Genomic DNA, 56478 nt, shown 5'->3' on the forward strand with positions numbered 1-56478 from the left:
CGTAGAGCGCGAAGCAGGCTTGCTTTTCCAAGAGGAACTCGTCCGGCACGTCCGTAAACCTAGCCCGCGATTACATCGTGTGCAAGGTATTCGGAACTGTCGGACCCCTCTGGCAGAGTCCGGGGCATGACCGAACGACCCGAGCGCCCCACGGCACCGCTCACCGGCGGCGAGCGCGAAATCCTCGCCGGCCTGCTCGACCACCACCGCGCCACCGTCGCGTGGAAGTGCGGCGGCCTCACCGACGAGCAGGCGCGGCGCGTCCACGTGCCGAGCGAGCTGACCACGATCGCGGGGCTGCTCAGCCACCTCACGCTCAACGAATGGTTCTGGTTCGCCGTCGTCGTCGACGGCGAGGAGGACACCTGGGAGGAACGCCTCAAGGAGGATCCGGACGCGGAGTTCCGCACGGACGCGCCGATGTCCCGGCTGCTGGCCGACTACGCGAAGCAGTGCGAGCGCAGCCGGGAGATCGTCGCGGAACACGGACTCGACGACGAAGTCACGCACAACGGCGAGACGTTCAACGTCCGCTGGGTCGTCACGCACATGATCGAGGAGACCGCCCGGCACGTCGGCCACCTCGACCTGCTGCGGGAGCTGACCGACGGCCTCACGGGGGAGTGACGCGCCCGGGCGGCCACGGGAAAGAGTCGCTCGACGTACTGCGCGTAGGCCGGGGCGGTGCGGGCCATTGCCTTATCCAGCAATGATTTTCCCGTTCCGCTGGGCAGGGCGAAAGTCGTCGCCGCGCCCGGCCACGTCGAGCAGGCCGAGCTTGCGGCCGATCAGTTCCAGCTTGTCGTGGTGGGCCTGCCGGAGGGTGGCTGTGCAGCCGTCCGGACTCCGGGCTTCCTCCGCCGGCGGTCCCACGACGCCGAGCGGCGAGCGAAACGGCCTCCCACCACGAACGCGGCCCGAGCCGCACCCCGGTGGTGCCCCGCGACCGGGTGACGGCTCGCATCCGGCCGAAGCCGTCGCCCTCGACGCCGAGGGCGCCGGTGACGTAGGCGCGGGCGGGCCCAGCTCGCCGGGCGCGCGGAGCAGGCGGCGCCGGGCCCGGCGATCGCGCAGCACCACCGTCGGCGCGTCCGCCGGTCCGGCTCGGGTCCCGTCCCAGGCCCGCAGGGCCGCGGGAGCTGCCCGGCGAACGAGGCGAGGCGGGTGCGCGGTGTTGTCCGGCATGCCCGGTGCTCGTTCGCCGCCGCGACGTGGATCGGTGGCCCGCGCCACCAATCCGGCGGGGCCGCGGCCCCGAAGCACCGGTGTGGAGACCACGGGAGAACGCATCGGCGTCATCGGCAGCGGGGTGGCCGGGCTGACCGCCGCCGACCTGCTGCACCGCAAGTACGAGGTGCTGCTGTTCGAGACCGACGCCCGCCCGGGCGGGCACGCGCACATGCCGAGCGCGCACGGCGGGACGGCCGGGGTCGACGCCCAGCGCGGCAACCTGGTCCGCGGCCGCTACCTGCGCATGCTCGCCGAGGTGAAACGCTTCCACCGGCAGGCGAAGCGGCTGCCGGCGGCGAAGGACACCGGCGACGTCACGCTCGGCGCGTTCCTCGCCATCGGCGGCTACTCGCGCTGGTTCGTCGACCGCGCCGGCGGCGGCGAAATCCGCGACGACGCCGGCACGCCGCACCACGTCGTCGTCGCCACGCACGCCGACCAGGCGCTCGCGCTGCCGGCCGACCCGACCCGCGCCGAACGCGAGGTGCTCGGCGCGTTCCGCTACTCGGCCGGCGAAGCCCGGCTGTACACCGACACCAGCGTGCTGCCTCCACCGGCCGGCGCCCGGGCGGGGTGGAACTACCGCGCCCCGGTGTGCGGCGCGGCGGTCCGCACACCGGAATCCGTTGCCGCGCACCGAACACTGCCCGAGCCGAACGACGGCGTGCTCGCCTGCGCGGGTGCCTGCCGCGGCCGGGGTTTCCACGAAGACGGGTGCTCCTCCGGCGCTCGCGCCGCCGAGAGCCTGGGAGTGACCTGGTGACGAACGCGCTGTACGACGCGACCGTCGCGCACGTGCGGTGGATCGACCCGCCCCACGCCTTCGCGCACCGCGTCTACCTGTGGCTGGTCGACCTCGACGCGCCACCGCGGCCGCCGTCGTGGCTACGGCCCTTCGGCAGTCGGGACCACTTCGCGGCCGGCGACCCGCGCGGCATCCGGGAGCAGCTGGACGGGTGGCTCGCCGAGCGCGGTGTCGACCTGCGCGGCGGCCGGGTCGTCATGCTCGCCGAAATGCACAACACCTACCGCGGGCGGCACGCTTACCTGCTGCGGACCGGCGAAGACGGCCCGGCCCGCGCGGCCAAGGGGTTCGCCGTCTCGCCGCTCCAGCGGATGGACGGCGAGTACCGGATGCACCTGCCGCGCCCGGAGGCGCTGCTCGCGCTCACCGTGGCGCTGCACCGCGGGACGGCCGCGCCGCTGGCCGCTACGCTGCGAGGAGTTCGCCGCCCGGTGAACCCGCGGTGGCCGGCCCGGCCCGTGCCGGCCTGGCCGCTGTTCCCGCAGCGGGTGTCCGCGCTGATCCGCCGCCACGGCGTCGCGTTGTGGCTGCGGAAGGCCGCGGTCGCCCCGCGCACCCCGCAGAACGCCGGAGGGCAGCCGCATGGATGAGCAGGCTCGCCGCCGGCACGTGGCGCCGGTGCCGCCGGACGTCGCGGCGCCCACCGCCGAGGAGCTGATGGTGCGCGTCGCCAAGGGGGACGAACGCGCCTTCGAGCTGCTCTACGACCAGCTCGCCGGGCCGATCTTCGGGCTCGTCCGGCGGATCGTGCGGGACACCGCCCAGTCCGAAGAGGTCGCCCAGGAGGTGCTCGTCGAGCTGTGGCGCACCGCGACCCGGTACGCGCCGGAAAAGGGGTCCGCGCTCAACTGGGCGATGACCCTGGCGCACCGCCGCGCCGTCGACCGCGTCCGCTCGGCGCGGGCCGGCACCGAGCGGGAGCTGAAGGCGACCTTCGAAGCCGCCCGCGGCCGCCCGTTCGACGAGGTCGCCGAGTCCGTGACCGCGCGGCTCGAACGCTCCCAGGTGCGCCGGTGCCTGTCCTTCCTGACCGACCTGCAGCGCGAGTCCGTGCTGCTCGCCTACTACCAGGGCTATACCTATCGCGAGGTGGCCGAAGTGCTGTCGACGCCGCAAGGAACCATCAAGACGCGGCTGCGGGACGGGCTCATCCGCCTGCGGGACTGCCTGGGGGTGACCGCGTGAGCACGCCGGAGATGCACACCCTGGCCGGCGCGTACGCCCTCGACGCCGTCACCGACGTCGAGCGCGCGGAGTTCACCCGGCACCTCGAGCAGTGCGAGTCCTGCGCGCAGGAGGTCGCCGAGCTGCGCGCGACCGCGGCGCGGCTGGGCGCGGCGATGGCCGAAGAGCCGCCGCCGGAGCTCAAGGACCGCGTCATGGCCGCCACGCACGCCACCCGCCAGCTGCCGCCGCGGACCCGCCCGGGCTCGCCGGACCGGCACCGCCGCGCGGCCAGGGCACCGCGGTGGGCGGTCCTCGTCTCGGCCGCGGCCGCCGTCGCCGGGCTCGCCGCCGGCGGTGTGTTCGGCGGCATCGCGCTCACCCAGCAGCATGAGCTGCAGGCCGCGCAGAGCCGGCTCGACCAGGTGAAACAGCGCTACGAGCCGGTGGCGGCGCTGCTGGCGGCCCCGGACGCGAAGGCCGCGCACGCGACGTCGCCCATCGGCGGCGGCGTCACGGTCGTCTCCTCGCGGACACTCGGCCGGGTGATGGTGCTGGACGCCGGCCTGCCCGCGCAGCCGGGCGGGAAGGTGTACGAGGCCTGGCTGATCACCGGATCGGCCGCCCCGCGCCCGGCCGGGGTGATCGCCGGCACGGTGGCCGGGGCCCTGGTCGTGGCGGACGGCGCGGGGGACGCCGACCACGTCGCGCTGAGCGTCGAGCAGGCGGGCGGCTCGCCCACCGGGAGGCCGTCGGGCGTCCTGATGAGCATGCCGGTCCCGGCCTGATTCCGCGCCATACCAGAGCGGGCCGGGACGGCCCCGGCGGCCCGCCGCGCTTGCGGACCCGAACGCGTTGTGGCAAAACACCTTTGCGACACACGGCGTGCCTACTGGATTAGAGCCTGCCTGGTGCCTACCGTCCTGCCTAACGTCGGCAGTTGACATAACTCTCGATCTAGGGTTGAGGTTGAGGGTTTGATCTTCGGCCGGCGGGCTGTACGGGCACAACGATCAGGAAGGCGGACTTCGATGACGCCCCCGCACAACTACCTTGCGGTGATCAAGGTGGTCGGCATCGGCGGTGGCGGCGTGAACGCCGTGAACCGCATGATCGAGGTCGGCCTCAAGGGTGTCGAGTTCATCGCGGTGAACACCGACGCGCAAGCACTGCTCATGTCCGACGCCGACGTCAAGCTGGACATCGGCCGCGAGCTGACCCGCGGCCTCGGCGCGGGCGCCGCCCCCGAGGTCGGCCAGAAGGCCGCCGAAGACCACCGCGAAGAGATCGAAGAGGTCATCAAGGGCGCCGACATGGTGTTCGTGACCGCCGGCGAAGGCGGCGGCACCGGCACCGGCGGCGCGCCGGTCGTGGCGCAGATCGCCCGCAAGCTGGGCGCGCTCACCATCGGCGTGGTCACGCGGCCGTTCACCTTCGAGGGCAAGCGCCGCGGCAAGCAGGCCGAAGAGGGCATCCAAGCGCTGCGCAACGAGTGCGACACGCTCATCGTGATCCCGAACGACCGGCTGCTGCAGCTCGGTGACATCGGCGTGTCGCTGATGGACGCGTTCCGCTCGGCGGACGAGGTGCTGCTCTCCGGTGTCCAGGGCATCACCGACCTGATCACCACCCCGGGCCTGATCAACCTCGACTTCGCCGACGTCAAGAGCGTCATGTCCGGCGCGGGCTCCGCGCTGATGGGCATCGGCTCGGCCCGCGGCGAGGGCCGGGCGATCCAGGCGGCGGAGAAGGCGATCAACTCGCCGCTGCTGGAAGCGTCGATGGACGGCGCCCACGGCGCGCTGCTGTCCATCGCGGGCGGCTCCGACCTGGGCCTGTTCGAGATCAACGAGGCGGCGTCGCTGGTGCAGGAGTCCGCGCACCCGGACGCGAACATCATCTTCGGCACGATCATCGACGATTCCCTCGGCGACGAGGTCCGCGTCACGGTGATCGCGGCCGGGTTCGACGCGGGCGCGCCGACGCACAAGAAGCTCGACCCGCCGGCGTTCGGGTCCCGCTCGTCGTCGGGGACCACCGCGTCCGCGTCGGCGGGCCAGGTCTCGAACCCGCCGACACCGCCGTCGGGCGCCACGCCGGTGCCCTCCTCCGGCAGCTCCGGCTACCCGGTGGCGCCGCCGCGGTCGCACTCGCCGCTGCCGTCGGCCACGAGCACCCCGCCGTCGGGCGGGCTCCCGCAGCCGGGCGGCGGGTCGCGCGGCTACTCGCCGATCGGCTCCAACGCGACCCAGGGCAGCCTGCCGGGCCGCCCGATGCCGGTCCACGACGACCCGTCCGACGACGAGGTCGACGTCCCGCCGTTCATGCGGCGCTAGACACCCCCGCCGAAGGCCACCACCCGCGAACTAGAGTCGTGGGTGGTGGCCTTCCGTGACGTCAGGAGGATTCGTGCGGGTTCGGCGAGTGGTCACGACCAGGGCGGGCGGCGCGTCACGGCCGCCGTACGACACCTTCAACCTGGCGGACCACGTCGGCGACGACGACGGGAACGTCTACGCCAACCGCAAGCGCCTGGCCGCCGAGCTGGGCCTGGCCGAGGACAAGCTGGCCTGGATGGAGCAGGTCCACGGCCGCACGGCGACCATCGTCGACGGTTCCGAGACCCGCGCGGCCGAGGCGACCGACGCGCTCGTGACGGCGACCCCGGGCGTCGCGCTCGTGGTGCTGGTCGCCGACTGCGTCCCGATCCTGCTGGCCGACGCCGAGGCCGGGGTGGTCTCGGCGGTGCACGCGGGCCGGGTGGGCGCGCGGGTCGGCGTGGTCCCGGCGGCGGTGGCGGCCATGCGCGAGGCGGGCGCGGAGGCCGGCCGGATCGAAGCCCTGCTCGGCCCGGCCATCTGCGGCGACTGCTACGAGGTCCCGGCCGGCATGGCCGCCGACGTCGAAAAGCACCTCCCCGGCAGTGCCTGCAAGACCCGCCAGGGCACGCCGGGCCTCGACCTGCGGGCCGGCCTCTGGCGGCAGCTCGCCGACCTGGGCGTCGGCAAGATCGGCGTGGACCCGCGGTGCACGAACGAGGACAAGACGCTCTTCAGCTACCGCCGCGACGGGACCACCGGGCGGATCGCCGGCATCACCTGGATCGAAGCATGAGCACCGACCGCAAGGCCGAGCTGGCCGAGAACCTGGCGGCGGTCGAGGAGCGGATCGCCGCCGCCTGCCGGACCGCCGGGCGCGCTCGCGAAGAGGTCAAGCTGATCGCGGTCACCAAGACGTTCCCCGCCTCGGACGTGGCGCTGCTCGCCGACCTCGGCATCACCGACGTGGGGGAGAACCGCGACCAGGAGGCCGGGCCGAAGGCGGCGGAGGTCGCCGGGCTGCGGCCCGGCGCGGACCTGCGCTGGCACATGGTCGGCCGGCTGCAGCGGAACAAGGCACGTTCCGTCGCCGGCTGGGCACACCAGGTGCAGTCGCTCGACTCGGCCCGGCTCGCCGACGCGCTCGCGAAGGCCGTGCGTGCGGCGAGGGACGCCCAGATACGTGACGAACCCCTCGACGTGCTGATCCAGGCCAGCCTCGACGACGACCCCGAACGCGGCGGCTGCCCCCTCGACCAGCTCGGCGCGCTCGCCGATCACGTCACTCACACGGGTGAGCTGCGGCTTCGTGGGCTGATGGCCGTCGCGCCCCTCGGCGCCGACCCCGCGGCCGCGTTCGAAAGGCTCGCCCGCGCGGGGGAGAGACTGCGCGAAGATCACTCGAATGCCGCAGCCGTCTCCGCCGGGATGAGCCATGATCTCGAGCAGGCGATCGCGCACGGCTCGACCTGTGTGCGTGTCGGAACCGCGTTGCTCGGCGGGCGCGGTTTAGCCTCGCCGTAGGGAGCTCGCGCGGCCGTCACGTTTCGTGTCCGCCCGCGCGGGGCACTGATGGCGTGGATCGAGCGTCGGTGCGGGAGCGGCTAGGGCTAGGGAGAGGCATGAGCGCGCTGCAGAAGCTGAAGGCCTACTTCGGGATGGTGCCCGCGGACGACGACGGCTACGAAGCCGAGGATGACTACCGGCGTGGCTACGACGACGAGTACGACTCCTACGAGGAGCCGGCTCCGCGGTCGTCGCGTTCACGGTACCGCGACGTCGACGACACGTACGACGAGCCCGTCGGCCGCAGCCGCTCACGCTCCGTGGCCGAGCCCGCCGTCCACGGCGCGCTCGCCGTCGACCGGCAGCCGGAGCCCGTGGCGCGCCTGCGCCCGGTCACCGAGCCGGTGGTGCGCCAGCCGGTGCGCGACCCGCTGAGCCGGATCACCACGCTGCACCCCACGAGCTACGCCGAGGCGCGGGCGATCGGGGAGCACTACCGCGAAGGCATCCCGGTGATCATGAACCTCACCGAGATGGAGAACGCGGACGCGAAGCGGCTCGTCGACTTCGCCGCCGGGCTGGCGTTCGCGCTGCGCGGGTCGATGGACAAGGTCACCAACAAGGTGTTCCTTCTCTCACCGCCCGATGTGGACGTGACCGCCGAGGACCGCCGGCGGATCGCCGAGGGCGGATTGTTCCTGCGCGGCTGAAGTCACGGTTACCGCTGAGCGCAAGCAGACGTGATTTTGTCGACCCGATGCCGCGTCGACCCCCTCAGGCAGCGTCTTCTCCGGGGGCGCATGGTTAGAGTAGGTACGTGGAAGCTGTGTGGCTGGTCGTCTGGTACGTGCTGTTCGCCTTCTGGTTGCTGCTGACGGCGCGGATCGTGATCGAACTCGTCCGGACGTTCGCCCGTGAGTGGCATCCGGCCGGAGGGGTTGCGGTGACGCTCGAGACCATCTACACAGTGACGGACCCGCCGGTTCGGCTGTTCAGGCGAATCATTCCGATGGTTCGAATCGGCGGCGTCGGACTGGACTTGTCGATTATGGTGCTGCTGTTGGTTGTGTTCTTCGCGATGCAACTGGCGACTCCAAGTTGATCGGGGAGACTTGGGTGGACCCTGCAGGCCATGGAGTGCGTGAGGTGATCTGATGTCGTTGACCCCCGCTGACGTGCATAACGTCGCGTTCAGCAAGCCGCCCATCGGCAAGAGGGGCTACAACGAGGACGAGGTGGACGCGTTCCTCGACCTGGTGGAAACCGAGCTGGCTCGCTTGATCGAGGACAACAACGAGCTGCGCCAGCAGATGGAGCAGCTCGACGCCGAGCTCGAGTCGACCCGTAGCGAGCTCGAGAACGCCAAGGCGAACGTCGGCGCGCCCCCGATGCGGGAAGAGCCGTCGCGGCGCCTCGCGCCGGTGCCGCCGCCGCAGTCCGCCATGGAGCAGACCCAGGCGCACTCGATGGTCGGCGACAGCACGGAGCCGAACGTGCAGGCCGCCAAGGTCCTCGGCCTGGCCCAGGAGATGGCCGACCGGCTGACCGCCGAGGCGAAGACCGAGTCCGACGGGATGCTGGCCGAGGCCCGCACCAAGTCCGAGCAGCTGCTTTCGGACGCCAGGGCGAAGTCCGACGCGATGGTCAACGAGGCCCGCACCCGGGTCGACACGATGCTGAACGACGCGCGGACCCGGGCCGAGACGCTGGAGCGCCAGGCGCGCGACAAGGCGACCACGCTCGAGCGCGAGTCGCAGCGGAAGTACACCGAGACGATGAACAGCCTCAACGCCGAGAAGAGCGGGCTGGGCAAGAAGATCGAGGAGCTGCGCACGATCGAGCGGGAGTACCGCACGCGGCTGCGCGGATTCCTCGAGTCCCAGCTCCGCGAGCTCGACGACCGCGGCTCGGCCGCGCCGGCGTCGGCGTCGTCCGGCTCGGGTTCGTCCTCCGGCTCGTCCAGCGGCGGCCAGGGCTACTCGTTCGGCCCGCGGGCCGAAGCCGGCTGAGTTCTGCTCGAACCGTGGCCCATCCGCCGGGTGGGCCACGGTTCGGAACCGCTCCGGTACCGCCCGTGGGCGGGTCGGCGGCCGATCCCTGCCCGTTCGTGCTGTAATTCAGCGTGCTCTACATCGTGCTGGTACTGGTACTGGCGGCTCTGGGGTTGCTCGTCACCGCGCTCATCACCGCTTCGTCGTTGTGGGCGTGGGTTTCCATCGGCCTCTCCGTGCTGGCCGGGCTGATCCTCATCGCCGACTGGCTGCGTCGCCGGCGTCGCTCGGCGGCCGCTGCCGACGCCGCGGAAGAGCCCGCAGCGGAGGAACCGGTCGTCGCTGAGCCCGTTCCCGAAGCGTCCGTTGCCGAGGAGTCCCCGGCGCGGGAAAAACCGTCGCCCGAGGTCGAACAGACCGTCCTCATCCCGGCCGCCGGTGACCTGGGCGACCCGGCCGACACACCGGAACCCGCCGCGGAGACCGAGAGCGAACCAGGCGAGGAAGAAACCCCGGCCGACGACGTGGCGGTCCTGGCCGACCTCGAGGACGAGGTCGTCGTCGTCGACGAGCACCCCCGCTACCACCTGCGCACCTGCGCCTGGCTGGGCACCCGCGACACGATCCCGATCGGCGTCGGCGAGGCCCGCCAGCTCGGCTTCACCCCGTGCGACCGCTGCCGCCCCGACGCGACACTGGTGGCCGCCCACCGCTGACCGGGTTCCGTCAGGCGGCGAGATCCGCCACGCCGAGGTGGGTCTCCAGCGCCCGGGCGCCGGCCGGCGTCAGCCGCAGCGCGCGATGGGCCTTGGCGCGCCGCTGCACCCAGCCCGCTTCCACGAACCGCGTCGCGACCGCCGCGCCCAAGGCACCCGCCAGATGGTGGCGCTGCTCGCTCCAGTCCAGGCAGAACTTCAGCAGCGGACGACGACCGGCCGCGGTCGCGTGCAGGTCCACGCCCAGCGCGCCGAACACCGCTTCCGCGTCCGGGCCCAGCGTGTACGGGTGTTCGCGCAGCGGAGCCGAAATCCGGTCACCCGGACGCCGCCGGGTGTCGGGCGCCCCGGCCAACGCGCCCTTGGCGAGCAACGCCGACGTCACCGCCACCCCGAGCCGGCCCGCCAGATGGTCGTAACACGTCCTGGCCGTGCGCAAGGCCTCCGCCCGGGTCCCTTCGCGCAAGGACGTCACCGGCTGTGACGGCGAGAACCGGGCCAGCGTCTCCAGCAGCTCCGCGGTGTCCGGCCCGGCCAGCCGGTAGAACCGGTGCCGCCCCGACTTCTCGGCCACGACCAGGCCCGCCGCCCGCAGCTTCGCCAGGTGCGCGCTGACGCCCTGCGCGGACAACCCGGCCTCGGCGGCCAGCACGGACGCCGCCAGCGCCCGGCCGTCGCCGAGCGCGAGCAGCACGCGGACCCGCGCCGGGTCCGCGAACAACGCGGCCGTGCGGGCGATGTCGGCGTCGCCTTCCATGCCCCCAGGATGCCCCCGCGACACTTCCACGGCGACGGAAGCGTTCCTGCGGTCCACTGGGGTCATGCGATCCGCAGTCTTGCTCACCATGTGCGCCGGCATGTTCCTCGTCCAGCTCGACGTCACGGTCGTCAACGTCGCGCTGCCCGCCATCGGCGCCGGCCTGCACGCCGGCCTTGCCGCCCAGCAGTGGGTGGTGGACGGCTACTCCGTCGTCCTGGCCGCCCTGCTGCTCACCGGCGGTGCCCTCGGCGACGTCTTCGGCCACCGCCGGATCGTCCTCGCCGGCTTCGCGGTCTTCGGCACGGCGTCGGCCGCGTGCGGGCTCGCCGGAGCGGCGCCGTGGCTCGTCGCCTCGCGCGCCGGGCAGGGCCTGGGGGCCGCGCTCCTGCTGCCCGGCACGCTCGCCGTCATCACGAACGCCTACCCGGACCGCGCCGAGCGCGCCCGGGCCCTCGGGATCTGGGCGGGGGTGTCGGCGCTCGCGCTGTCGGCGGGCCCGGTGCTGGGCGGCGCGGTCGTGTCGGCGGCCGGCTGGCGGCCGGTGTTCTGGCTCAACGTCCCGGTCGTGCTGGCAGCCGCCCTCGCGACGCGGCGGCTGGTGCCGCGCGGCGAGCGCGTGTCCGGACGGCGGGTCGACGTCGCCGGCGTCGCCACCGCCGTGCCCGCCCTCGGCGCCGGTGTCTACGCGGTCATCGCCGGGAGCGCCGTGGCGGCCGTGGCCGCGGTCGTCGCGCTGGTGGCCTTCCTGGTCGTGGAGCGCCGTTCGCCGGACCCGATGCTGCCCCTGGACGTCGCCCGGCGGACGCTGGGGCCGAACTTCGTCTCGGCCGCGATGAACTTCGTCGGCATCGGCGCGATCCTCGTCCTGACGCTGTACCTGCAGGGCGTGCGGCACGCGTCCCCGCTGACGGCCGGGCTCGAGGTGCTGCCGCTGTTCGGGCCGCTGTCGCTGCTGGCGCCGGTCGCGGGACGGCTCACCGGGCGGTTCGGGCCGCGGCCGCTGATGGTGGCCGGGCTCGCGCTGGGCGCGCTCGGGATGCTGAACCTCCTGCTGCTCGACGGCGGCAGCGGCTATCTCGCGCTCCTGCCGACGCTGCTCGGTCTCGGCATCGGGATGGGCCTGCTGACGACGGCGGTGGTGACGGCGGCGGTCACCGGTATCCCGGCCGGGCGTGCCGGTGTCGCCAGCGGCATCAACAACACGGCCCGCCAGGCCGGGGGCGCGCTCGGGGTGGCGGTGCTGGGCGCGGTCGTGGGCGAGCCGAGCCACGCGAGCGCGTTCGTCGCCGGGCTGCACGGCGCCGGGCTGATCGCGGGCGCGCTGTGGCTGGTGGCGATCGGCGTGACGCTGGCCGGGGTACGTGCCCCTCGTGACAACCCGGTTGCGCGGGCCCGTTAACCTGGTAGCAGCACGGCGTCGATCCGGCCATCACCGGGGAGCCTCCGGAAGAACCGGGCGCGAGCCCGCAGTAGAACCGGACGGGTGCGGCCCGTCACAGCCGTCGAACGAAGTGGCCCGTGGGAACGGGCAAGCGGGGTGGTACCGCGGAACGCCGGAAGGTGTCTCGTCCCCGTGTGGGTGACCGGTGCGGGAGCCGGTCGTCCGTACGCGAGCGACGAACCGAGGAGCATCCGGATGTACCCCCAGGCCTCAGTGGACGACGGCGCGGGCGTTCCGTCGCAGCCGTCCTTCCCCGCGCTGGAGAAGCAGGTCCTCGCCTATTGGGAGACGGACCGGACGTTCCAGGCGACGATCGACGCCCGCCCCGCGGGCGAGCACGGCGACAACGAGTACGTCTTCTACGACGGCCCGCCGTTCGCCAACGGCCTGCCGCACTACGGCCACCTGCTGACCGGGTACGTCAAGGACCTCGTGCCGCGGTACCAGACGATGAAGGGCCGCAAAGTCGAGCGCCGCTTCGGCTGGGACACCCACGGCCTGCCCGCCGAACTCGAGGCCATGCGCCAGCTCGGGATCACCGAGAAGTCCGAGATCGAAGAGATGGGCATCGCGAAGTTCAACGAGGCTTCGCGCGAGTCCGTGCTGCGCTACACGGACGAGTGGCGCGAGTACGTCACCCGCCAGGCCCGCTGGGTCGACTTCGACAACGACTACAAGACCCTCGACGTGACGTACATGGAGTCGGTGCTCTGGGCGTTCAAACGCCTGTGGGACAAGGGACTCGTCTACGAGGGCTACCGCGTCCTGCCGTACTGCTGGCGGGACGAGACGCCGCTGTCCAACCACGAGCTGCGGATGGACGACGACGTCTACCAGAACCGGCAGGACCCGGCCGTCACGGTCGGCTTCCGCCTGGAGGGCAACGACAACGACCTCGACGGCACCTACCTGCTGATCTGGACGACGACGCCGTGGACGCTGCCCTCGAACCTCGCGACGGCCGTGCACCCCGAGGTGCAGTACGCCGTCGTCGAGAGCGAGAACTTCCCCGGCAAACGGTTCCTGCTCGCCGAAGCCCGCGTTGGCGCGTACGCGCGTGAACTCGGCGAAGAGCCGACGGTCGTCGCGCGCTACTCGGGCACCGAGCTGCTCGGAACCCGTTACGCGCCACCGTTCCCGTACTTCCTCGGCACGGAGAACGCGCACCGCGTGCTGGCCGCCGACTACGTCACCACCGAGGACGGCACCGGGGTCGTGCACATCGCGCCCGCCTACGGTGAAGAGGACAAGGTGGTCACCGACGCCGCCGGCATCACGCCGGTGACGCCGGTCGACGCGCGGGGCAAGTTCGACGCGACCGTGCCGGACTACACCGGGCAGCAGGTGTTCGACGCGAACCCGAACATCATCCGCGACCTCAAGAACGGCACGGGTTCCGCGGCCCGGCAGGGCGCGTTGCTGCTGCGCCACGAGACCTACGACCACCCGTACCCGCACTGCTGGCGCTGCCGCAACCCGCTGATCTACCGCGCGGTGTCGTCGTGGTTCGTCGCGGTGACGCAGTTCAAGGACCGGATGGTCGAGCTGAACCAGCAGATCACCTGGTACCCGGAGAACGTCAAGGACGGCCAGTTCGGCAAGTGGCTGGAGAACGCGCGCGACTGGTCGGTCTCGCGCAACCGCTACTTCGGCACGCCGATCCCGGTGTGGCAGTCCGACGACCCGGCCTACCCGCGCACCGACGTCTACGGCTCGCTCGACGAGCTGGAGCGCGACTTCGGCGTCCGGCTGGACAACCTGCACCGGCCGTTCATCGACGAGCTGACCCGGCCGAACCCGGACGACCCGACCGGGAAGTCGACGATGCGCCGCGTCCCGGACGTCCTCGACGTCTGGTTCGACTCGGGCTCGATGCCGTACGCCCAGGTGCACTACCCGTTCGAGAACGCCGACTGGTTCGAGCACCACTACCCGAGCGACTTCATCGTCGAGTACATCGGCCAGACCCGCGGCTGGTTCTACCTGCTGCACGTGCTCGCCACGGCGCTGTTCGACCGGCCGGCGTTCCGCACCTGCGTCTCGCACGGCATCGTGCTCGGCTCGGACGGCGCCAAGATGTCCAAGTCGCTGCGCAACTACCCGGACGTCAACGAGGTCTTCGAGCGCGACGGCTCCGACGCCATGCGCTGGTACCTCATGGCGAGCCCGATCCTGCGCGGCGGCAACCTGATCGTCACCGACAAGGGGATCCGCGACGCCGTCCGCCAGGCCGTGCTGCCGCTGTGGAACTCGTACTACTTCCTCGCGCTGTACGCGAACGCCGAGGGCGTGGACGGCCGGTGGCGCACGGACTCGCCGAACGTGCTCGACCGGTACGTGCTGGCGAAGACGCACGAGCTGGTCACCGACGTCGAGTACGCCATGGACCACTACGACGTCGCGGGCGCGTGCCAGACCGTGCGGGACTTCCTGGAGGTCCTGACGAACTGGTACGTCCGCCGCTCGCGCGACCGCTTCTGGGCCGGGGACAAGGACGCGATCGACACGCTCCACACCGTGCTCGAGGTGACGTCGCGGGTCGCGGCGCCGCTGCTGCCGCTGACCACCGAGGTGGTCTGGCGCGGCCTCACCGGCGGCCGCTCGGTGCACCTGACCGACTGGCCCAACGCCAACGACCTGCCTGCGGACGCGGCGCTGGTCACCGCGATGGACCGGGTGCGGCAGGTGGCGTCGTCGGCGCTGTCGCTGCGCAAGGCGAACAAGCTGCGCGTGCGGCTGCCGCTGCCGGCGCTGGTCGTGGCGGCCGAGGACGCCGAGTCGCTGGCGCCGTTCGCCGACATCCTGCGGGACGAGGTGAACGTCAAGGAGGTCTCGCTGACCACCGACGTCGCCGCACACGGCGGGTTCGAGGTCGCGGTCAACGCGCGGGCCGCCGGTCCGCGGCTGGGCAAGGACGTCCAGACCGTGATCAAGGCCGTCAAGGCGGGCGACTGGTCGTTCCAGGGCGGCGTCGTGGTCGCCGCCGGGATCACGCTGCGGGACGGCGAGTTCGAGCGGCGGCTGGTCGCCAAGGGCGGGGGCGCGGCGGCCGAGCTGCCCGGCGGGTCCGGCCTGGTCCTGCTCGACACGGAGGTCACGCCGGAGCTGGCGGCCGAAGGGCTGGTCCGCGACCTGGTCCGGGTCGTGCAGCAGGCGCGTCGCGACGCCGGGCTGGACGTCGCCGACCGGATCGCGCTGACCGTCGACGCGCCTTCCGAGGTGGTCGAGGCGGCCCGGACGCACGAGGAGTTCCTGGCTTCGGAGACGCTGGCGACGTCGGTGACCTACGGCCCGGTGACCGACGGGTCCACCGGCGCGGTCGGGGACGGCACGAAGGTGACGGTCTCGGTCGAGAAGGCCTGAACTGCCGGGGGTGGCCAGTATGGTGGGAAACCTACTGGCCACCCGTGGCGGGTGGCGTGCTTCGGGGGAGGGGTACGCGAAAGATGAGTCCGGCCAAGAGACGGGGCATCCTGATCGGCGGCGCGCTGCTGGTCGTCGTGGTCGTGGTGGCGGCGTTCTTCCTGCTGAACAGCGGGGGATCGGCGCCACAGGCGGAAGCCGGCGCGGGCGCGACGAGCGTCGAGAACCCCGGTGCGCTCGACCCGCACTCGGCGATCACGGAGTACCTGCAGGACCTGTCGGAGAACAACCCGGACGCGGCCGGCCGGCTGACCGACGACGACACCGCGGCCGCCGTGGCGCTGCGGGACACGCGGAACACGCTCAACCCGTCGTCGGTGACCGCGAAGCTCACCGTGCTGCAGCCGACCCCGGCCGGCGCGAAGCAGACGGGTGGCACGTTCAACGTGTCGTGGGCGTTGAAGCCGGGGCAGGTCTGGACCTACGACGTGCCGTTCCAGCTCGCCCAGGTGAACGGGAAGTGGCTCGTGCACTGGGCGCCGTCGCTGCTGCACCCGAAGCTGGAAGCCGGTCAGCGGCTGGTGATCAGCACGGCGGTGCGGGACACGACGGCCGTCGCCGACCGCGACGGCAAGCCGCTGCTCGTCAGCGGCTCCGGCGGGGTGCGCCCGGTCGACGGTGACCCGGCGCCGCTGCTGCGGTCGGCGCTCACCGGCCAGGTCACGGCCGCGGCCGGCAACGGCTTCGCCGTCGAACGCGTCGACACGAGCGGCAAGAGCGTGGAGACGCTGTTCGGGCAGGCCGCCGAAGGCGAGGCCAAGGCGCTGACGTCGAGCCTCAGCCTGGCCGCGCAGAACGCCGCGCAGGCCGCGGTGGACAGCTACCAGGGCTCGGCGATGCTGGTCGCCCTCGACACCGGATCGGGCGACATCCTGGCCGTCGCGCAGAACCGCGCGGCCGGGAACTCGCCGAAGGCGCTGAACGGCCTGTACGAGCCGGGGTCGTCGTTCAAGATCGCGACCTCGGTCGCCGCCGTCCAGCAGAGCGGCCTCGACGCCGGCTCGCCGGTCGACTGCCCCGGCGTGGCGACGATCGGCACGCGCACGGTGAAGAACGAGGGCTTCGAGCTGGGCGCGACGAACCTGCAGACGGCGTTCGCGCGCTCCTGCAACACGACGTTCGGTCAGCTGGCGCTGGCGCTGCCGGCGGACGGGCTGAAGAAGGCGGCCGACGAACTGGGGCTCAACGCCGACTACGAGATCCCGGGCATCAACACCGAACTCGGCAAGGTCGAGCCGGCGGCGAGCAAGGACGAGCAGGTCGAGGACGGGTTCGGCCAGGGCCGCATCCAGGCCAGCTGCCTCGGCGGCGCGCTGATGGCGGCGACGGTCGCATCGGGCAAGGCGATCACGCCACGGCTGTGGCACGACGTCGAGACGAAGGTCGTCAAGGGTTATTCGCCGCCGCCCGCGTCGGTGCTGGGCCAGGTGCGGACGCTGATGCGCGCGGTGGTGTCCAGCGGAACCGGCCGCGGTGCCGCGAGCGCCGGTACGGTCTTCGGCAAGACCGGCACGGCCCAGTTCGGCGACGGCTCGAACGCGACGGGGTGGTTCGTCGGCTACCGCGGCAATGTCGCCTTCTCGGTGGTGCTGGAGAACTCGAACGACTCGGGCCCGGCGGTGACCTTGGCGGCCAAGTTCCTCAAGGCGCTCTGAGCAAGGGGCCCCGGGGGAGGGGGCCGTGCGCCTCGGGGGCGGTTGGTGTGCTCGCGGCGGGTCCCGCGTGCCGCCGGGGGGCGGCCGCGTGTCCCGACGGTCGGTTCCGGTAGCCGGCGGGTCTGGCGGTCAGCCGACCGGCTGGGACGTGAGCCGACTGGCTGGAACGCGAGCCGACCGGCTGGTACCGAAGGTTCGGCCGCGGCCGAAGCTCCCGCGCCGTACCGTGGGCGCATGGAGACGATCGCGCTGGCCGAGGTGGCCGCGGTGCTCGCCGATCCGAGCCGGGCTACCATGTGCCTCGCCCTGCTCGACGGGCGGGCCTGGACCGTCGGTGAGCTGGCCAAGGCCGCCGGGATCGCGCTCTCCACCGCCAGCGAGCACGTCACCCGGCTGGCCGATGCCGGGTTCGTCGCGCGGGTCAAGCAGGGCCGGGCCAGCTACGTCCGGATCGCCGACCCGCGCGTCGCCGAACTGATCGAGCACCTCGCCCAGCACGCCGAACACCGGCCGGTTACCGGGCTGAAGGCGTCGCTGCGGGTGAAGCGGCTCGGGTTCGCGCGGACGTGCTACGACCACCTCGCCGGTGTGCTCGGCGTCGCCGTCCGCGACGGCATGCTCGCGACCGGGCTCGTCGACGCCGCCGACGGGCTGACCTTGACCCGCCGGGGCCGGGCCGTGCTGGCCGACCTCGGCGTCCCGGTCGCCGCCGGACGACGGCCGCTGCTGCGCGACTGTCTCGATTGGACGGAGCGCCGCGACCACCTCGCCGGCGCGGTGCCCGCGGCGCTGCTCGACCGCGCGGTCGACGCCGGCTGGGTCGGCCGCGACGGCCACCGCGCGGTCAAGGTCCTGCCCGCGGCCGCCGGGCCGTTCGCGGCGCTCGGCGTCGATCTCGACGCGCTCGGTCCTTAACACACCGGGTGCCGGACACGCGCCGGCGGTACACGAACGAGTTAACCCGGCCGCTTCACTATTCTGAGTGCCCCACGGCACCCGGGAGGAGGCGGCATGGACCAGCTTCCCGTGCTGCTCGGCGTCGGCGGCGTCGTGCTGCTCGCCTCCGTGCTCGCCGTGCGCGTGTCCATCCGGCTCGGCCTGCCCTCGCTGCTGCTCTACCTCGCGATCGGCGTGGTACTGGGCGAAGCCGGCTTCGGCATCCGGTTCGACAACCCGGGCCTGACCCAGTCGCTCGGCCTCGCCGCGCTCGTCATGATCCTCGCCGAAGGCGGGCTGACGACGCGGTGGTCGGCCGTGAAACCCGCACTGGGACTGGGCATCGTACTGTCCACAGTGGCCGTCGCGGTGAGCATCGCGGTCACCGGCGCGGCCCTGCACTGGCTGCTGGGCCTCGACTGGCGGCTCGCCCTGCTGTGGGGCGCGGTGCTCGCGTCGACCGACGCGGCGGCGGTGTTCTCCGTGCTGCGCACGGCCGGGATCGGCAAACGGCTCGTCGGCGCGCTGGAGCTGGAGTCCGGCATCAACGACGCGCCGGCCTACATCGCCGTCGTGGTGCTGGCCGAAGGCGCCACTGTGGACTGGACGCTGCCGCTGCTGGTGGTCTACGAGCTCGGCGCGGGCCTGGCGATCGGCCTCGGGTTCGGCTGGCTCGGCGGCCTGGCGCTGCGCCGGGCCGCGCTGCCGGCGACCGGCCTGTACCCGCTCGCCACGGTCGCGGTGTGCGTCGTGGCGTACTCGTCCGGGCAGCTGCTGCACGCGTCCGGGCTGCTCGCCACGTACGTCGCCGCGCTCGTGCTCGGGAACTCGCGGCTGCCGCACCGGTCGGACACGCTGTCGTTCGCCGAAGGGCTCGGCTGGCTGGCGCAGATCGGGCTGTTCGTGCTGCTCGGGCTGTTCGCCTCGCCGAGCCGGCTGTTCGAGACGATCGTGCCGGGCCTGGTCGCGGGCGCGGTCGTCCTGCTGCTGGCACGGCCGGTCTCGGTGGTGGTGTCGGTGCTGCCGTTCCGGCTGCCGTGGCGGGAACAGGCGTTCCTGTCGTGGGCGGGACTGCGCGGCGCGGTGCCGATCGTGCTGGCCATGATCCCGCTGTCGGAAGGGCTGCCGGGCGCACAACGGCTGGTCGACGCGGTGTTCGTGCTGGTCATCGTGCTGACGCTGCTGCAGGGCGCGACGCTGGGCCCGCTCGGGCGCCGGCTCGGGCTGGCGAAGAAGTCCGAGGCGCACGAGATCGAGGTCGACGCCGCGCCGCTGGACGAGCTGGGCGCGGAGCTGCTGCAGGTCCGCATCCAGCCGGGCTCGAAGCTGCACGGCGTGTACCTGTCGGAGCTGCGATTGCCGACCGGTGCGACGGTCAGCCTGGTGGTCCGCGCCGGCACGGGCTTCACCCCGCAGAAGACGAGCCGCCTGCAGGAGAACGACCAGCTCCTGGTGGTGACGACGAGCGCGGTCCGCGACGCGGTCGAGCGCCGCATCCGCGCGGTGGACCGCGCGGGCCGCCTGGCCCGCTGGCGAGGCGAGTCAGGCCGCTGACCGGCTCGCGGCGGCGCCGACCCGCCAGGCACGCGTGAGGCCTGTTCGGTCGCGGGTGACGCCGCCCCAGCGACTCGTGATGCCGGTTCAGTCGCGGGTGATGCCACCCCAGGCACGCGTGATGCCCGTTCAGCCGCGGCTGATGCCGCCCCAGCCGCGAGTGATGCCGACTCGTGACTCACTGTGAGCGGCGTCTCAGAATGTGAGGCGGGGGTTGGCCGACGGCGGCGTTCTCGGTTACCTTCGGGACCAGGTCATGAGTGCCAGCGCGAAGCCCCGGCTTGCTGGCCGGCAACCCTCCTACCGCGGTGGGGTGCCCCGGGTGAAGACCGGGCCGGTCGCGCAGTGCGACGGGCAAGCGCGGGCCCCTCGCCGGGGTCCCCCGGATCGCCGAGGAGGCACCCCGATGACTCTCGCCCTCAACCGCACCACCGCCGCCGAAGCCGAAGCCGCCACGCCGAACTGTCCGGCGGCCACCGCCGTCACCACCGCCGCGCCGACAACCGAATCCGCTCGGACCGCGAGCCACTTCCCGGCCGCCCCCGCGGAAACCCTTGCCGCCCAGCCCATCCCGGCCGTCGCCGGTGCTTCGCTGCGTGTCCCGCTGGTCACCGGCGAAACCATCGGCTACGCCAACCTCGACCACGCCGCCAGCGCGCCCTGCCTCGACACCGTCCGCAAGGCCGTCGACGAGTTCCTTCCCTGGTACGCCAGCGTCCACCGCGGTGCCGGCTTCGCGTCGCAGGTCTCCACCAAGCTCTACGAGCGCACCCGCGACGTCCTGCGCCGGTTCGCCGGTGCCCGGCGGACCGACACCGTCGTCTTCACCCGCAACACCACCGATTCCTTCAACCTGCTCGCCCGCAGCCTGCCCCGGCACACCACGGTGATCGTCTTCGACACCGAGCACCACGCCGCGCTGCTGCCGTGGGCCGGCCCGAACGTCCGCCGCCTGCCCACTCCGCGCACCCGCCTCGCCGCGGTGTCCGCTGTGGACGACGCGCTCCGGGACGCTCCGCAGGGACCGCGGCTGGTCGTCGTCACCGGGGCGTCCAATGTGACCGGTGAGCTGCTGCCCGTCGCGGAAATCGCCGCCGTGGCGCGCAAGCACGGTGCCCGCATCGCCCTCGACGCCGCCCAGCTCGCGCCGCACCGCCCGATCTCGATCAAGGACCTCGACGTCGACTACGTCGCGCTGTCCGGCCACAAGCTGTACGCGCCCTTCGGCGCCGGCGCGCTCATTGGCCGTGCCGACTGGCTGCGTGCCGCGCGGCCCTACCTGGCCGGCGGCGGCGCCACCAAGCTCGTCACCGAGGACGCCGTCGTCTGGAACACCGGGCCCGAGCGCCACGAAGCCGGTTCGCCCAACACCGTCGGCGTCTACGCCCTCGGCGTCGCCTGCGAAACCCTCGCCGGGAACTGGGACGCCGTCGTCGCGCACGAGCAGGCCCTGCTCACCCGGCTGCGCAAGGGACTCGCGGGCATCCCGGGCTGCGCCGAGCTGCGGCTGTTCGACGCCCCGGCCGACCGCGTCGGCACGGTCAGCTTCGTCGTCGACGGCTTCGACCCGGGCTGGCTGGCCGCGGTCCTGTCCGCCGAGTACGGCATCGGCGTGCGCGACGGCGCCTTCTGCGCCCACATCGCCGCCAAGCGGCTGATCGGCGTCGCCGGCGGTGACGGGCAGCAGGCGGTGCGCGTCAGCCTCGGGCTCGGCAGCACCGAAGAGCACGTCGACCGCGTCGTCCTGGCCCTGCGCCAGATCGTCGCGCGCGGCGCCCGCTGGGAGTACGCGAAGGTGGACGGCCGCTGGGCGCCGGTCGGCGACCCGCGGGAGCTGCCGCCGTTCTGCTGAACGCTAACCTGGGCCGATGGGGAGGCAGTGGGTTCCGTTGGCGTTGCTGGGTTTCGGGGAACTGGGCCTGGTCACGGCCGAGCTGTTCGAGCGGTCGGCCGCCGCCGCGGAACTGGGCGCGGAGCTGACGGCGAACCAGCCGCCGGCGGGCCGGTACTACGACGGGCTGTTCGGGTTCACGATCCAGGGGCCGGGCCCGTCGCGGTTCCTCAGCGCCGCCGACATGGCGCGGTCCTACACGACGGGTTCCGGGCCGGCCTGGCAGATCGTGCTGATGGCCGCGTTCCTCGCCGTGATCGCGTGGTACGCCGTGACGCGCCGCCTGCGCGCGAAAGCCGTCGTGGCGCTCGCGGCCGGCGTGCTCGTCGGTGTGCCCGTGCTGGATCTGACCGCGTTCAGCCAGTTCGGCTGGGACGCCGCCACCCGCGGGCCGCTGCTCGCGACGCTCGGCCTGGCCGTGGTCGCCTGGTACGAACGCAGCCCGCTGGTGCTCGCGGTGGCGGTGGTGGCCGGCGCGGCGGCCGTCGTGGTCGCGGACCTGCCGGGCGCGCTGATCTCCGCGACGGTCCTCGTGGCGGGCGCGTTCGCCGCTACCCTGCCGGGGTGGGGGAGACACGACGACACTGGTTCCCGCTGGCCGCGCTGGGGTTCGCCCAGCTCGTGATGGCGGTGGTCGCGCTGGTCCCGCGGGTCCCGGAGCCGGGCCACTTCGTGAACATGCGCGGCTACCCGTTGACCCAGGAACTGCACGGCCTGGCCACCGGCGGGGTGTCCGGCACCGGCCTCGCCGACGGCGGCTTCGACGCGGCCGCCGTCCGCAGCACCGTGGTGGGCGTGGTGCCGCCGGCCACGCTCGGCTGGCTCACCGGCCTCACCTGCGTCGTGCTCCTGGTGGCGGGCTGGTACTGGCTCGACCTGCGCCGCGCCGGGACACCGCCGCGGCCCGTCCGCTTCGTGCTCGGCACCCTCGGCGCGCTGGCGGCCGTCCCGCTGCTCGACCTGGTCGGCGCGATCGAGCTGCGGCTGCCCGGCGACGTCCGCGGCGCCCTGGTCGCCGCGCTCGGGCTGCTGGTGCTGGCGGCCTACGAGCGCAGCTGGTTCGTGCTGGCCGTGACCGTGGTGTTCGCCCTGGTCTCGGTGGCGTTCCTGCCGCCGGTGACGGGCGCGCTGGGCGCCGCGGGCGTGCTGTTCGCCGCCGCGTTCGCGGTGCTCCTGCGCCGCGGCCACGGCACCGCCGCCGACACGCGCTGACCGGTGCCGTGGACAATGGACCGGTGAGCACCGAGCCCAGCCACTCCGAACCCGACACCGAAGCCGCCGCCGAGGTGGTGCCCGACCCCGCGGCGGACGCGCCGGAGAACCCGGAGGTCCCGGCGAAGCCGCTGCTGCCGAAGCGGCGGATCGGCTGGGTGTTCGCCGTCGCGGTCGTGTTCTGGACGATCGACCTGGTGACGAAGAACCTGGTCACCGCGAACCTGGAGGGCAAGGAGCCGGTCCGGATCCTCGGCGGGCTGATCTACCTGCAGGTGTTCCGCAACCCGGGTGCCGCGTTCTCGATGGCCACCGGCATGACGTGGGTGCTCGCGCTGATCGCGCTGGCCGTCGTCATCGCGATCATCTGGCTGTCACGGCGGCTGCGGTCCATCGGCTGGGCGATCGGCCTCGGCCTGGTGCTGGCCGGGGCGGCCGGCAACCTCACCGACCGCATCTTCCGCGCGCCCGGCGCGCTGCAGGGCCACGTCGTCGACTTCATCTCGGCCTTCGCCCCGAACGGCAAGGGCTTCGCGATCTTCAACATCGCCGACTCGGCGATCTGCGTCGGCGGCGCGCTGATCGTGCTGCTGTCGCTGCTCGGCAAGGACTACGACGGCACGTCGACCAAGGACAAGAAGAAGGAGCAGGCGTGACGTCGCGGATGCTCCCGGTGCCCGACGGGCTCGACGGGATGCGGGTCGACGCCGGTCTCGCCAAGCTGCTCGGCCTGTCCCGCACGGTCGTCGCGGAGCTCGCCGAGTCCGGTGACGTGCTGCTCGACGGCCGTCCGGCGGGCAAGTCCGACCGGCTCGCCGCGGGCGGGCTCCTCGAGGTCACGCTGCCCGAGCCGGCGAACCCGGTCGAGGTCGTCGCGGAACCGGTGCCGGGCATGCAGATCCTCCACGACGACGACGACATCGTCGTGATCTCGAAGCCGGTCGGCGTCGCCGTGCACCCGAGCCCGGGCTGGACCGGCCCGACGGTCGTCGGCGGCCTCGCCGCGGCCGGCCTGCGCATCTCGACCTCGGGTGCGGCCGAACGCCAGGGCGTGGTGCACCGGCTCGACGCGGGCACGACCGGGGTCATGGTGGTGGCCAAGAGCGAGCACGCCTACACGGTGCTCAAGCGCGCGTTCAAGGAACGCACGGTGGACAAGGGCTATCACGCGATCGTCCAGGGCCACCCGGACCCGACGCGCGGCACGATCGACGCGCCGATCGACCGGCACCCGCGCCACGACTACAAGTTCGCCGTCGTCCAGGGCGGCCGCCCGAGCGTGACGCACTACGAGGTCGTCGAGGCGTTCCGCGCGGCGTCGCTGGCGCACATCAAGCTGGAAACCGGGCGGACGCACCAGATCCGCGTCCACTTCTCGGCGCTGCGGCACCCGTGCGTCGGCGACCTGACCTACGGCGCGGACCCGGTGCTGGCCCGCCACCTCGGGCTGAGCCGGCAGTGGCTGCACGCGAAGACGCTGGCGTTCGCGCACCCGGCGGACGGCCGGTGGGTCGAGTTCGAGTCGGAGTACCCGGACGACCTGGCCAAGGCGCTGGAGATCCTGCGCGACGAGAGCTACTAGCCGTCGATCGTCCAGGTCAGCGTGCGCTCGTCCGGTTCCGGGCGCGGGCTCCAGCGGACCGACACCACGCGCGTGGCGTCCGGCAGGACGTACACCGTGTGGCCGCCGAGGGTTTCGCCCGGCTTGACGCCGATCTTGTGCGGGGGCCGGGACGTCAGCGACACGGGGGCCTTGCCGATCGCGGTGCCGTCGGCGGTGAGCAGCTCCAGGTAGTTGTCCGGCAGTGACGCGAACGGGATCGGCCCGCGGTTGGTGATCTCGGTGTGCACGACCACCGCGCGCTCGCCGTCCTCGAGGCGGTAGCCGGCCGCGCTGAACAGGTAGTCCGCCGGGTCCTGGACTTCCAGCAGCTGCACCGCCAGCTGCTCGCCTTCCAGGCCCTTGGTCTCCATGACCTCGCCGAGCCGTCCCGTCTTGCCGGGCGCGGTTCCGGCGCGGGCGGGCTCGTCGCCGCGCGCCCACGACGCCGTCTGCGGCAGGCCCCACGTGCTGACGGCCGGGTCGAGCGGCACCGGCGGCGGGGTGACCGGGCGCGGTGGCGCGACCGGCCGGGGCGGCCCCGGGTACGGCCCTGAGGGCGCGCCTTGCACGGGGTACGGCCCGGAAGGTGTGCCCTGCACGGCGTGCGGTCCCGACGGTGTTCCCTGCACGGCGTGCGGTCCCGACGGTGTTCCCTGCACGGCGTGCGGTCCCGACGGTGTTCCCTGTACGGCGTGCGGTCCCGACGGTGTTCCCTGTACGGCGTACGGTCCTGAGGGCATGCCCTGGACGTTGTACGGTCCCGAGGGCGCGCCTTGGACGTTGTACGGACCTGAGGGGGCGCCTTGAACGTTGTACGGCCCCGAAGGTGCGCCCTGCGGACCCGCGGCGTATCCCGGAGAGGGCTGCTGCGGCACCGGCTGTGACGGCGGGAACGGCTGCGGCGGCCGGTTCGCCCACGACGGCGGGGCGCCCGCGATCGCCGCCCGCAACCCCTGCGGGTCGCTCTCGACGCCGACGAGCAGCGGGAGCCCGCTGCCGGACAGGGCGACCAGCCGGTAGGCGGCCTCGCGGGGATCCATGCCGACCTTCGCCGCCAGCTCGTGCACGGCGACCTTGCCGAGGTCGGCGAGCGCGGCGAGCAGGCGGATGTCCACGGGATCGGTCACGGCCACCCGCAGAACGCTACCGCCTCGCCGATCCGCCCGTGCCGAGGCCGTCCGCCCCCGGCGAACGGTGCACCGTTCTTGTCGGTGATCTCCGTTAGGGTCGGCCCGGAGCACATCACCGAAGCTTGGGGGCCTGCCCATGACCGCGGTCACCGAACTCGCCGGCGAGTTCGTCGAAGCGCTGTTCGCCGCCGATCCGCTGACGCCCGCCCTGCTCGGCCTCCGGCCGGCCGAACCCGGCCTGCCGGACCTGTCCGCCGAGGCCGAGCAGGCGTTCCGGGCCCGGCTGGCGGAGCTGCTGGAGCGGGCCCGTGCGCTGGACGCCGCGCAGCTGTCCGCCGAAGACCGCCTCACCCGCGAAGTCCTGATCGCCACGGCCGAGAACCGCATCGGCGTGATCGACGCCCGCACGGCCGAGTTCACGGTCACCGACATCATGGTCGCCCCCGCGGCGTCGCTGCTCATGGCGCTGCCGATGACGACGGTGACGGCGGGTGAAGCCGCGGAAGCCCAGCTCGGCAGGCTGGCCGCGATCCCGGAGTACCTGCGCCAGGCCGCGCGGCGGCACGCCGAGGGCATCGCGCACGGGCTCGTGCCGGTGGCGCACCTGGTCGACGCCGCGATCGCGCACCTCGACCGCTACCTGGCCGACCCGGACGCGGACCCGCTGCGCCGCCAGCCGGCGCCGGACGAGGAGTTCGGGCGGCGGCGGGACGAGCTGCTGGCCGAGGTCGTCCGGCCGGCCTTCGCCGAATACCGCGAATTCCTCGCCACCGAGGTCAAGCCGCACGGGCGGTCCGCGGACCGGCCCGGGCTGAAGTGGCTGCCAGGCGGCGAAGCGGCGTACGCGCGGCTCGTGAAGGTGCACACCACCACCGATCGCACCCCGGAAGAGCTGCACCGGACGGGCCTCGACGTCATCGAGTCGCTGGCCGCCGAATACCGCCGGCTGGGCCGGAAGGTCTTCGGCACCGACGACCTGCCGGAGATCTTCGACCGCCTGCGCACCGACCCGGCCCTGCGCTGGAGCAGCGGCGACGAGCTGCTGGACACGGCGCGCACGGCCGTCGGCCGGGCCACCGCGGAGGCCCCGAAGTGGTTCGGCCGGGTCCCCGGGCAGGAGTGCACGGTCGAGGCCGTGCCGGCGGAGGTGGCCCCCGGCGCGCCCGCGGCGTACTACCTGCGCCCGGCCGCCGACGGGTCCCGGCCCGGCATCTACTTCGCCAACACCCACGAAGCCGGCGAGCGGTTCCGGCACACCGCGGAGTCGACCGCGTTCCACGAAGCCGTGCCCGGGCACCACTTCCAGCTGAGCATCGCCCAGGACCGCACCGAGCTGCCGCTGCTGCGCCGCATCGGCAACTTCACCGCCTACACCGAGGGCTGGGGCCTCTACAGCGAGCGTCTCGCCGACGAGATGGGCCTCTACTCCGACGACGTCGCGCGGCTGGGCATGCTGACCGGCGACTCGATGCGGGCGGCGCGGCTGGTCGTCGACACCGGCCTGCACGCGCTGGGCTGGAGCCGCCGGCAGGCCGTGGACTTCCTGCTGGAGCACACGCCCGAGGCGCGCGTCGAGGTCGAGACGGAGGTCGACCGCTACATCGCGTGGCCGGGCCAGGCGCTGGCGTACATGGTGGGCCGGCTGGAGATCCAGCACCTCCGCGCCCGCGCCGAGGAGCGGCTCGGCTCCCGGTTCGACATCCGGGCGTTCCACGACGTCGTGCTCGCCGGGGGCGCGCTGCCGCTGTCGGCGCTGGCCACCGTCGTCGACGAATGGGTGGCCGGGCACGGCGACACCGTCAACGGCCTGGCCGCCGAGCTGGTCGAGCTGACGTTCGAGCAGGAGCCGCTCGCCCCGTCGATCCACGGCTTGCCGGGCGAGCACGACAGGCTGGCCGACCAGACCCGGGCGGCGCAGGAGCGGTTCCGCGCCGCTTACCGGGCGCTCGCCGCCCGCGCCAGGGCGTTGCCCGGCGACGGCTTGCCGCCGGAAGAGGCGGTGACGCGCGAGGTCGTGATCGCCGCCGCGGAGGTGGAGGCGGACCGCCTCGGTGCCCGCAGCGCCGACGTCGCGGTGAGCGACGGCTTGACCGCGCCCGCGCTGGGGCTGCTGCTGTACCTGCCGTACTACCGGCTGGATGACGAGCAGAAGGCCCGCGGCTACCTCGCCCGGCTCGCCGCGATCGGGACGTACCTCGAAACGCTGACCGAGCGGCAGCGCGAAAGCCTGGCCGACGGGCTCGTCCCGCCCGCCTACCTCGCCCGCGTCGGCATCGAGTACATCGACCGCTACCTCGCCGCACCGGAGAGCGACCCGCTGAAGGTCGGCACGACGGCGGAGGTCGAGGGCTTCGAGGCCGAGCGCGACCGGTTGCTCGCTGAGGTCGTCCGGCCGGCCTACGCCCGCTACCGCGACTTCCTGCGCACCGAGGTCGAACCGGTGGGGCGCCCCGACACCGCGCCCGGGATCGGGCACGTTCCGGGGGGCGCCGAGCGGTACGCGGCACTGATCCGCGCCGAGACGACGACCGAGCGCACGGCCCAGGAGCTGCACGAAACCGGGCTCGCGCTGATCGAAAAGCTCGGCGAGGAGTACCGCGAGCTGGGGCGGAAGGTGTTCGGCACCACCGATCTCGCCGAGATCTTCGAGCGCCTGCGCACGGATCCGGCGTTGCGCTGGCGTGACGGCGAGGAGCTGCTGTCCGCGGCCCGGGACGCCATCGCCCGGGCGGAAGCCGTGGCGCCGCACTGGTTCTCGCGCATCCCGGCGGAGAAGTGCGAGGTCGCCCCGGTGCCGGAGGCGGACGCGGCGAGCGGCACGATCGCGTACTACCTGCAGCCGTCGCTCGACGGTTCGCGGCCGGGAACCTACTACGCCAACACCTACGAAGCCGAGAAACGGCCGCGGTTCACCAGCGAGGCGATCGCGTTCCACGAAGCCGTGCCGGGCCACCACTTCCAGCTCAGCCTGGCCCAGGAGCTGCGTGACCTGCCGCTGCTGCGGCGGATCGGCATGTTCAACGCCTACGCCGAGGGCTGGGGCCTCTACGCCGAGCGGCTCGCGGACGAGATGGGACTGTATTCGGACGACGTCGCCCGCCTCGGCATGCTGACGCAGGACTCGATGCGGGCCGGCCGGCTCGTGGTCGACACCGGGATGCACGCGCTGGGCTGGAGCCGGCAGCAGGCGATCGACTACCTCGTCGAGCACACGCCGATGGCCCGCCTGGAGATCGAGGCCGAGATCGACCGGTACGCCGCCTGGCCGGCGCAGGCGCTCGGGTACATGGTCGGGCGCCTGGAGATCCAGCGGCTGCGCGCGGAAGCCGAGCGCGCGCTCGGCGACCGCTTCGACATCCGCGGCTTCCACGACGTCGTGCTCGGCCACGGGATGCTGCCGCTGTCCGCGCTGGCGAAGGTCGTCGCGGACTGGGTGGCGGCCCAGGGCGACACGCCGGACCGGCTGGCCGACGAGCTGATGGCGGTCAACTTCGAACGGCAGCCGCTGTACCCGTCGGTGTTCGGCCTGCCCGGCGACCACGGCAAGCTGCCGGACCCGAGTGCCGGGGCCGAAGCCCGGTTCCGGGCGCGGTACGCGGACATCGCCGCGCGGGCCGAGGCCGTCGAGCCCGCCGGCCTGTCCGACGCCGAGCGCATCACCCGCGAAGTGGTGATTTCGCAGGCGAAGACCGAGATCGACGAGATCGACTCCCGCCGCGCCGACATCGCGGTCAGCGACGGGCTCGGCGCGCCCGCGCTGCAGCTGCTGCTCTACCTGCCGCAGACGGTGCTGGACGACGAGCCGAAGGTCCGCGGCTACCTCGCCCGGCTCGCCGGCGTCGGCACCTACCTCGACGCGCTGATCGCCCGGCAGCGCGCCGCGGTGGCCGAGGGCCTGGTGCCGCCGGACTTCCTGGTGCGCACCGGCATCGGATACGTCGACCGCTACCTCGCGGCGCCCGAGCGTGACCCGCTGCGGGTGACACCGTCGTACGCGCTCGAGGGCTTCGAGGCCGAGCGTGACCGGCTGCTGGCCGAAGTCGTCCGGCCGGCGTACGCGCGGTATCGCGCGTTCCTGGCCGACGAGGTCGCCCCGGTGGCGCGACCCGAGACCTCTCCCGGGATCGGCGACCTGCCGGGCGGGCCGGAGCGGTACGCGGCCTTGATCCGCGTCGAGACGACGACCGAGCGCGCGGCCCAGGAGCTGCACGACACGGGACTCGCGCTGATCGAAAAGCTCGGGGACGAATACCGCGAGCTGGGCGCGAAGGTGTTCGGCACGACGGATCTCGCGGAGATCTTCGAGCGGATCCGGACGGACCCGGCGTTGCGCTGGCACGACGGCGAGGAGCTGCTCGCCGGCGCGCGGGAGGCCATCGCGCGGGCGGAAGCCGTGGCGCCGCAGTGGTTTTCGCGCGTGCCGGACCAGAAGTGCGGGGTCGCGCCGGTGCCGGAGGCGGAAGCCGCGAGCGGCACGATCGCGTACTACCTGCGGCCGTCGCTCGACGGGACCCGGCCGGGCGTGTACTACGCGAACACGTACGAGGCCGACAAGCGGCCGCGGTTCACCAGCGAGGCGATCGCGTTCCACGAAGCCGTGCCGGGGCACCACTTCCAGCTGTGTCTCGCACAGAGCCTCACCGGGCTGCCGCTGCTGCGGCAGATGGCGCACGTGAACGCCTATGCCGAGGGCTGGGGGCTGTACGCCGAGCGGCTGGCCGACGAGATGGGCCTGTACTCCGACGACATCGCCCGGTTGGGCATGCTGACCCAGGACTCGATGCGCGCGGGCCGGCTGGTCGTCGACACGGGGTTGCACGCGCTCGGGTGGAGCCGGCAGCAGGCGGTCGACTACCTCGTCTCGCACACGCCGATGGCCCAGCTGGAGATCGAGGCCGAAATCGACCGGTACGCCGCCAACCCCGGGCAGGCGCTCGGGTACATGGTGGGCCGGCTGGAGATCCAGCGGCTGCGGTCCGAAGCCGAACAGGCGCTCGGCGAGCGGTTCGACATCCGCGAGTTCCACGACGTCGTGCTGGGCAACGGAACCGTGCCGCTGCCCGTGCTGTCGCGCGTCGTGGCCGAGTGGGTGGCGCTGCGGCGTGACACGCCGGACCGGCTCGCGGACGAGTGCCTGGAACTGATGTTCGAGGCGCGGCCGCTGCTGCCGTCGCTCTACGGGCTGCCGGGCGCGCACGACCAGCTCGGCGACCAGTCGGCCGAGGCGGCCGCCCGCTACCGCGCGGGCCTCGCCGGGATCGTGGCGCGGGCGGAGGCGATCGACGCGGCGGCGCTGACGCCGGCCGAGCGCGTCACGCGTGACGTCGTGATCTGGCAGGCGCGCGTCGAGATCGACGTGCTCGACTCGCGCCGCGCCGACATCGCGGTGAGCGACGGGCTGGCCGCGCCGGCGCTCGAGCTGCTGATCATGCTGCCGCAGGCGGTGCTCGACGACGAGGCCAAGGCCCGCGGCTACCTCAGCAGGCTCGCCGCGGTCGGCACGTACCTGGACCAGGTGATCGAGCGGCAGCGGGCCGCGCTCGCCGAAGGTCTCACGCCACCGGAGTTCCTGGCGCGCGCCGGCGTCGGCTACGTCGAGCGTTACCTGGCCGCGCCGGAGAACGACCCGCTGAAGGTGCCGGTCCGCGGCCTGGAGGCCGAGCGCGACCGGCTGCTGGCCGAAGTGGTGCGGCCCGCGTACGCGCGGTACCGCGACTTCCTGGCCGACGAGGTCGTCCCGGTCGCGCGCCCGGAGACGTCGCCGGGGATCGGCGACCTGCCGGGCGGGCAGGAGCGGTACGCGGCGCTGATCCGGGCCGAGACGACGACCGAGCGCACCGCGCAGGAACTGCACGAAACCGGGCTGGCGGTCATCGAGCGGCTGGCGGGGGAGTACCGCGAGGTGGGCGCGAAGGTCTTCGGTACGACGGACCTCGCGGAGATCTTCGAACGGATCCGCACCGATCCGGAGCTGCGCTGGCGCGACGGCGACGAGCTGCTGGAAGCGGCCCGGCAGACGATCGCCCGCGCGGAAGCCGTGGCGCCGCAATGGTTCCTGCGGGTGCCGGAGCAGCGGTGCGAGGTCGCGCCGGTGCCGGAGGCGGAGGCCGAAGGCGGCTCGATCGCGTACTACATCGACCCGTCACTCGACGGTTCGCGACCGGGCACCTACTACGCCAACACGCACGGAGCCGACCAGCGGCAGCGGACGCTCGCCGAGGCGACGGCGTTCCACGAAGCCGTGCCGGGCCACCACTTCCAGCTCACGCTCGCCCAGCAGCCGACCGGCGTGCCGCTGCTGCGCCGGATCTGCGTCTTCAACGCCTACTGCGAGGGCTGGGGCCTGTACGCCGAGCGCCTCGCGGACGAGATGGGGCTGTATTCGGACGACGTCGCCCGCCTGGGACTGCTGACGCAGGACTCGATGCGGGCGGCGCGGCTGGTCGTCGACACGGGAATGCACGCGCTCGGCTGGAGCCGCCGGCGGGCGGTCGACTACCTGCGCGACAACACGCCGATGGCCCAGATCGAGATCGACGCGGAGATCGACCGGTACGCGGGCCACCCGGGCCAGGCGCTCGGGTACATGGTGGGCCGCCTGGAGATCGAGCGCCTGCGCGCGGAGGCCGAGCGGACGCTGGGCGAGCGGTTCGACATCCGCGAGTTCCACGACGTCGTGCTGGAAAGCGGAAGCCTGCCGCTTCCGGTACTGGCGGACGTGGTGGCCGATTGGGTGGCGGCGCGGGCCGCAGGGGAGGCGCGGTGAAGGCGACCTGGCGCGATCTGGACTGCGGCGCGCGTCGGTTGGGCGGAGGAGTGCGATGACCTGGCTCGACCTGCCCGACGACACGCTGTTCGGCCTGGAGAACCTGCCCTACGGCGTGTTCTCCGTCGGCGGCGCGCCCGAGCGACGGGCCGGGGTGCGCGTCGGCGACCTGGTGCTCGACCTGACCGCCGCAGCCGCCGAAACCGCGGCCGCGTTCGCGCCCTTGCTCACCGCGGGCGTGCTCAACCCGCTGCTCGCCGCCGGGCCCGGCGTCTGGCGTGAGGTCCGGGACAGTGTCCGGGAATGGCTCACCGAACCGCGGTACGCCGACCGGTTGCGTCCGCACCTCGTGCCCGTCGCGGAGGTGACCACCCACCTGGCGTTCGACGTCGCCGACTACGTCGACTTCTACTCCAGCGAGCACCACGCCCTCAACGCCGGCCGGATCTTCCGCCCCGACGCGGCCGAGCTGCCGCCGAACTGGAAGCACCTGCCGATCGCCTACCACGGCCGGGCGGGCACGGTCGTGGTGTCGGGCACGCCGGTCGTCCGGCCGCACGGGCAGCGCAAACCGCGCAACGCCGACGCTCCCGCGTTCGGCCCCTCGCGGCGGCTCGACATCGAGGCGGAGGTCGGGTTCGTCGTCGGCGTACCGTCCACTGCGGGCACTCGTGTGTCCACAGCGGACTTCGCCGGTCACGTCTTCGGCGTGTGCCTGGTCAACGACTGGTCCGCCCGCGACATCCAGGCGTGGGAGTCCCAGCCGCTGGGCCCGTTCCTGGGCAAGTCGTTCGGTACGTCGGTGTCGCCGTGGATCGTCCCGCTGGACGCGCTGGAGCACGCGCGCGTCGACGGCCCGCCGCAGGACCCGGAGCCGTTCGAGTACCTGCGTACCAGCGAGAAGTGGGGGCTGGATCTGGCGCTCGAGATCCGCCTCAACGGCCACGTGGTCTCCAGGCCACCATTCGCGACGCAGTACTGGACGGCACCGCAGCAGCTGGCACACCTGACGGTCAACGGCGCGAGCCTGCGCACGGGCGACCTGTTCGCCTCGGGCACGGTGACGGGCCCGGAACGCGACCAGCGAGGATCGTTGCTGGAGCTGTCGTGGGGCGGCCGCGAGCCACTGGAGCTGCCGGGAGGCGAGAAACGCACGTTCCTGGATGACGGCGACGAGGTGGTGATCACGGCAACGGCCCCAGGCCCGGCGGGCAGGCGAATCGGCTTCGGCGAAGTGCGGGGGACGGTGGTGCCGGGCTGAGCGGTGGGCCTCGTTCGCCGCGCTCGACGAGCGCCGACCCGGCTGGCGCCGCGCCCGATCGGGGTGGGCTGCACCCGCCCTGACCCGTACCCCACGGCGCTCGGCCGCGCCGACCCGGTGCCGTCGCGCCCGAGCGGCGCGCGTTGCCCGGCGCCAACCTGCGCCCCACCGCCGCCGCGCTGCGTCCGGCTGGCGTGGGTCGCGCTGGGCTGGTCTGATCCCGGGTGCGTCCGGCTGGGGTGGGTCGCGGTGGCCTGGCTTGATCCGCGTTGCGTCCGGCTGGGGTGGGTCGCGCTGGGCTGGTCTGATCCCGGGTGCGTCCGGCTGGGGTGGGTCGCGGTGGCCTGGCTTGATCCGCGTTGCGTCCGGCTGGCGTGGGCCGCGCCGACCTGCCCCGACCGGCGCCGCGCCCGACCGGCGCCGGCCGCGCAGATCAGCGCCGGAGCCATCCGCGCCGCCCGACCGGGGCCACCCCCGCGCCGCGCCGGAGTGGTGCCGCGCACACCCTCCTCCCGCCCCGATGCCGCATAATGGCCGGACTAAGCGCTTGCTCAGCCAGGAGGAGACCCATGAGGATCGGGACCGCGATCAGCTATGCCGGAGGCTTCGGGGAGAGCGTCGCCGATGTCGTCGAACTCGAGAAAGCCGGCCTTGACGTCGTCTTCGTTCCGGAGGCCTACTCCTTCGACGCCGTCAGCCAGCTCGGGTACCTCGCCGCCAAGACCCAGCGGGTCCAGCTCGCCTCCGGCATCTTCCAGATCTACACCCGCACCCCGACCTTGACCGCGATGACCGCCGCCGGGCTGGACTTCGTCTCCGATGGGCGGTTCATTCTCGGGCTCGGGGCCTCCGGGCCGCAGGTCATCGAGGGCTTCCACGGCGTCAAGTACGACGCGCCGCTCGGCCGTACCCGCGAGATCGTCGAGATCTGCCGTCAGGTCTGGCGCCGGGAACGCGTCGTGCACGAGGGCAAGCACTACACGATCCCGCTGCCGCCGGAGCAGGGGACCGGGCTCGGCAAGCCGCTCAAGCTGATCAACCACCCCGTGCGCGAACGCATCCCCGTCCTGCTCGCCTCGCTCGGCCCCAAGAACGTCGCGCTCACCGCCGAGATCGCCGAGGGCTGGCAGCCGATCTTCTTCCACCCCGAGAAGGCCGCGGACGTCTGGGGCGCGTCGCTGGCCGAAGGCAAGGCCAAGCGCGACCCCGCGCTGGGCGAGCTGGACACCTTCGTCAGCGTCGCGCTCGCCATCGGCGACGACGTCGAGCCGCTGCTCGACCACCTGCGGCCCGTCGTGGCCCTCTACGTCGGCGGGATGGGTGCGCGCGGCAAGAACTTCTACAACGACCTCGCCCGCCGCTACGGCTACGAGGCCGAGGCGAAGCTCATCCAGGACCTCTACCTCGACGGCAAGAAGGAAGAGGCCGCCGCGGCCGTGCCACTCGAGCTGCTGCGCGCGATCTCGCTGGTCGGCCCCGCCGGGTACGTCAAGGAACGGCTGGCGGCCTTCAAGGACGCCGGGGCGACGACCCTGGTCGTCAACCCGCTGCTGCCCGGCCGCGAGGCGCGGGTCGCGGCGGTGGCGCAGCTGCGGGAACTCCTCGGCTGAGGCGTCACACCGGGGACGCGTAGACGGCGACCCGCGGCGCGTCGATCCCGGCGCTGTCGTGGGTCCCGTCGCTGGTGATCAGCCGCAGCTGCGGGCCCGGCCCGTCGGGCGCGACCAGCGTGCTGTCCGGCTCGTCCGGCGGGAACGTCGCCGTCCGGCGGACCGTGAACCGGGCCTGGCGGCCCTCGTCGTCGCGCACGACCACCGCGGCGCCCGGTCTCAATGTGCCCAGCCGGGCGAACGCGCCGCTCGAGTAGCCGAAGCCCGCGTGCCCGGAGAGCACCGCGACACCCGGGTCGCCCGGTGCGGGACCGTCGGCGAACCAGCCGACGCCCAGCGCCGTGCCGGGCTGCTCGCGACGGCCGCCGACGTGGCCGAGGTCGACGACGTGGTTCAGGGTCAGGCCGAGGTCGGGGATCAGCAGCGCGGCCGGCCGGACACCGGCTCCCGCGGTGGCGGGACGGTCCGCGGCCGACGCGCCGGGGGTGACCGAAGCGCTCGGCGCGAGCACCGCCGTGACGCCGAGCAGCACGCAGCCGAGCCCCGCCACCACCGCGACGACGGCGGCGGCCGGCCGCACGAGCTGCGCTCGCCGCTCGGGTGGTTCGTCAGCGTTCCCCTGCCGCACACCGGTAAGTCGGGACACCGCGGGCAAGCGTTACCGAATCGTGTCCGAGCGTGGCCGGGTTCACTCGATCGGCTTACCGGAGTTGTGACCTGTGTCAGAAAAGCACGTCCGGAGGCCCGAAATCCGGCAAAGTCCGGCGAACCGCCGTGATTTCCGCCAAGATCGGATGTTTCGACCAGGCGAAACAGGGTTATCCACGGTGCGGAAGAGAGGTGCGCCCGGCTGTGCGAAAAATCGACGTGCCCACAGTGGGTGTCCTGGACGTCGGCTCGTTCAGCGCCCGGCTGGTGGTGATCCCGGTCGACGGCTCGCCGCGCGAACCGGTGCTCAACCACCAGACGCGGCTGCGTCTCGACCGCGAGCTCGACGACCGCGGCCGGCTGAGCGACCGGGGCGTCGCCGCCGTCACGACCGCGGTGGCCGCCGGCATGAGCACGGCCTACCGGCACGGCATCACCGGCGTCTACCCGCTGGCGACGTCCTCGATCCGCGACGCGGCCAACGCGGCGGACATTGTCCGGCACGTCGCCGGCGAAACCGGCGTGGAGCTGCGGTTCCTCTCCGGCCGGTGCGAAGCCGAACTGGCCTACCTGGCCACCCGCCGCTGGTACGGCGCCGCGGCGGGGCCGTTGCTCGTGCTCGACATCGGCGGCGGCACGGTCGAGCTGGCCGCCGGCTCCGGCGACCGGGCGACGTTCGCGCGTTCGCTGCCGCTGGGCGCGCGGTCGATGACCCGCGACTGGCTGCCGAGCGAGCGCGTGTCGAACAAACAGGTCAAGGCCCTGCGCACGCACGCCCTCGACGTCGTGGCGACCACGCTCGGCGCCGCGGACGTCGACGATCCGCAGGTCGTCGGCTGCTCCAAGGTGCTGCAGCAGCTCGCGCGGCTGGCCGGCGCGCGCCCGGGCAAGTGCAAGGAGCTGCGGCTCGACGACCTGCGCGCCTGGATCCCGCGGCTCGCCGCCCTGCCGCCGGCCAAGCGAGCGGAGCTGCCGGGCATCTCCCGCAGCCGCGCCCACCAGGCGCTGGCGGGCGCGATCGTGGCGGAAGCGCTGCTGACCGTGGCCGGCGGCAAGGTCACGATCTGCCCCTGGTCGACCCGCGACGGCCTGCTGCTCACCCTGCAGGACAAGGCGAAGGCCGCGGGCGAGGGCTCCGCGGCCGCCTGACCCCTGGTCGCGGCCGGGAAAACCGGGTATCCCGGAAGACATGAGCGAGCAGCAGCGCATCCACGCCCGTGACGACGACGAAGAAGAACTCCCGAAGCTGCCGAAGCCCGGGCAGCTGACCCACGACGTGCCGACCGCGCCGGACCCCGACGTGAGCCCGGGCGGAACCGAGGAGATCCCGGCCCCGCCCGGACGGGACGTCCTCAGCGACCTGCCGCAGTGAGACCGGCCGCCTGGACGTCCCGGGCCTATTCGCGATAGGTCTCGGTGATCGGGTTGGCCGGTTCCGCGTACTGCCGGACCTTCTCCGAGTCACGCCGCATGGGAGCGCGGCCCGCGGGCTGCTTCGGTGGCTCGCCCGCGTCGATCTTCGGGATCGGGAACCGCTGCGGCTCGGGGGTGAGCGTGATGCGGTCGCCGTGGTGCAGCACTTCCAGCGGGTCGCCGTCCAGCACGTGGTAGGTGGCCTGGTCGCGGTCGATCTCGACCTGGAACCGGGTGCCGCGGAACATCAGGCGGAAGGTGATCCGGTCCAGCTGCGGCGGCAGCCGGGGCGTGAACGCCAGCGTCCCGCCGTGGTCGCGCAGCCCGCCGAACCCGGCCACGGTGCCCTGCCACGCTCCGGCCAGCGACGCCATGTGCAGGCCGTTGCGGACGTTGTTGTGCACGTCGTGCAGGTCGGTCAGCGCGGCTTCGGCGAGGTAGTCGTAGGCCAGGTCGAGGTGGCCCACTTCGGCCGCGATGACCGCCTGCGTCCCCGCCGACAGCGAAGAGTCGCGCACGGTCCTGGCCTCGTAGTACGCGAAGTCGCGGGCCTTCTCCTCCTGGCTGAACGAGTCGCCGCACAGGTGCAGCGCCAGCACCAGGTCCGCCTGCTTGACGACCTGCTTGCGGTACAGGTCGAAGTACGGGTAGTGCAGCAGCAACGGGTAGTGGGCGGAATCGGTGCCCGTGTAGTCCCACTCGTCGTGCTCCAGGAAGCCCTCCGACTGCGGGTGCACGCCCAGCTCTTCGTCGTAGGGCACGAACATCGCCGCCGCGGCCGCGCGCCACGAGTCCAGCTCGACGGTGTCCACGCCGAACCGCGCCGCCACGTCCGGGTGCCGCTCGCACGACTCCGCCGCCGCGAGCAGGTTCCGGCGCGCCATCAGGTTCGTGTAGACGTTGTTGTCGGCCACGGCCGAGTACTCGTCCGGTCCGGTGACGCCGTCGATGCGGAACGCGCCGTGCCGGTCGTGGTGCCCGAGCGACGCCCACAGCCGGGCGGTCTCCAGCAGCAGCTCGGTGCCGTAGTCGCGTTCGAACTCCTCGTCGCCGGTCGCGTTGAGGTAGCGCAGCACGGCGTCGGCGATGTCCGCGCTGACGTGGAACGCCGCGGTGCCCGCCGGCCAGTACGCCGAGCACTCGGCGCCGTTGATCGACCGCCACGGGAAGGCCGCGCCGCGCAACCCCAGCTGGTGCGCGCGCTCCCGTGCTTTGTCCATTGTGGAGTGACGCCAGCGCAGGGCGTCGCGCGCCGCGTCCGGCATGGTGTAGGTGAGCACGGGCAGGACGAACGATTCGGTGTCCCAGAACGCGTGGCCGTCGTAGCCGGGGCCGGTCAGGCCCTTGCCCGCGATCGCCCGGCTCTCGCCGCGGGCCCCGGCCTGCAGGAGGTGGAACAGCGCGAAGCGGACCGCCTGCTGCAGCTCGGGATCGCCGTCGACCTCGATGTCCGACGTGGCCCAGAAGTCGTCGAGGAACTGGCGCTGCTCGGTGAGCAGGCCCTTCCACCCGGTCTGTCGCGCGCCCGCCAGCGCGGCCTCGACCTGGGCCCGCAGCGCGGGCACCGAGCGCTGCGCGGACCAGCCGTAGGCGAGGAACTTGGTGATGCGCAGCCGGCCGCCCTTGGGCACGTCGACCGCCACGGTCAGCCGCGCGAGGTCGTCCTCGGAGTGGATGCGGGCGCGGATCCCGTCGTCCACCTCGATCTTGTGGTCCATCGCCGCGGCCATCCGCAGCCCGGAGCGGCGGGTCCGGTGCACCAGGACGGCGTTGTAGTCGGACGCGCGGTGGAACTCGCCGACCAGCGGCGCGTTCAGCGCGGCGGCCACCCGCGGGTCGCTCGTGTCGGACTCGATCGGCTCGTTGGCCAGCAGGTCGGACTGGACCACCAGCTGCAGGTCCTCGTCGAGCGGCTCGACCTCGTACCGGATCGCGGCGATCGCGCGCTGGGTGAAGGAAACCAGCCGCTCGGTGCGCACGCGGACCCGCCGCCCGGTCGGCGACGACCACTCCGTGCTCCGGCTCAGCGTGCCCTTGCGGAAGTCCAGCACCCGGTCGTGCGCGGTGGCCGCGCCGTAGCGCATGTCGAGCGGCTCGTCCTCGACCAGCAGCCGGATGATCTTGCCGTCGGTCACGTTGACGACGGTCTGGCCCTCTTCCGGGTAGCCGTAGCCGGCTTCGGCGTACGGGAGCTCGTGCTGCTCGTAGAAGCCGTTCAGGTAGGTGCCGGGCAGCCCGCGCGGTTCGGCTTCCTCCAGCGTGCCGCGCAGCCCGATGTGCCCGTTCGACACGGCGAACGCCGATTCGGTGCGCTGCAGGGCGTCGACGTCCATGCCGCGCCAGCGCAGCTCCCACGGCGCGCACTCGTAGCCGTGCGGTTCTTCGCTCATCGCTCCTCCAGGAGGTCGGCGAGGTCGTCGACGACGATGTCGGCCCCGTGGGCTTTCAGTTCGGCGGCCTGGTTCGCGCGGTTGACGCCCACGACGTAGCCGAAGCCGCCGGCCTTGCCCGCCTGGACGCCGGACTGGGCGTCCTCGAAGACGGCGGCATGCGCGGGTTCGACGCCGAGTGCGGCGGCACCGGCCAGGAACGAGTCCGGCGCGGGCTTGCCCTTGAGGCGCCGCTCGCGGATGACGATGCCGTCGACGCGGGCCTCGACGTACTTGCTGAGGTCACCGGCGTCGAGGACCTTGGCGCCGTTGGCCGACGACGTCACGACGGCGATTTTCAGCCCGGCCGCCTTGACCGCTTCGAGGTAGCGGACCGAACCGGGGTAGGGGCTGACGCCGCGTTCGTCGATGATCTTCAGGACCAGGTCGTTCTTGCGGTTGCCGACGCCGTTGACGGTGGGGGCGTCCGGCGGGTCGTCGGGCGTGCCTTCGGGCAGCTCGATCCCGCGTGAGCGCAGGAATTCGCGGACCCCGTCGGCGCGCGGGCGGCCGTCCACATAGGTCGCGTAGTCGAGATCGGTGAACTCGCGGAACGCGGCGCCGTCGCGGGCGCGGAGAAACTCGTCGAACGTCCGTTTCCAGGCCTCGCGGTGGAGGACGGCCGTGCCGGTCAGGACTCCGTCGAGGTCGAACAGGCACGCGGTGATGGTCTCGGGCAATCCCGTCATGCCCGCACGCTACCGGTCCGCGGAGCCGTTCGCGGGGTGCGGGCGCACGCGATGGATGAGTTCGTGGACCGTCGCGTCCGCCAGGCGGTACCGCACCACGCGTCCGGTGCGGTGCGGGGTGACCAGGCCGTGGGCGCGCAGCAGCCGGAGAGCCTGCGACACCGCCGTGTCGGTCATGCCGGTGGCCGCCGCCAGGTCGGTGACGCTGATCTCGCGGGCGTAGTGGATCGAGACCAGCAACGCGAGCCGGGACGGGTCGGCGACGACGGAGAAGCGCCGGGCCCACTCGTCGATGACGGCGCGGTCGCCCAGCCCGTCGATCGCCGCGGCGACCCGTTCCGGGTCGATCAGCTTGCGGCCGGGGTCGATGCTCACGCCGGGGATGATCCCACCCGCGGCGCGGGCGGACCACCGGTGTCCTGGGTCACGCCGCGCTTGACGCCGCCGGGGCCCGCGGGCGAGGCTGCGGTTAAGACAGTTGTCATAACCGAGGAGCCGAGATGACCGACGTCGCCGGGCAGGTCCGCGCGAAGACCATCACCTGGGAGGACCCGCTGGAAACCGCCCGCCTCGGCGCCGCCATGTCCGGCCTGGAGTACATGCGGGCCATCGCCGACGGCCGCATCCCGCCCGCGCCGATCGCCGCGCACTTCGGCATGCGCTGGGAACGCGTCGAACCCGGCGAGGTCGTCGCCGTCGCCGAGCCGGACGAGTCGCTGTACAACCCGATCGGCATGGTCCACGGCGGTGTCGCGGCCACGATGCTCGACTCCGTCATCGGCTGCGCGGTGCACACGACGCTGCCGGCCGGCGTCGGCTACGCGTCGGTGGAGCTGAAGGTCAGCTACCTGCGCGCCATCCACGCCGGCCGCGGCGAGATCCGCGCGACCGGCCGCGTCGTGAAAGAGGGCTCGCGGATCGCGTTCGCGGAAGGGGAGATCCGCGACGTCGACGGCAAGCTGCTGGCGACGGCGTCCGGAACCTGTGTGATCACCCGCTGACGGGCTGCTTGACGTCCCAGTGCTCGGCGATCAGGCCGTCCTCGACGCGCACGATGTCGACGACGGCGGTCCCGGCCACGTGCAGGTGCACGACGACGAGGTCGTCTTCGGCGACGACGTGCCGGATCCGCGCGGGCGCTCCGGCGAGCGGCGAGTTCCGCACGGCGTCCGCGAACGCGTCGCGGCCGGAGGGCAGGCCGGGGCTGTGGGTGACGAAATCGGGGTGCAGCGCGGCCTTCGCGGCGTCGAAGTCGTGGCGCACGAACAAGTTCTCGAAGCAGCCGGCGACGATCATGCGGTTCGTGGCGGTTTCGCTCATGTCCTTCATGGTCGGGATCCCGGGCGCCGCGGTCGATTACGTCACGGGTAATCAGCGCGGCGGCCGGACGCGCCGGGCGCGGATCGCGTCGTCGCCGCCGAAGCGGCCGATGACCGCGGCCAGCAGGGAACGCGCCTCGTCGAGGCGTTCGGCGCCGAACTCCGCCGCCAGCTCCGCTTGCAGTTCCTCCCGCAGCTTCCGGGTGGCTTCGACGGCGTCGCGGGCGTGCTTGGTGAGGTGAAGCAGCTTCGTGCGCGCGTCGGCCGGATCCGGTTCGCGGCGCAGGAGTCCCCGGCGCTCGAGGTCGGCGACGGCTTTCGACGCGGCCTGCTGCGTCACGCCCATCCGCTCGGCGAGCCCGGTGATGGACAGCGGCGCGGCGAGGACGTGCTGGACGACGACGCCGTCGTTGAACCGCAGCTCCGCGAACCCCTGGGCGGCGAGGCGCCGCTGGAGCTCGTCGGTCATCGCCCAGCCCGCGAAGAGCGCGGTCAGCGACAGGTCGAGGGTGCTAGGATGCACAACCATGGTTGTGGAATCTAGCAGAGTGCCCGAGGAGCTGGCCGCAGCGTTCGTCCGCGTGGCGCACCGGATCGTCTGGTGCACGCTGGCGACCGTCGACCGCCGCGGCCGGCCGCGGTCGCGCGTGGTTCACCCGATCTGGGAGCACGGGACGGCGGGCCTGACCGGCCGGCTGTTCACCCGGCCGACGCCGCTGAAGCGAGCGCATCTGGCGAGGTCGCCGTACGTGTCGTGCTCGTACTGGGACCCGCAGCACGAGGTGGCGGTGGCCGAGTGCCACGCCGAGTTCGCGGACGACGAGCAGAGCCGCCGGACGCTGTGGGAGCTGTTCGCCTCGACGCCGGAACCGCTGGGCTTCGACCCGAAGATCCTGGGCGGCGCGGACCACCGGGACCCGGACATCACGGTGCTGAAGCTGACCCCGTGGCGGCTGTCGGCCGGAGGCGAAGCCTGGCGCGCCGCCTAGGCGGCACCCACGCGCCGCTCGAAGACCAGCCCCTCGGCCGCCCGCAGGCCGACGCTGATCGCACCGGTCAGGACCGCGTCCTCGCCCAGCTCGCCCTGGACCACTTTCGGCACCAGCGGCGTGAACGCCCGCAGGGCCCGGTCGATCGGTTCCAGCAGCAGGTCCGCCGCCGTGCCCATGCCGCCGCCGAGGACGATCAGCTCCGGGTCGATCACCGCCGCCACCGAGGCGACCGTGTACGCCAGCCGGTCCGCTTCCGCCGCCAGCGCCTGCCGCGCCAGCTCGTCGCCCTCGCGGGCCAGGCGGAACACCTCGCGGGCCGATTTCGCCGTGCCCAGGCCGAGTTCGCGTGCGCCGCGGACCACCGACTGGGCCGCGGTCGCTTCCTCGAGGTGGCCGCGGGCCGGCGGGGCGCCGTCCTCCTCCGACGAGCGCGTGCGCCCGTACGGCAGGTAGCCGATCTCGCCCGCCGCGCCCGTCGCGCCGCGGAAGACCCGGCCGTCCACCATCAGGCCCATGCCGACGCCGGTGCCGATCGTGATGCAGCCGAACACCGACGCGCCGCGCGCGGCACCGCTTTCGCCTTCGCCGACCGCGGTCAGGTTCGCGTCGTTCTCGACCATCAGGTCCGGGCCCAGCGCGGCTTCGAGGTCGTCGATCAGCCCGGCCCGGCCCCAGCCCGGCAGGTTCGGCGCGTGCCGGAAGCAGCGCTTCTCCGGGTCGGCGACGCCGGGGGAGCCGACCACGCGGACAACGATGTCGCCGCCCGAAAGCCGGGCGTCGGCCACCGCGGCGGCCGCGATCTTCCCGACCGCCGCGACCAGCGCCGCGCCCGAGCGGGCGCTGTTGCGCTCGTCGCGGCGGGCCACGATCCGGCGGCCGAGGTCCGACACCGCGACGCGGATGTGCTCACGGCCGATGTCGACGCCCAGCACGTACCCCGCGGTCGGGTCGGCCTCGTAGAGCACCGCCGAGCGCCCGGTGCCGGTGGACGTCTGCCCGGTCGGGCGCGCCAGCCCGGCGGCCTCCAGCGCGAGCAGCGCCTGGCTCACGGTCGGCTTCGACAGCCCGGTTTCCTTCGCCACCTGCGGCCGGGTCGCCGGCCCGCCGCGGCGCAGCAGGTCGAGCACCGCCCGCTGGTTGATCTTGCGCATCCCGGCGGGGGTCCCGACCGTTGGAGCTTCTACGCCGGCCACCCGTGCCCGCCTCCTGTCGTCCTCGTGCTGACTGCCACGCTAGCCGCCCGGGCCCCGGTTTCGCCGGAATACCCCCGCTTCGGGACCGGTTGACCGGGACATGAGCACTCCGGTACGCGGCCGGGTCCGCGTGGCACAAGGCGCGAAGCGGGTACGGGTGTTCCTCGGCGGGCAGCTCGTCGCGGACACCGTGCACCCCCTCCTGGTGTGGGAAGCTCCCTACTACCCCACGTACTACATCCCGCGCGCGGACGTCGTGAGCGGCGTTCTCGCCCCCTCCGGCCGGACGTCGCACTCGCCCAGCCGCGGGGAAGGTGTTCTGTCGACGATAAAGGGTGGCGCGGCCGAGGCGGTGGACGCCGCGCTGGAGTACCCGGATTCGCCGATCGAGCAGCTGCGGGACCACGTCCGCTTCGAGTTCGGCGCGTTCGACTGGTTCGAAGAGGACGAGCAGATCTTCACGCACCCGCGCGACCCCGGCGTCCGCGTCGACATCCTGCCGAGCTCACGGCACGTGCGGATCGAGGTCGGCGGTGTCACCGTCGCCGACTCGGTCCGCCCGCACCTGCTGTTCGAAACCGGCCTGCCGGTCCGCTACTACCTGCCCCGCGTCGACGTCCGGATGGACCTGCTCGAGAAGATCGGCACGGTGACGCACTGCCCGTACAAGGGCGCCGCCGAGCACTTCGACGTGGCCGGGCACGAAGACCTCGCCTGGAGCTACCCGACGCCGTTGCCGGAGAGCACCCGCGTCGCGGGCCTGATCGCCTTCCTCGACGAGAAGGTGGACGTCTACGTCGACGGCGTGCTCCAGGAGCGGCCGAAGACGAAGTTCGCCTGAGCCCTCACGCGTCCGGCAGCCAGTTCCCGTGGAAGCCCGCGGGAACCCGCTGCGGCAGGCGGACCGTCGCCACAGGTGCCGCGGCGACGTCGCCGGCGTCGAGCACGACGAGGTCGCTGCGGTCCTCCGCCGCGTCGTAGACGTAGGTGAGCAGCCAGCCTTCGCCGTGCTCGGCCGGGACGAACACCGCTTCGCCCGGGACGCGGCCGGGCGCGAAGACGTGTTCGGTGGCCGTGCCGGCGTGCAGGTCGTAGCGGCGCAGGACGTCGTGGCCGGTCACGTGCCCGAAGCGGCTGTCCGAGCCGGCGAGCCGGTCGTCGATGCGGGGGAACTCGCCCGGCCGGTCGTCGAGGCGGTCCTCGGTCACCGTGCCGGCGACGAGGTCGATCGTCCACCGCCACAGCGACGCCGGCGGGTCCTCGTGGCCGGCCCACCACTGGTGGTCGTACCGCATGACGTGCACGACGATCCGGCTGTCGGGCGTGTCGAACGCGTTCAGCGTGTGGAAGACGTAGCAGGGCTCGATCTGCAGCCAGCGCACCCCGGCTTCGGGCCGGTCTCGGCGCAGGACGCCGAGCCGGGCGCCGTAGCGGGCGTCCCAGCGGTAGGGCATGCCCTGGCCGACCGACGCCAGGTCGAACACGACCGGCAGGTCGTAGAACACGGCGTGCTCCCTGGTGAGCGCGAAGTCGTGCATCATCGTCAGGCCCGGCACGTCGATCGGCTGCTTGACGACGAGCTTCCCGGCGGCGTCGGCGCGGTAGTAGCTCACGTGCGGCGCGGTGATGCTGCCGTAGCCGAAGAAGTGCAGCTCCCCGGTTTCCGGGCAGATCTTCGGGTGCGCGGTCATCGAGTCGGCCAGCTCGCCGCCGAAGTCGTAGGCGCCGACGGTCTCGAGGTCCGTCGTGATCTCGTAGGGCAGCGACGATTCGACGAGCGCGAGCGTGCGGCCGGCGTGGTTCACCACGTGCGTGTTGGCGACGCTGCTGCGCAGGTTCCGCGTGCCGTCTTCGTTGTACAGCCGCAAGTCCGGGTTCTCGAAGCTGTCGGTCCGCACCCAGCGGTTGCGGTACCAGGCGGCCCGGCCGTTTTCGAGCCGGACGCCGTGGACCATGCCGTCGCCGGTGAACCAGTGCTTGCTGTTCTCGCGGGGGTTGGGGCCGTTGCGCAGGTACCAGCCGGTCAGCTCGGGCGGCAGCGCGCCGGTCACCGGGAGGTCGAAGGCGGTCAGTTCGTCGTGGACGGGCGCGTAGGCGCCGGTGAGGTGGAAGCCGGTGGTGGTCATGCGGCTTCCCGGGCGCGGGCGCGGACGATGCGTGGGTAACGGATGGTGAAGGCGACGGGCACCCCGAAGCAGAGGACCTTGAGCGCGATCAGGGCGAAGGTGGCGTGCGGCGCGAAGTTCAGCAGGGCGATGCCCGCGATCCCGCCGGCGGTGAAGCTCAGCGCCCACACCAGCGTGATGATCACGTTGACGCGCTTGAAGATCGGGTTGTCCCAGAGCGCCTCCGGCGTCGACGTCCGGGCGATGCCGAGGGTGAACGGCTTCCCGATGGCGAGCGAGCCCCAGGCGGTGAGCGCCAGCCACGCGTCGGTGAGCGCGCCGGTGTAGGTCTTCAGCGGCGACGCGGGGAAGCTGAACGCGACGGCCGTGAGCAGGGCGAAGAAGGCGAACCCGCTCCACTCGATGATGAGCGTGTCGGCGGTGCGGCCGTCGCGGCGGGCGAGCAGGAGCAGCGCGGCGGAGATCACCAGGCCGGTCAGCCCGGACCAGCGCCAGTCGAACTGGGTCGCGACCACGGCGAACGCGATCCACGGCAGGAGACTCTTCAGGTAGTTCACGGCGGGCCCTTCCCCCACGTTCCAACTTTGACATGTCGAATCTAGAACGTGCGCGTTGGACATGTCAATAGTGGAATGTCATGATGGAGTCATGAGCCTCCGACACGCGGTGCTGGGCATGCTGGCCGACGAACCCGGAAGCGGCTACGACCTGCTGAAACGCTTCGAGCGCGCGATGGCCAACGTCTGGCCGGCGACGCAGAGCCAGCTCTACGGCGAACTCGGCAAGCTGGAGAAGGCGGGCCTGATCCACGTCCACGCCGAGGGACCGCGCGGGCGCAAGGAGTACGAGATCACCGAAGCCGGGCTCGCGGAGCTGCGGCACTGGCTGGTGGAGGTCGAACCGTCCGGGCCGCCGCGCAGTGCCGGGCTGCTGCGCGTCTACTTCCTCGGCTCGGTCTCCCCGGAGCAGGCGCGCGGCTACATAGCGACGATGGCCGAGCAAGGGGAGGCGCGCGAGAAGCGGCTGGCAGAACTGGAAGGCACGATCGACTGGGGCGAGGACAACCAGTCGCTCTACGGCCGCCTGGTCCTGGAGTGGGGCAAGCGCTTCTCGGCGATGCAGCGCGAATGGGCCGAGTGGGCGGTCAAGCAGATCGAGTAACCCGCGTATAACGCCCTATACCGCCGGTCCCGAGCGCCCCAATGTGGCCTTCGGTGCGTCAGACGCACCCAAGGCGGCCTTCGGTGCGCGTGACGCAACCAAGGCCGCCTTGGGGCGCTCGGGGTCAGGCGGCGTGGTGGCCGTTGGCCTGCCTGCGCGGCCCGGCGGGACGCGGGCGTCCCGCCGGGGGAGCGTCCACTGTGGACCCGGACGTCGTCGTGCCGTCGTCGGCCGTCGCCGCCGGGAGCGGGGTGTGGCGGTCGCGGTGTGCCCGGTGTACCACGAACAGCAGCGCCAGTCCCAGCACCACCAGCGCGTGCGTCGCCAGCCGGGACAATGCCACCCGGCCCGCCGCCAGGTCGGCCGCCGACAGCACCAGCAGCACCGCGACGAACCCCGCCAGCAGCGGCAGCTGACCGCCCGCCGTGCGCGGCCGGAACACCGCCACCAGCAGGCCGATGCCCACCGCCAGGTTCCACGCGCCGCTCTCGTGGTCGAGGTGCAGCGCGTGTCCGGGATCCAGCAGCTGCGCGAACGCCAGCCCGAGCTGGGCGATCGCCACCACGGCCAGCGCGAGCCGCAGGCCCCAGCCTTCGCCGGACGGCGCCGGCGTGCGGTCGAGGATCGCCGCCGTGAGGTCCGGGACCGGCGGCGCCGGGTGCAGCAGCATCGCCCGCCGCAGCCGTTCCGCGCCTGCGAACCACTCCCGGCAGGCCGCGCAGGCCGCCAGGTGCTCGTCGGGCGAGACCGGCTCGGTCTCGCCGTCCAGCCGGGCCGACAGCGCTTCGCGGCACTCCTCGCACTCCATGGTCCACTAGTCGGACGGCGGATCCGGGAAGTTCCGCTGTATGTTTGCCGATCATGACCCACCGTGCGGACGACGACCGCGTCACGGCGCTGGCCCTGGCCGCCGGCCGGGGTGACCGGCGCGCGCTGGAGGAGTGGGTCCGGGCGACTCAGGCCGACGTCTGGCGTCTCCTCGCCCACCTCACCGACGCGGCCACCGCCGACGACCTGACCCAGGAGACCTACCTCCGCGCCTTCGGCAGCCTTCGCCGCTTCGCCGGACGGTCGTCGTCGCGGACCTGGCTGCTGGCCATCGCGCGCCGGGTGGTCGTCGACCAGATCCGGGCCGCCCGCGCCCGGCCGAAGATCGACTGGGACGCCCCCGTCGACCAGGGACGCGCCACGACGGGGTTCGAGGAGCTGGTCGAGCTGGGCGTGCTGCTCGACGGCCTCGACCCGGAGCGCCGCGAGGTGCTCGTGCTGACCCAGGTGCTCGGCCTGTCCTACGCCGAGGCCGCCGACGTCTGCGGTGTCCCGGTCGGCACCGTCCGCTCCCGCGTCGCCCGCGCCCGTGACGACCTGCTCGAAGCCCGCCGGGAACGCGGCTCGGACGCCGGCTGAACCAGTCCGCTGGGCCGTCCGGCACTGTGGCGGCGCACACATTCGGCGGCTCCGGCTGTCATCTCGTCACAGAGATGGGCGAACTCGACTACCCCGCGTTGACGACCTGCCAAGGGCTCCTTAGCGTGGCGCGCACCCCGCCACCACCCAGCAAGGGATTCCCGATGGCCAGTCCCACCACCGAACCCGCCGAAGCCGCCGGCCCCGGCCAGGTCGGCCGCCGCCGCTTCCTGACCTACCTCGTCGCCGCGCCCACGCTCACCGTCGCCACGAAACTCACCGCCGACGCGGTGTCCCCGGCCACCGCGGAGGCCGTCGTGCCGACGCTGCCGCAGCCCGCCGAGATCCTCGACCTCGGCGACGTGCTGACGCTGTCGTGCGCGCCGACCGCCGGCATGCTCGTGCTCGAGATGACCTCCGACGGCCGGGCGCGGCTGCAGCTGCCGCGCGCCGAAGTCGGCCAGGGCATCACGACGGCGAACGCGATGCTCGTCGCCGAGGAGCTGGACCTGCCGCTCGACCGGGTCGACGTCGTGCTCTCCGACGCCCGCACCGAGCTGCTGTTCAACCAGCTCACCGGCGGCTCGAACACGATGCGCTCGCTGTATGACCCGGTCCGCGTCACCGCGGCGACCGCGCGGGCCCGGATGGTCGCCGCGGCGGCGGCGCAGTGGGGGACCGACGCGTCCCGGCTGTCCACCCGCGACGGTGCGGTGTGGGCGCCCGACGGCCGCAGCGCCGGCTACGGCGCGCTCGCCGGGCCCGCGTCCCGGACGGACCTGACGACCGGCGCGGTCCAGCCGAAGGCCGAGTCCGCGCACACGCTCGTCGGCACCCCGACCTCGCGCAAGGACGCCCGCGCGATGGTCACCGGCAAGCAGGTCTACACACTCGACCTCGACGTCCCCGGCGCCAACCCGGTGATGGTGCGGCGCCCGCCGACGATCAACGGCACCGTCGAGAAGGTCAACAACGAGGCCGCGGTCCGGGCCATGCCGGGCATCATCGACATCGCCGTCGTCAAGACCGGTGTCGCGGTGATGGCCGAGACGTTCGGGCAGGCCCTCGACGGCAAGAACGCCCTCGACGTCACCTGGGGCCCCGGCACGGTCGACGGCGAGGACAACGAGACCATCAAGAAGAAGCTGCGGGCGGCCGCGCTGCCGTTCGCGGTGCCGCCGCTGCTGACGCAGTACGTCGACGGCGAGTTCGACTTCGCCTTCGTCAGCCACGCGCCGATGGAGACGAACTCCGCGGTGGCCGACGTCCGCGAGGACAGCGCGACCATCTGGGCCGGGCTGAAGTCGCCGATCGTGGCGAAGCAGACGATCGCGCAGGAGCTGGGACTGCCGGAGAACAAGGTCACCGTGCACGTCCAGCAGGGCGGCGGGTCCTTCGGGCGGCGGCTGTTCTTCGACGCCGCGCTGGAGGCCGCGCACATCTCGAAGGCGATGAAGAAGCCGGTCCGGCTGATGTGGAGCCGGATCGACGACATGCGCCACGGCCGCGGGCGCGCGGCGAGCTACCACCGGATCCGCGCCACCTTCGCGCTCGGGCAGGTGCTCACGTTCGAACACCGCGTCGCCAGCGTCGAAACCGACTGGAGCCACGGCCTCGGCGAGATCCTCACCGCGTACGCGGCGAAGCTGCCCGTCGGCGGCAACCTCAGCTTCGCGCAGACGGTGTTCCTGCTGACGGTGAAGTCGCCGTACAACTTCGGCGTCACCACGCAGCTGCTCAACGAAGTGCCGCTGAAGTTCCACACCTCGGCGTGGCGCTCGGTCTACTCGGCGAACACGCGGGGCGCCGAAGAGATCATGGTCGACGAGATCGCGAAGAAACTCGGCAAGGACCCGTACCAGTTCCGGCGCGAGTTCATCAAGGAGGAACGGCAGCGGGCGGTGCTCGACAAGGTCGCCGAGCTCGGCGAGTGGGGCAAGACGATGCCCGCCGGGTTCGCGCAGGGCATCGCCGTGCACGGCGAGTACAAGTCCTACACCGCGTGCCTGGTCGAGATGGACGCGCGCGACCCGAAGCACCCGCGCGTCACGAAGGCGACCATCGCCGTCGACGTCGGCAAGCCGGTGAACCCGCGCGGCCTGCAGGCGCAGATGCTCGGCGGCCTGACCGACGCGATCTCGACGACGCTCACCGCGGGCCTGCACATCGACAAGGGCCTGCCGCTGGAGGGCAGCTACTCGCAGTTCCACTACGCGCGGCAGAAGAACTCGCCCACGGACGTCACCGTGCACGTCATGCCGGCCAACGGTTCCGACATCGGCGGCGCCGGCGAGCTGGGCCTGCCCGCGCCGGTCGGCGCGATCGCCAACGCCTACGCCCGGGCGACCGGGATCAAGCCCCGCAGCTTCCCCATCACCTTCCCGGTCGACTTCGACCCGTTCCCGCGCTGACAGGAGTCCCCACGTGCCGAACTACACCTTCGTGGTGAACGGGAAGACCGTCACCGTCGACGCGCCCGCCGACCTGCCGATGCTGTGGGCGCTGCGCGACAAGCTCAAGGTCCGCGGGCCTAAGTACGGCTGCGGCATCAACGTCTGCAAGGCCTGCACCAGCCACCTCGACGGCGAGGCGTTCAACCCCTGCGTCACGCCGGTTTCCGAGTGCGCCGGGCGCGAGGTCACCACGATCGAGGGCCTGGCGGACGGCGACGAGCTGCACCCGGTCCAGGAGGCCTGGCTGGAGCAGGACGTCGCCCAGTGCGGCTACTGCCAGCCCGGCCAGATCATGGCGGCGGTCGCGCTGCTGAAGAAGACGAAGAACCCGACGGACGCCGAAATCGACGCGATCCAGAACGTGTGCCGGTGCGGCACGTACTTCCGGATCCGGGAGGCGATCAAGAGCGCGGCGGCCAAGATGGCCTGACGCGGATGCGGAGGTTCTACACAAGAACCTCCGCATCCGCGGTTCCTGTAGTAAGTTCACCCGAACGTGGCGACGCCGTTCGGGTTAGATGTCGGTCTCGGACCTCGACGAGGAGGTCCGCGACCGGAGGGCACCATGCACTACCAGGCGCTGCTGGCCGACGGGCTCGCACCGTCGGTCGCCACGCTGGCCGCCGAGGTCGAGCGGAAGCTGCCCGAGCTCATCGAGAGCACCGTGCGGCAGATCCGCGCGGAGATGCCGGTCTACCGGGACGCGCGGTTCGTCTCCCCGGCCGAGCTGCGGAACTCCGTCCGCGCCAACCTCGAGTACGTGATGCGCACGCTGCGCGGCTCGGACGTGCCGGACCTGGCACAGGCCCGCGCGACCGGCCGCGCGCGGGCGCTGCAGGGCGCGCCGCTCCCGGAGCTGCTGCGGGCCTACCGGATCGGGCTCACCGAGGTCTGGCACCGGTTCGTCGAGCTGACCGCCCACCGGCAGGACCCGGCGGCGCTGGTCGCGGCGACGTCGGCGATCTGGGCGCTCATCGACGACCTGGCCGAAGCGCTGACGACGGCCTACCGCGACACGATGGCGGAGGTCATGGTGGCGCACCAGAACCGGCGCTCGGCGCTGGTGGAGGCCCTGTTCGCGGGCGGCGCGGCGACCGAGGGCACGCTCTGGGACATCGCGCGCGTGCTCGACCTGTCCCTGGACGGCACGTTCGTCGTGGTCGCGGCGGAGACCCCGCGGCTGGGCCAGGAGCCGCTGCCGCAGATCGAGCTGCGGCTGCGCGCGCTGCACCACGCGTCGGCGTGGCGGCTCACCCCGGACCTGCAGGTCGGCGTGGTGTCCTTGCGCGACCCGAGCGCGTCGAAGGCGATCGTGGAGCTGGTGCGGGAGAACCCGGTGGGCCGGGTCGGGATGAGCCCGGTGTTCACCGGCCTCGGCAACACGGCCCGCGCGCTGCACCTGGCGCGGGTTGCGCTGTCCAGCCTGGCGCCGGGCACGCCGGAGCTGGTGCAGTTCACCGAGTCGCCGCTGGCCGGGCTGGTGGCGAGCGCCCCGGAGGCGTCGGTGCAGCTGGCCCACCACGTCCTCCAGCCGATCCTGGACCTCCCGGGTGACGACCGGAACGTGCTGCTGCTGACGCTGCGCGCGTGGTTCGACTGCCAGGGCTCGACGAAGCTGACGTCGGAGCGGATGTTCTGCCACCCCAACACGATCCGCCACCGGCTGAAGCGGATCACCGAAGAACTGGGCCGGTCGCTGACCGACCCGGCCGACATCACGGAGCTGGGCGCGGCCCTGCGGGCGCTGAACCTCTTCCCGGAGGCGGCTCACCTGCCCGCGCCGCGCTGACGCACCCCGGGCCCGTACCGGCGGGCCATCCCGGTCAGCCAGTCGCGGCCGACCGGGTTCGCGGTGTGGACGTGCACCTCCGGCGGCCAGCGGTCGTGCTCGCACAGCCACAGCACGACCGGGCGGGTCGTGTCGTCACCGCCCAGGTCGTGGTCGAGCGAGATCGCCGCGAACTCCGCCGCGCCGAGCAGCGCGATCGCCTCCGCGCTCGTCTTCGCCCACGTCCAGCCCGGTGGGGCCGGCCGCAGGTCGTCCACCCACAGGCGGTTCACGCGGCCAGCAGCTCGCGCGTGCGAGCCTGCTCCGCCGGCGACCCGAACGGCATCACCAGCAGCTCGGTCGCGCCCGCGTCCTCGAGCGACTTCACCTGTCGCAGCACCGCTTTCTCCTCGCCGATGATCGCGCTGTCCGAGGCGCGCTCGTAGCCGTCCCGGTCCAGCACCGCACGGTACGCGGGAACCTGCGCGGCCGCGCCGTATTTTTCCTCCAGCCACCGGCGGCGTTCGTCCACATCGGACGTCACGCAGATCAGCTGACCCGAGACGACCCGGCGGCGGTCCCCGAGCGCCGGCACCACGAACTCGCCGATCGCCCGCGGGCCGGCCCACGTCGTGATCACGCCGTCCGCCAGCTCGCCGGCCAGACGCGTCGAGCGCGGGCTCACCGAGCCGACCAGGAGCGCGGGCCGTGTCGCGCCCGGCGTGTCGAGGCCGCCCGCCGCGGTGAGCGTTTCGCCGTGGACGTCCGTCTTTTCGCCGCGCAGCAACGGGTTCAGCGCCTCCAGGTACTCGCGCAGGTGCCGCAGCGGACGGTCGTACGAGTACCCGAACTCGCCTTCGATGACGAACCGGTGGCTCAGCCCGATCCCCAGGTGGACGCTCACCCCGGTGGCGGCCTGGACGGTGAGCGCCTGCGCGGCCATCGTGATCGGGTGCCGCGGGTACGTCGGGACGACGCAGGTGCCCAGCTCCACGCCCGGTGCGGCGACGCCCAGCGCGGGCAGCGCCGTGAGCGCGTCCCAGCCGCCGCGTTGCGCCAGCCACAGCGTGCGGTAGCCGAGCTTCGCGGCGTCACGCGCCTGCGCGGTCATTTCGGCGAAGCCGACGCCCAGCTCGTCGAGCAGGATTCCGGTGCGCATGGGGCCTCCCAGTGGTCAGTACGCGCGCTCGAGCCGCTTCCGGTCGAGCGCCACGGATTCGGTGAACAGCCGCAGAACACGCGGCGCGACGGCGCGCACCCGCGTCGCCGAGACGGCCAGGGGTTCGAAGGCGTGCGCGACCGTGTCGGCGATCAGCGCCGGCTCCGGCGGGGGCGTGCCGATCAGAAAGCCGTGCAGCACCGCCCGATAGGCGACGGCCAGGTCGGCGGGCGGCCGGCCGGCGCGGAGCAGGTCGTTCGCGGCCAGCAGCTCGAGGTACTCGACGAACGCCTCGTCGTGGCGCGGGTCGAGCTTCTCGTGCAGCTTCGGCAGCAGCTTGCCGAGCGTATCCGCGTCGTCGGCGTACCCGGCGTGCAGCAGGGGACGCCCCAGCACGTCGGCGTACTGGATCTCGGTCAGCCGCGACAGCCGCGCGGCGAGCGGATCGGCCGCGATCGCCGCGACGAGGTCTTCGAGGCTCCGGACGGACTCGCGGAGCAGCACGGCGAGGAACAGCTCCTCGCGGTTCTTCCAGTGCAGGTAGACCGTCCCCTTGCCGACGCCGGCGCGCTCGGCGACGTCCTCGATCGTCGTGCGCCGGTAGCCGGCGCGCAGCAGCAGCTCGGCGGCCGCGTCGAGGATCCGCTCGGCCCGTTCGGCGCGGTTTTCGACAGGAGGCATGATCCCAGCATATGACCAAATTCGAAATCTGGTCAAACGACGGCCGAGAAAACGGCGGAGCAGGCACCCCGCCGTCGTTCTCAGGCGTCCGAAGACCGCTTCCAGAGGTTGATGCCGGCGTCGGTCGCGTGGCCGTCGATCTCGGTCAGCTCGTCGGAGCCGAAGTCCAGGTTGCCGAGCGCGCCGACGTTGTCCTCGAGCTGTCCGACGCTGCTCGCGCCGATCAGCACCGACGTGACGCGGTGGTCGCGCAGTGCCCAGGCCAGCGCCAGCTGGGCCAGCGACTGACCGCGGCGGGCCGCGATCTCGTTGAGCGCGCGGACCCGGCCCAGCCGGTCGTCGTCGAGGGTGTGCGGGTCGAGGGACTTGCCCTGTGCGGCGCGGGAATCGGCCGGGACGCCCTTCAGGTACCGGTCCGTCAGCAGCCCCTGCGCCAGCGGCGAGAACGCGATGCAGCCCGCGCCCACCTCCGCGAGGGTGTCGAGGAGGCCGTCCTCCTCGATCCACCGGTTGAGCATCGAGTACGACGGCTGGTGGATCAGCAGCGGCGTGCCCAGCTCGCGCAGCAGCCGCGCGGCTTCGGCGGTCCGCTCCGAGTTGTACGAGGAAATCCCGACGTAGAGCGCTTTCCCGGCGCGGACCGCGCTGTCGAGGGCACCGACCGTCTCTTCCCGCGGCGTCTCGGGGTCGAACCGGTGCGAGTAGAAGATGTCGACGTAGTCCAGGCCGAGCCGGCCGAGCGACTGGTCCAGTGAGGACAGCAGGTACTTCCGGGAGCCCCACTCGCCGTACGGGCCGGGCCACATGTCGTAGCCGGCCTTCGTGGAGATCACCAGCTCGTCGCGGTACGGCTTGAAGTCGGTGGCCAGCAGCCTGCCGAAGTTCGCCTCGGCCGAGCCGTAGGGCGGGCCGTAGTTGTTGGCCAGGTCGAAGTGCGTGATGCCGAGGTCGAACGCGCGGCGGGTGATGGCCCGCTGGACGTCCAGGGGGCGGTCGTCGCCGAAGTTGTGCCACAGCCCCAGCGAGATCGCGGGCAGCTTGAGCCCGGAGCGCCCGCAGCGCCGGTAGGGGATCGATTCGTATCGGCCGGATGCCGCAACGTAGGTCACGCGGCCGATGCTAACCCGCCCGTCGGGTACGCTCCGGGTGAGCGATCGCTTAGGAGGCACGTGGTGGGCACCGGATTCTTCACCTCCGTCGACGACGTGTCGGCCAAGCTGGCCGAAGCCGGGTACCTGGCGTCGACGGCCGTGGCGACCACCGTGTTCCTCGCCGACCGGCTGGGCAAGCCGCTGCTGGTCGAGGGCCCCGCCGGCGTCGGCAAGACCGAGCTGGCCAAGGCCGTCGCGCAGGTCAGCGGCTCGCGACTGGTGCGCCTGCAGTGCTACGAGGGCATCGACGAGGCTCGCGCGCTGTACGAGTGGAACCACGCGAAACAGCTGCTGCGGATCACCGCCGGCCGAGACGAGACCTGGGAGCAGGCCCGCACCGACATCTTCGGCGAGGAGTTCCTGCTGCGCCGGCCGCTGCTCACGGCGATCTCCTCGGCCGAGCCGACCGTGCTGCTGATCGACGAGACCGACAAGGCCGACATGGAGGTCGAGGGCCTGCTGCTGGAGGTGCTCGGCGACTTCCAGGTGACCGTGCCGGAGCTGGGCACGATCACCGCGACGCGCCCGCCGTTCGCCGTGCTGACCTCCAACGCGACCCGCGAGCTGTCGGAAGCGCTGCGCCGCCGCTGCCTGTTCCTGCACATCGGCTTCCCGGACGAGGACCTGGAACGCGACATCGTCCGGCTCAAGGTGCCCGGCATCGACGCCGCGCTGGCCGATTCCGTCGTCCGGGTGATCGCCGCGTTGCGCGCGATGGACCTGCGCAAGCTGCCGTCGGTCGCCGAGACCATCGACTGGGCGCGCACGCTGCTCGCGCTCGGCGCGTCCACGCTGGACGAGCAGGTCGTCCGGGACAGTCTCGGCGTCGTCCTCAAGCACCAGGACGACATCGCCAAGGCCGGCGCCGGCCTGCGGCTCGAACAGGTGCTGGACGCGTCGTGACCGGCGGCGTGCCC

General features: G+C 72.7%; 54 protein-coding genes and 1 riboswitch (2 of these 55 running past the window's edge). Of the genes, 37 read left to right on the top strand and 17 right to left on the bottom strand.

What is annotated here, in order from left to right:
* Nucleotides 1-49: the start of a MarR family winged helix-turn-helix transcriptional regulator gene (locus tag BT341_RS20540; RefSeq protein WP_072477837.1), read on the bottom strand. The gene continues 419 nt to the left of window position 1, outside the view; 49 of the gene's 468 nt are visible here — the first part of the coding sequence; its start codon is at nt 47-49; its stop codon lies beyond the left edge, outside the window.
* 77 nt (nt 50-126) lie between these two features.
* Here BT341_RS20540 and BT341_RS20545 point away from each other — a divergent pair, with 77 nt between their 5' ends.
* The 12 genes from BT341_RS20545 (at nt 127) to BT341_RS20605 (ending at nt 9730) form a co-directional block, all read left to right on the top strand.
* Complete coding sequence (locus BT341_RS20545) at nt 127-627, top strand: DinB family protein (RefSeq protein ID WP_072477838.1); 501 nt, start codon at nt 127-129, stop codon at nt 625-627.
* 640 nt (nt 628-1267) lie between these two features.
* The gene (locus BT341_RS20555) at nt 1268-1993 is read left to right on the top strand and encodes an NAD(P)-binding protein (protein WP_072477839.1); all 726 of its coding nucleotides are present in this window, start codon (nt 1268-1270) and stop codon (nt 1991-1993) included.
* Entirely contained in the window at nt 1987-2625 is a 639-nt protein-coding gene (locus BT341_RS20560) for a DUF1365 family protein (protein ID WP_072482077.1), read from the top strand. Before BT341_RS20555 ends, BT341_RS20560 begins: the two co-directional genes overlap by 7 nt.
* A complete protein-coding gene (gene sigK / locus BT341_RS20565) occupies nt 2618-3220 on the top strand; it encodes an ECF RNA polymerase sigma factor SigK (protein WP_072477840.1) in 603 nt (200 codons plus the stop codon). The genes BT341_RS20560 and sigK overlap by 8 nt, the downstream gene beginning before the upstream one ends.
* On the top strand, nt 3217-3987 hold the full coding sequence (locus tag BT341_RS20570) for an anti-sigma factor (RefSeq protein WP_245805042.1): 771 nt from the start codon (nt 3217-3219) through the stop codon (nt 3985-3987). The genes sigK and BT341_RS20570 overlap by 4 nt, the downstream gene beginning before the upstream one ends.
* A gap of 243 nt (nt 3988-4230) precedes the next feature.
* Nucleotides 4231-5535 carry a cell division protein FtsZ gene (gene ftsZ, locus BT341_RS20575; protein WP_072477841.1) on the top strand — a complete coding sequence of 435 codons (1305 nt, stop codon included), beginning with the start codon at nt 4231-4233 and terminating at the stop codon, nt 5533-5535.
* A 73-nt stretch (nt 5536-5608) separates the two neighbouring features.
* Nucleotides 5609-6313, top strand: coding sequence for a peptidoglycan editing factor PgeF (gene pgeF / locus BT341_RS20580; protein ID WP_072477842.1), 705 nt, complete (start codon nt 5609-5611; stop codon nt 6311-6313).
* Entirely contained in the window at nt 6310-7041 is a 732-nt protein-coding gene (locus BT341_RS20585; protein ID WP_072477843.1) for a YggS family pyridoxal phosphate-dependent enzyme, read from the top strand. The genes pgeF and BT341_RS20585 overlap by 4 nt, the downstream gene beginning before the upstream one ends.
* Nucleotides 7042-7139: 98 nt before the next feature.
* Nucleotides 7140-7733, top strand: a complete 594-nt coding sequence (locus BT341_RS20590) for a cell division protein SepF (protein ID WP_072477844.1) — start codon at nt 7140-7142, stop codon at nt 7731-7733.
* Between the two features lie 116 nt (nt 7734-7849).
* Nucleotides 7850-8125, top strand: coding sequence for a YggT family protein (locus BT341_RS20595; RefSeq protein WP_072477845.1), 276 nt, complete (start codon nt 7850-7852; stop codon nt 8123-8125).
* A gap of 52 nt (nt 8126-8177) precedes the next feature.
* Nucleotides 8178-9032, top strand: a complete 855-nt coding sequence (gene wag31 / locus BT341_RS20600; RefSeq protein ID WP_072477846.1) for a DivIVA-like cell division protein Wag31 — start codon at nt 8178-8180, stop codon at nt 9030-9032.
* 113 nt (nt 9033-9145) lie between these two features.
* Nucleotides 9146-9730 (top strand): hypothetical protein, encoded by a 585-nt coding sequence (locus tag BT341_RS20605; protein ID WP_072477847.1) that lies wholly within the window; start codon nt 9146-9148, stop codon nt 9728-9730.
* Nucleotides 9731-9740: 10 nt separating this feature from the next.
* Here BT341_RS20605 and BT341_RS20610 read toward each other — a convergent pair whose 3' ends face one another.
* Nucleotides 9741-10487 carry an ArsR/SmtB family transcription factor gene (locus tag BT341_RS20610; protein ID WP_072477848.1) on the bottom strand — a complete coding sequence of 249 codons (747 nt, stop codon included), beginning with the start codon at nt 10485-10487 and terminating at the stop codon, nt 9741-9743.
* Nucleotides 10488-10551: 64 nt separating this feature from the next.
* On the opposite strand from BT341_RS20610, the gene BT341_RS20615 reads away from it, so the two are divergent.
* The 10 genes from BT341_RS20615 (at nt 10552) to BT341_RS20660 (ending at nt 24184) form a co-directional block, all read left to right on the top strand.
* A complete protein-coding gene (locus BT341_RS20615) occupies nt 10552-11889 on the top strand; it encodes an MFS transporter (protein ID WP_072477849.1) in 1338 nt (445 codons plus the stop codon).
* A gap of 237 nt (nt 11890-12126) precedes the next feature.
* Nucleotides 12127-15294, top strand: a complete 3168-nt coding sequence (gene ileS / locus BT341_RS20620; protein ID WP_072477850.1) for an isoleucine--tRNA ligase — start codon at nt 12127-12129, stop codon at nt 15292-15294.
* Nucleotides 15295-15377: 83 nt separating this feature from the next.
* Nucleotides 15378-17009 carry a penicillin-binding transpeptidase domain-containing protein gene (locus BT341_RS20625; protein WP_072477851.1) on the top strand — a complete coding sequence of 544 codons (1632 nt, stop codon included), beginning with the start codon at nt 15378-15380 and terminating at the stop codon, nt 17007-17009.
* Nucleotides 17010-17243: 234 nt separating this feature from the next.
* Nucleotides 17244-17924, top strand: coding sequence for an ArsR/SmtB family transcription factor (locus BT341_RS20630; RefSeq protein WP_072477852.1), 681 nt, complete (start codon nt 17244-17246; stop codon nt 17922-17924).
* A 96-nt stretch (nt 17925-18020) separates the two neighbouring features.
* A complete protein-coding gene (locus BT341_RS20635) occupies nt 18021-19499 on the top strand; it encodes a potassium/proton antiporter (protein WP_072477853.1) in 1479 nt (492 codons plus the stop codon).
* Nucleotides 19500-19751: 252 nt separating this feature from the next.
* Nucleotides 19752-19866, top strand: a riboswitch (SAM riboswitch).
* Between the two features lie 39 nt (nt 19867-19905).
* Nucleotides 19906-21351, top strand: a complete 1446-nt coding sequence (locus BT341_RS20640; protein WP_245805043.1) for an aminotransferase class V-fold PLP-dependent enzyme — start codon at nt 19906-19908, stop codon at nt 21349-21351.
* Nucleotides 21352-21367: 16 nt separating this feature from the next.
* On the top strand, nt 21368-22015 hold the full coding sequence (locus BT341_RS45435; protein WP_177328866.1) for a hypothetical protein: 648 nt from the start codon (nt 21368-21370) through the stop codon (nt 22013-22015).
* Nucleotides 21955-22602, top strand: a complete 648-nt coding sequence (locus BT341_RS44395) for a hypothetical protein (protein ID WP_143168605.1) — start codon at nt 21955-21957, stop codon at nt 22600-22602. Before BT341_RS45435 ends, BT341_RS44395 begins: the two co-directional genes overlap by 61 nt.
* Nucleotides 22603-22679: 77 nt before the next feature.
* Entirely contained in the window at nt 22680-23258 is a 579-nt protein-coding gene (gene lspA / locus BT341_RS20655; RefSeq protein ID WP_084743239.1) for a signal peptidase II, read from the top strand.
* Entirely contained in the window at nt 23255-24184 is a 930-nt protein-coding gene (locus BT341_RS20660) for an RluA family pseudouridine synthase (RefSeq protein ID WP_143168606.1), read from the top strand. The genes lspA and BT341_RS20660 overlap by 4 nt, the downstream gene beginning before the upstream one ends.
* Here BT341_RS20660 and BT341_RS20665 read toward each other — a convergent pair.
* Nucleotides 24181-25338 (bottom strand): AsnC family protein, encoded by a 1158-nt coding sequence (locus BT341_RS20665; protein WP_072477855.1) that lies wholly within the window; start codon nt 25336-25338, stop codon nt 24181-24183. The two genes, BT341_RS20660 and BT341_RS20665, sit on opposite strands and share 4 nt — an antisense overlap.
* 133 nt (nt 25339-25471) lie before the next feature.
* On the opposite strand from BT341_RS20665, the gene BT341_RS20670 reads away from it, so the two are divergent.
* The 3 genes from BT341_RS20670 to BT341_RS20680 all read left to right on the top strand — a co-directional run bounded on the left by BT341_RS20670 (nt 25472) and on the right by BT341_RS20680 (nt 34972).
* Entirely contained in the window at nt 25472-32101 is a 6630-nt protein-coding gene (locus tag BT341_RS20670) for a DUF885 domain-containing protein (RefSeq protein ID WP_072477856.1), read from the top strand.
* Between the two features lie 55 nt (nt 32102-32156).
* Nucleotides 32157-33362: a fumarylacetoacetase gene (gene fahA, locus BT341_RS20675; RefSeq protein WP_072477857.1), complete on the top strand. Its 1206-nt coding sequence runs from the start codon at nt 32157-32159 to the stop codon at nt 33360-33362.
* 569 nt (nt 33363-33931) lie between these two features.
* Entirely contained in the window at nt 33932-34972 is a 1041-nt protein-coding gene (locus BT341_RS20680; protein WP_072477858.1) for an LLM class F420-dependent oxidoreductase, read from the top strand.
* Between the two features lie 4 nt (nt 34973-34976).
* Here the strand turns inward: BT341_RS20680 and BT341_RS20685 are convergent, their stop codons facing one another.
* A complete protein-coding gene (locus BT341_RS20685) occupies nt 34977-35600 on the bottom strand; it encodes a class F sortase (RefSeq protein ID WP_072477859.1) in 624 nt (207 codons plus the stop codon).
* A 224-nt stretch (nt 35601-35824) separates the two neighbouring features.
* Here BT341_RS20685 and BT341_RS20690 point away from each other — a divergent pair, with 224 nt between their 5' ends.
* Both BT341_RS20690 and BT341_RS20695 read left to right on the top strand, forming a co-directional pair.
* Nucleotides 35825-36769 carry a Ppx/GppA phosphatase family protein gene (locus tag BT341_RS20690; protein WP_072477860.1) on the top strand — a complete coding sequence of 315 codons (945 nt, stop codon included), beginning with the start codon at nt 35825-35827 and terminating at the stop codon, nt 36767-36769.
* A gap of 40 nt (nt 36770-36809) precedes the next feature.
* Nucleotides 36810-36992, top strand: a complete 183-nt coding sequence (locus tag BT341_RS20695; protein ID WP_072477861.1) for a hypothetical protein — start codon at nt 36810-36812, stop codon at nt 36990-36992.
* Between the two features lie 25 nt (nt 36993-37017).
* On the opposite strand, the gene BT341_RS20700 is transcribed toward BT341_RS20695, so the two are convergent.
* The 3 genes from BT341_RS20700 to BT341_RS20710 are packed head-to-tail and all read right to left on the bottom strand — an operon-like array spanning nt 37018 to nt 40520.
* On the bottom strand, nt 37018-39423 hold the full coding sequence (locus tag BT341_RS20700; protein WP_072477862.1) for a glycoside hydrolase family 65 protein: 2406 nt from the start codon (nt 39421-39423) through the stop codon (nt 37018-37020).
* On the bottom strand, nt 39420-40151 hold the full coding sequence (locus BT341_RS20705; RefSeq protein WP_072477863.1) for an HAD family hydrolase: 732 nt from the start codon (nt 40149-40151) through the stop codon (nt 39420-39422). Before BT341_RS20705 ends, BT341_RS20700 begins: the two co-directional genes overlap by 4 nt.
* Before the next feature lie 9 nt (nt 40152-40160).
* Nucleotides 40161-40520: an ArsR/SmtB family transcription factor gene (locus tag BT341_RS20710; RefSeq protein ID WP_072482082.1), complete on the bottom strand. Its 360-nt coding sequence runs from the start codon at nt 40518-40520 to the stop codon at nt 40161-40163.
* Nucleotides 40521-40651: 131 nt separating this feature from the next.
* Here BT341_RS20710 and BT341_RS20715 point away from each other — a divergent pair, with 131 nt between their 5' ends.
* Nucleotides 40652-41152 (top strand): PaaI family thioesterase, encoded by a 501-nt coding sequence (locus BT341_RS20715; protein ID WP_072477864.1) that lies wholly within the window; start codon nt 40652-40654, stop codon nt 41150-41152.
* On the opposite strand, the gene BT341_RS20720 is transcribed toward BT341_RS20715, so the two are convergent.
* Nucleotides 41142-41471, bottom strand: coding sequence for a nuclear transport factor 2 family protein (locus tag BT341_RS20720; RefSeq protein ID WP_072482083.1), 330 nt, complete (start codon nt 41469-41471; stop codon nt 41142-41144). The genes BT341_RS20715 and BT341_RS20720 overlap by 11 nt on opposite strands.
* Nucleotides 41472-41522: 51 nt before the next feature.
* Nucleotides 41523-41999: a MarR family winged helix-turn-helix transcriptional regulator gene (locus BT341_RS20725; protein ID WP_072477865.1), complete on the bottom strand. Its 477-nt coding sequence runs from the start codon at nt 41997-41999 to the stop codon at nt 41523-41525.
* Here BT341_RS20725 and BT341_RS20730 point away from each other — a divergent pair.
* A complete protein-coding gene (locus BT341_RS20730; protein ID WP_072477866.1) occupies nt 41998-42459 on the top strand; it encodes a pyridoxamine 5'-phosphate oxidase family protein in 462 nt (153 codons plus the stop codon). The genes BT341_RS20725 and BT341_RS20730 overlap by 2 nt on opposite strands.
* Here the strand turns inward: BT341_RS20730 and BT341_RS20735 are convergent.
* Nucleotides 42456-43655, bottom strand: coding sequence for an ROK family transcriptional regulator (locus BT341_RS20735; RefSeq protein ID WP_072477867.1), 1200 nt, complete (start codon nt 43653-43655; stop codon nt 42456-42458). The genes BT341_RS20730 and BT341_RS20735 overlap by 4 nt on opposite strands.
* Before the next feature lie 100 nt (nt 43656-43755).
* Between BT341_RS20735 and BT341_RS20740 the strand changes: the two genes are divergently transcribed.
* Nucleotides 43756-44496: a DUF427 domain-containing protein gene (locus BT341_RS20740; protein ID WP_072477868.1), complete on the top strand. Its 741-nt coding sequence runs from the start codon at nt 43756-43758 to the stop codon at nt 44494-44496.
* Between the two features lie 4 nt (nt 44497-44500).
* Here the strand turns inward: BT341_RS20740 and BT341_RS20745 are convergent, their stop codons facing one another.
* Together BT341_RS20745 and BT341_RS20750 are read right to left on the bottom strand one after the other, a co-directional pair.
* A complete protein-coding gene (locus BT341_RS20745) occupies nt 44501-45781 on the bottom strand; it encodes a carotenoid oxygenase family protein (RefSeq protein WP_072477869.1) in 1281 nt (426 codons plus the stop codon).
* On the bottom strand, nt 45778-46338 hold the full coding sequence (locus tag BT341_RS20750; protein WP_072477870.1) for a hypothetical protein: 561 nt from the start codon (nt 46336-46338) through the stop codon (nt 45778-45780). Before BT341_RS20750 ends, BT341_RS20745 begins: the two co-directional genes overlap by 4 nt.
* 91 nt (nt 46339-46429) lie before the next feature.
* On the opposite strand from BT341_RS20750, the gene BT341_RS20755 reads away from it, so the two are divergent.
* Nucleotides 46430-46942, top strand: coding sequence for a PadR family transcriptional regulator (locus BT341_RS20755; RefSeq protein WP_143168607.1), 513 nt, complete (start codon nt 46430-46432; stop codon nt 46940-46942).
* A 124-nt stretch (nt 46943-47066) separates the two neighbouring features.
* Here BT341_RS20755 and BT341_RS20760 read toward each other — a convergent pair whose 3' ends face one another.
* Entirely contained in the window at nt 47067-47750 is a 684-nt protein-coding gene (locus tag BT341_RS20760) for a zf-HC2 domain-containing protein (RefSeq protein ID WP_072477871.1), read from the bottom strand.
* A 53-nt stretch (nt 47751-47803) separates the two neighbouring features.
* On the opposite strand from BT341_RS20760, the gene sigC reads away from it, so the two are divergent.
* The 4 genes from sigC (at nt 47804) to BT341_RS20780 (ending at nt 52591) form a co-directional block, all read left to right on the top strand.
* A complete protein-coding gene (gene sigC / locus BT341_RS20765; protein WP_072477872.1) occupies nt 47804-48349 on the top strand; it encodes an RNA polymerase sigma factor SigC in 546 nt (181 codons plus the stop codon).
* Between the two features lie 164 nt (nt 48350-48513).
* Complete coding sequence (locus BT341_RS20770; protein ID WP_072477873.1) at nt 48514-50760, top strand: xanthine dehydrogenase family protein molybdopterin-binding subunit; 2247 nt, start codon at nt 48514-48516, stop codon at nt 50758-50760.
* A gap of 13 nt (nt 50761-50773) precedes the next feature.
* On the top strand, nt 50774-51232 hold the full coding sequence (locus BT341_RS20775; RefSeq protein ID WP_072477874.1) for a (2Fe-2S)-binding protein: 459 nt from the start codon (nt 50774-50776) through the stop codon (nt 51230-51232).
* 135 nt (nt 51233-51367) lie between these two features.
* Entirely contained in the window at nt 51368-52591 is a 1224-nt protein-coding gene (locus tag BT341_RS20780; protein WP_072477875.1) for a PucR family transcriptional regulator, read from the top strand.
* On the opposite strand, the gene BT341_RS20785 is transcribed toward BT341_RS20780, so the two are convergent.
* The 4 genes from BT341_RS20785 to mgrA form a co-directional block, all read right to left on the bottom strand.
* Nucleotides 52570-52863 (bottom strand): cyclic-phosphate processing receiver domain-containing protein, encoded by a 294-nt coding sequence (locus BT341_RS20785; RefSeq protein WP_072477876.1) that lies wholly within the window; start codon nt 52861-52863, stop codon nt 52570-52572. The genes BT341_RS20780 and BT341_RS20785 overlap by 22 nt on opposite strands.
* Nucleotides 52860-53729: a TIGR03564 family F420-dependent LLM class oxidoreductase gene (locus BT341_RS20790; RefSeq protein ID WP_072477877.1), complete on the bottom strand. Its 870-nt coding sequence runs from the start codon at nt 53727-53729 to the stop codon at nt 52860-52862. Before BT341_RS20790 ends, BT341_RS20785 begins: the two co-directional genes overlap by 4 nt.
* Before the next feature lie 15 nt (nt 53730-53744).
* Nucleotides 53745-54410 (bottom strand): TetR/AcrR family transcriptional regulator, encoded by a 666-nt coding sequence (locus BT341_RS20795; RefSeq protein ID WP_072477878.1) that lies wholly within the window; start codon nt 54408-54410, stop codon nt 53745-53747.
* 80 nt (nt 54411-54490) lie between these two features.
* Nucleotides 54491-55519 (bottom strand): L-glyceraldehyde 3-phosphate reductase, encoded by a 1029-nt coding sequence (mgrA, locus tag BT341_RS20800; protein WP_072477879.1) that lies wholly within the window; start codon nt 55517-55519, stop codon nt 54491-54493.
* A 63-nt stretch (nt 55520-55582) separates the two neighbouring features.
* Here mgrA and BT341_RS20805 point away from each other — a divergent pair, with 63 nt between their 5' ends.
* On the top strand, nt 55583-56464 hold the full coding sequence (locus BT341_RS20805) for an AAA family ATPase (protein ID WP_072477880.1): 882 nt from the start codon (nt 55583-55585) through the stop codon (nt 56462-56464).
* On the top strand, nt 56461-56478 hold the start of the coding sequence (locus BT341_RS20810) for a vWA domain-containing protein (protein WP_072477881.1). 1350 nt of this gene lie beyond the right edge of the window; only the first 18 of its 1368 coding nucleotides appear in the window; its start codon is at nt 56461-56463; its stop codon lies off the right edge, out of view. The genes BT341_RS20805 and BT341_RS20810 overlap by 4 nt, the downstream gene beginning before the upstream one ends.

Source organism: Amycolatopsis australiensis (assembly GCF_900119165.1).
GTDB lineage: Bacteria > Actinomycetota > Actinomycetes > Mycobacteriales > Pseudonocardiaceae > Amycolatopsis > Amycolatopsis australiensis.

Excerpts from the sequence above, each read along its gene's own strand:
- BT341_RS20745 (WP_072477869.1), bottom strand. The coding sequence starts at position 45,781 with ATGACCACCACCGGCTTCCACCTCACCGGCGCCTACGCGCCCGTCCAC.
- BT341_RS20720 (WP_072482083.1), bottom strand. The coding sequence starts at position 41,471 with ATGAGCGAAACCGCCACGAACCGCATGATCGTCGCCGGCTGCTTCGAG.
- BT341_RS20670 (WP_072477856.1), top strand. The coding sequence starts at position 25,472 with ATGACCGCGGTCACCGAACTCGCCGGCGAGTTCGTCGAAGCGCTGTTC.
- BT341_RS20760 (WP_072477871.1), bottom strand. The coding sequence starts at position 47,750 with ATGGAGTGCGAGGAGTGCCGCGAAGCGCTGTCGGCCCGGCTGGACGGC.
- BT341_RS20640 (WP_245805043.1), top strand. The coding sequence starts at position 19,906 with ATGACTCTCGCCCTCAACCGCACCACCGCCGCCGAAGCCGAAGCCGCC.
- BT341_RS45435 (WP_177328866.1), top strand. The coding sequence starts at position 21,368 with ATGGGGAGGCAGTGGGTTCCGTTGGCGTTGCTGGGTTTCGGGGAACTG.
- BT341_RS20630 (WP_072477852.1), top strand. The coding sequence starts at position 17,244 with ATGGAGACGATCGCGCTGGCCGAGGTGGCCGCGGTGCTCGCCGATCCG.
- BT341_RS20725 (WP_072477865.1), bottom strand. The coding sequence starts at position 41,999 with ATGGTTGTGCATCCTAGCACCCTCGACCTGTCGCTGACCGCGCTCTTC.
- BT341_RS20615 (WP_072477849.1), top strand. The coding sequence starts at position 10,552 with ATGCGATCCGCAGTCTTGCTCACCATGTGCGCCGGCATGTTCCTCGTC.
- BT341_RS20705 (WP_072477863.1), bottom strand. The coding sequence starts at position 40,151 with ATGACGGGATTGCCCGAGACCATCACCGCGTGCCTGTTCGACCTCGAC.
- BT341_RS20585 (WP_072477843.1), top strand. The coding sequence starts at position 6,310 with ATGAGCACCGACCGCAAGGCCGAGCTGGCCGAGAACCTGGCGGCGGTC.
- BT341_RS20590 (WP_072477844.1), top strand. The coding sequence starts at position 7,140 with ATGAGCGCGCTGCAGAAGCTGAAGGCCTACTTCGGGATGGTGCCCGCG.
- BT341_RS20695 (WP_072477861.1), top strand. The coding sequence starts at position 36,810 with ATGAGCGAGCAGCAGCGCATCCACGCCCGTGACGACGACGAAGAAGAA.
- BT341_RS20635 (WP_072477853.1), top strand. The coding sequence starts at position 18,021 with ATGGACCAGCTTCCCGTGCTGCTCGGCGTCGGCGGCGTCGTGCTGCTC.
- wag31 (WP_072477846.1), top strand. The coding sequence starts at position 8,178 with ATGTCGTTGACCCCCGCTGACGTGCATAACGTCGCGTTCAGCAAGCCG.
- BT341_RS20715 (WP_072477864.1), top strand. The coding sequence starts at position 40,652 with ATGACCGACGTCGCCGGGCAGGTCCGCGCGAAGACCATCACCTGGGAG.
- BT341_RS20730 (WP_072477866.1), top strand. The coding sequence starts at position 41,998 with ATGGTTGTGGAATCTAGCAGAGTGCCCGAGGAGCTGGCCGCAGCGTTC.
- sigC (WP_072477872.1), top strand. The coding sequence starts at position 47,804 with ATGACCCACCGTGCGGACGACGACCGCGTCACGGCGCTGGCCCTGGCC.
- fahA (WP_072477857.1), top strand. The coding sequence starts at position 32,157 with ATGACCTGGCTCGACCTGCCCGACGACACGCTGTTCGGCCTGGAGAAC.
- BT341_RS20700 (WP_072477862.1), bottom strand. The coding sequence starts at position 39,423 with ATGAGCGAAGAACCGCACGGCTACGAGTGCGCGCCGTGGGAGCTGCGC.
- BT341_RS20780 (WP_072477875.1), top strand. The coding sequence starts at position 51,368 with ATGCACTACCAGGCGCTGCTGGCCGACGGGCTCGCACCGTCGGTCGCC.
- BT341_RS20795 (WP_072477878.1), bottom strand. The coding sequence starts at position 54,410 with ATGCCTCCTGTCGAAAACCGCGCCGAACGGGCCGAGCGGATCCTCGAC.
- BT341_RS20625 (WP_072477851.1), top strand. The coding sequence starts at position 15,378 with ATGAGTCCGGCCAAGAGACGGGGCATCCTGATCGGCGGCGCGCTGCTG.
- sigK (WP_072477840.1), top strand. The coding sequence starts at position 2,618 with ATGGATGAGCAGGCTCGCCGCCGGCACGTGGCGCCGGTGCCGCCGGAC.
- ileS (WP_072477850.1), top strand. The coding sequence starts at position 12,127 with ATGTACCCCCAGGCCTCAGTGGACGACGGCGCGGGCGTTCCGTCGCAG.
- ftsZ (WP_072477841.1), top strand. The coding sequence starts at position 4,231 with ATGACGCCCCCGCACAACTACCTTGCGGTGATCAAGGTGGTCGGCATC.
- BT341_RS20610 (WP_072477848.1), bottom strand. The coding sequence starts at position 10,487 with ATGGAAGGCGACGCCGACATCGCCCGCACGGCCGCGTTGTTCGCGGAC.
- BT341_RS20545 (WP_072477838.1), top strand. The coding sequence starts at position 127 with ATGACCGAACGACCCGAGCGCCCCACGGCACCGCTCACCGGCGGCGAG.
- BT341_RS20740 (WP_072477868.1), top strand. The coding sequence starts at position 43,756 with ATGAGCACTCCGGTACGCGGCCGGGTCCGCGTGGCACAAGGCGCGAAG.
- BT341_RS20770 (WP_072477873.1), top strand. The coding sequence starts at position 48,514 with ATGGCCAGTCCCACCACCGAACCCGCCGAAGCCGCCGGCCCCGGCCAG.
- BT341_RS20755 (WP_143168607.1), top strand. The coding sequence starts at position 46,430 with ATGAGCCTCCGACACGCGGTGCTGGGCATGCTGGCCGACGAACCCGGA.
- BT341_RS20680 (WP_072477858.1), top strand. The coding sequence starts at position 33,932 with ATGAGGATCGGGACCGCGATCAGCTATGCCGGAGGCTTCGGGGAGAGC.
- BT341_RS20790 (WP_072477877.1), bottom strand. The coding sequence starts at position 53,729 with ATGCGCACCGGAATCCTGCTCGACGAGCTGGGCGTCGGCTTCGCCGAA.